We start from the raw sequence: 57671 nt of genomic DNA on the forward strand, positions 1-57671 counted from the left end.
ACCCCGAGCTTGTCGATCACGCCTTCGCGCCGACGCCCCCGTACCTCGTCGGACGAGAGAAGGTGCGCGAGTTCGCGCGCGCCGTCTTCGCCACCGATCCGCAGCACACCGACCCTGCCGCCGCGCAGGCGCTGGGCTACCCCGATGTGGTCGCGCCGCCGACCTTCGCGATGGTGGTGCAGGACCTCACGCTCCAGCAGCTGCTGTCCGAGCCCGATTCCGGCATCGCGCTCGAGCGCACGATCCACGCCGAGCAGCGCTTCCGTTACACGCGCCCGATCGTTGCCGGCGACGAGCTCGTCGGGCGCCTGCGCGTCACCGGCGTCCGCGCCATCGGCAAAGGCGCGATGGTCACCAGCGAGGCCGACATCACGGATGCCGCGGGCGACCACGTCGTCACCGCCACGTCCGTGCTGCTGATCGGGGGAGAAGAGTGAGCGCGCTCGAGGTCGGTCAGGTCGTCGCCGAGCGCGAGGTGCACCTCACGCGCGAGTCGCTCGTGCGGTACGCCGGCGCTTCGGGGGACTTCAACCCCATCCACTACCGCGACGACGTCGCCACCCGCGTCGGGCTGCCGGGCGTGCTCGCCCACGGCATGCTCACGATGGGGCTCGCCGTCGAGACGATCGTCCCGTGGCTCGGCGACGCCGGTCGCATCCTCGAGTACGGGGTGCGGTTCACCCGCCCCGTGGTCGTCGACGCCGAGAACGGCGCCGACGTGCAGGTCGTCGCGAAGGTGGGCGCCATCGCCGACGACGCGGTGCGCATCGATCTGACGGTCACCTCCGCCGACACCACGGTGCTGGGCAAGGCCCAGGTGCGCGTTCGGGTGGCGTGATGACCTCGGTCGACCCGCTGCCGTTGGCGCAGCTGACGACGCTGCGCACGGGGGCCGCGCCCGCACGCATGACCGAAGCGCGCACGCGTGACGAGCTCGTCGAACAGCTCCGCGAGATCTGGCGCTCGGGCGAGGACTGGTTCGTGCTCGGAGGCGGGTCCAACCTCTTCGTGGGCGATGAGCCCTTCGACGGCACCGTCGTGCGTGTGCTGACCTCGGGCATCGAGCGCCTTCCCGGCGCGCGACCCGGCACGGCGCTTCTCCGGGTGCAGGCCGGACACGACTGGGACGCCCTCGTGGCCGACACGGTCGCGGCGGGGCTCGCCGGCATCGAGGCCATGTCGGGCATCCCCGGCACGGTCGGCGCGGCGCCCGTGCAGAACGTCGGCGCGTACGGCCAGGACATCTCGCAGACCCTCGTCGAGGTCGAGCTGATCGACGAGGCGACCGGCGAGATCTCGATCGTTCCGGCAACGGAGCTCTCGCTCGGCTTCCGGACGTCGGTGCTCAAGCACCACTACGGCTCGGTCGCCGAGCGTCGTGCCGTCATCCTGTCGGTGACGCTCGAGCTGCAGCAGGTGGGGCACGGCGAGGCGCCGGTGCGCGGCGAGCAGCTGCGCCAGGCGCTGGGCCTCGCCCCCGACGCGACCGTATCGCTCGCGGGCGTGCGCGAGACGGTCCTCGCGACCCGGCGGCGCAAGGGCATGGTGCTCGACCCGGACGATGCCGATACGAGCTCCGCGGGGTCGTTCTTCCAGAACGCGATCGTCTCGGAGCAGTTCGCGCAGACGCTGCCCCGCGAGTGCCCGCGCTGGCCGCTCGAGCCGATCATCGAGCCCGTCCGCGTGATCCCGCTCGACGAGTTCGACGGCTACATCCCCGCGCCCGTGACGAGGTCGATCGACGTCAAGGTGAGCGCGGCCTGGCTCATCGAGCACGCCGGGATCGGCAAGGGCTTCCGCATCGGCCGCTCGCGTGCCGCGATCTCGTCGAAGCACGCTCTCGCGCTCACCAACCGCGGCGGAGCGACGGCTGCCGAGCTCGCCGAGCTCGCGCGGTTCATCCAGCAGCGGGTGCAGCAGGAGTACGGACTGCTGCTGCAGCCCGAGCCGGTGCTCGTCGACGTCGAGATCTGACGCGTCCCGCGCGGCCGGCGACATCCCGCGTCGCATGTCTTGCGAGCCAGGTAAGGGTTACCTAAGCTGGCGGGCATGGATCCCGACAACGCCTCCCGGCCGGAACCCGCGTGGGAGCACCTGACGGGTGCCGTGCTGCTCGCCGGCGACGCACAGGACGTGCCGGCGATGCTCGAGATCGCCGAGCGGCTGCATCCGGATGTCGCGGCGACCATCCTCATCGAGGCGTTCTCGACCGTGCAGCGCTACCGACTGCGTGTGCCGGGGCACGTCAGCGTGACGTGGCTCGTGCGCGACCGGCAGCCGTGCGATCCCTCGCCGTGCGGGATCCGCGGCCGGGGAGAGCGCCTCGCGGTGGGCGTGTACGCATGGTGCGCCGAATGGGCGTGCGCCGACGGTGCCGACACGGTGCCCTGCACGGTGTGGCTCGGTCCGCGCACGTCGCCCCACATCGTGCGCATGGCGCAGGCGCAGCTGCGCCCCGCCTGAGGCGTCGCGCCGCCGGCCCTTCTCTCGCCGCCCCGGTGCCCGCCCGGCCCCGGGTGCGTGCGCGTGCCCGCCCGGCCCCGGGTGCGTGCCCGCCCCTTGCCCCGGGTGCGCGCCCGGCCCCGGGTGCCCGCCGAGCGCACATCCCGTCGCCGAGCGCCTATCGTCCGGGATGTGCGCTCGACCACGGGATGTGCGCTCGGCAGGATGGGTGATGCGTCAGGCGAAGAGGCGCTGCAGACGCTGGACGCCCTCGAGCAGCGCATCGTCGCCCAGGGCGTACGACAGGCGCAGGTAGCCTGAGCGGCCGAAGGCCTCGCCCGGAACGACGGCCACTTCGGCCTTCTCCAGGATGAGGTCTGCCAGCTCCAGCGTCGTGGTCGGGGTGACGCCCGCCCACTCGCGGCCGAGGAGCCCGCGCACGTCGGGGTAGACGTAGAACGCCCCCAGCGGGTTCGGCACCGTGACACCGTCGATCTTGGCCAGCTCGGCGACGATCAGGCGGCGACGCCGGTCGAACGCGACGCGCATCGCCTCCGCCTCGTCCTGCGGGCCCGTGATCGCGGCGAGGGCTGCGCGCTGGGCGATGTTGTTGACGTTGCTCGACAGGTGCGACTGGAGGTTCGCGGCCACCTTGATGGCGTCCTTCGGGCCGATCATCCAGCCCACGCGCCATCCGGTCATGGCGTACGTCTTCGCGACGCCGTTCACGAGGATCGTCTGACCGGCCAGCTCGGGGACGGCCTCGACGATCGACACGGCGCGGACGCCCTCGTAGACGAGGTTCTGGTAGATCTCGTCGGTGATCACCCAGATGCCGTGGGCGAGCGCCCACTCGCCGATCGCGCGGGTCTCTTCCGGCGTGTACACGCTGCCGGTCGGGTTTGACGGCGACACGAACACGAGCACCGTCGTCCGCTCGGTGCGCGCCGCCTCGAGCTGCTCGACGGTGACCTTGTAGTCCTGGTCCGCGCCCGCGAACACCTCGACCGGCTCGCCGTCTGCCAGGCGGATCGCCTCGGGGTACGTCGTCCAGTACGGCGCGGGCAGCAGCACCTCGTCGCCGGGGTTCACGACGGCCTGGAACGCCTGGAACACGGCCTGCTTGCCGCCGTTGGTGACGATGACCTGCGACGGGTCGACCTCGAGGCCGGAGTCGCGCAGCGTCTTGGCCGCGATGGCCTCGCGCAGGACCGGCAGACCGACCGCGGGCGTGTAGCGGAAGTTCGCGGGATTGTGCAGGGCCTCGGCGGCCGCGTCCACGATGAACTGCGGGGTCGGGAAGTCGGGCTCGCCGGCCGCGTAAGAGATGACCGGTCGCCCGGCGGCCTGCAGGGCCTTGGCCTTGGCATCCACTTTGAGGGTCGCGGATTCGGCGATGGCGGACAGCTTGCGAGAGACGGGAGCGCGTTCGGTCACCCTTCGACAGTAGTGGGCCGGGGCCGTGCCCAGACAGGGGTGCGGGCTGTGTGACGGCGGGGAACCGGGCCGCGCTGCGAGGGCGCGGGCTGTGGAACGATGAACGGATGAGTGCGCACCGCTTCGAGGTCTGGGCGATCGACGGCATCCCGGAGGTCGCCGCGGGCGATGATCTGGCCGTGCTGATCGGTGACGCCCTCGCCGCAGACGTCGACGGTGTGCGTGACGGCGACATCCTGGTCGTCACGAGCAAGATCCTGTCGAAGGCGGAGGGGCGGCAGGTCGCCGCATCCGACCGCGAGGACGCGATCACCGCCGAGACCGTGCGCGTCGTCGCCACCCGGGGGACGACGCGCATCGTCGAGAACCGGCTGGGGATCGTGGGTGCCGCCGCGGGCGTCGACGCGTCGAACGTGCCCGAGGGCATCGTGCTGCTCCTGCCGATCGATCCCGATGCGTCGGCGCGGGCTCTGTGCGCACGCCTTCGGGAGCGCTTCGGGGTGCGGCTGGGCCTCATCGTGAGCGACACGCTGGGGCGCACCTGGCGCGTCGGTCAGACCGACATCGCGATCGGTGCGGCGGGGGTGCAGGTCGTCGACGACCTGCGCGGTGACACCGACGCGCAGGGGCGCCCGCTGCTGGTGACGGTTCCCGTGGTGGCCGACGAACTGGCGGCCGCCACCGACTTGGTCAAGGGCAAGGCCACCGGCCGGCCGGTCGCCGTCGTGCGGGGGATGGGGCGGCTCGTGACCGACGAGGTGGATGTGGCCGGCGCCCGCACCCTCACCCGCATGGGCCCCACCGACATGTTCCGCCTCGGCACCGACGAGGCCCACGCCGAGGGTTACGCCGCCGGCTTCGCCGCCGCCACCCGCCCCACCCCCTGACCCCGCGCCCGCCACCCGAACCGCGAGACAGCACTTTCGCGCCGAGACCGTGGGTTTGATCCACTGTTTCGGCGCGAAAGCGCTGTCTCGCGGGCCCAGCTCGCGGGCCCAGCTCGCGGGTCCAGCTCGCGGGACCGGGTCAGGGCTCGAGGTAGCGGGAGTAGGCGACGAGGGTGAGGAAGGTCGGGAAGTCGTCGCCCAGCGCGACCTCTCGGAACACCTCGGCCGCGTCGTCGTACCGGTCCCCATCGGACCGCTCGACCTCGCCCAGCACCCGGGTGATCAGCCCCTCGATGTAGGCGCGGGTGATCGGGGTGCCGTCCTCGGTGGAACGGTCCTGGTGGATCCACTGCCAGACCTGCGAGCGGCTGATCTCGGCGGTCGCCGCATCCTCCATGAGGTTGTCGATGGCCACCGCGCCGAGCCCCCGCAGCCACGCCTCGACGTAGCGGATCGCGACCGACACGTTGCCGTGCACCCCCGCCGCCGTCACCGGCAGCCCGATGTGCACGTCCAGCAGGTCCGCCGGCGCCACATCCACCTCCTCGCGCAGCCGGTCGAGCTGGTGGGGCTTCGTCCCCAGCACGGCGTCGAACTCGGCGCGCGCGACGGGGATCAGATCGGGGTGCGCCACCCAGGTGCCGTCGAAGCCGTCACCGGCCTCGCGCTTCTTGTCGGCGGACACCTTCTCGAACGCCCGCTCGGTGACCTCCGGGTCGCGGCGATTGGGGATGAAGGCGCTCATGCCGCCGATCGCATACGCGCCCCGCTTGTGACAGGTCTGCACGAGCAGTTCGGTGTAGGCCCGCATGAACGGCACCGTCATAGTCACCTCGCTGCGGTCGGGGAGCACGAACCGGGCCCCGCGTCCGCGGTAGTTCTTGATGATCGAGAAGATGTAATCCCAGCGGCCCGCGTTGAGTCCCGCGCAGTGATCGCGCAGCTCGTAGAGGATCTCCTCCATCTCGAACGCGGCCGGCAGGGTCTCGATCAGCACGGTCGCGCGGATGGTGCCGTGGGGGATGCCGAGCGTCCGCTCGGTGAACGTGAACACGTCGTCCCAGAGCTTCGCCTCCTCGCTCGACTCGAGCTTGGCCAGGTAGAAGTAGGGCCCGCGTCCGGTCGCGATGAGTTCGGCCGCGTTGTGGAACGCGTACAGCCCGAAGTCCACGAGCGACCCGGATGCGGCGAAGCGGCGCCCGGAGCGGTCGGTGAACCGCAGGTGCTTCTCGACCAGGTGCCAACCGCGCGGACGCATGACGATGGTGGGCGTCTCGTCGGCGGTGACCTCGTAGGTCTTGCCGGCCTCGCTCGTGAACGACAGCTGCCCGCGGATCGCATCGAACAGCGACAGCTGCCCCTCGATCACGTTCTTCCAGGTGGGGCTCGTGGCATCCTCCTGGTCGGCGAGCCAGACCTTGGCGCCCGAGTTGAGGGCATTGATGGTCATTTTGGGATCGGTCGGCCCGGTGATCTCGACCCGACGGTCCTCCAGGCCCGGGCCCGCGCCGGCGACCCGCCAGTGCAGGTCGTGGCGGATGGCGGCGGTGTCGGCGCGGAACGAGGGGTCGTGCCCGTTGCCGATCTCGTACCGACGGCGCATGCGGTCGGCGAGCCGGTCGTGCCGGCGCCCGCTGAAGCGGTGGTGCAGGTCGGTGAGGAAGGCCAGCGCGCCGGGAGTGAGGATCTCGTCGTAGCGGTCGCGAAGCGGGCCCTCGACCTCGAGGCACGGGCCGGCGTGGCCGGTGGGGATGGGGCCGGTCGCCGGACGGGTCTGCGCCGTGTCGATCGGGCCGGTGGTCGTGCGGGTGGACTCGGGCGCGATGCCCGTGGCGGTGGGAGTCATAGCCCTGTCTTTCTGTGCGATGTGCGGAGAGCGTGCGGTGGGGGATGCGGGGGCCGCGCGGAGTGGGCGGCCCCCGCATCCGGGATCAGTGGAACTGGGCGGTCTCGGTGGAGCCGGCCAGGGCCAGGGTCGCGCTGTCGGGGTTGAGCGCGGTCGAGACGCGGTCGAAGTAGCCGGTGCCGGCCTCCCGCTGGTGCCGTGTCGCGGTGTAGCCGCGGTCCTCGGCGGCGAACTCGGCCTCCTGCAGCTCGACGTACGCGCTCATGGCGCGCTCGGCGTAGCCGGAGGCGAGGTCGAACATGGAGTAGTTGAGCGCGTGGAACCCGGCGAGGGTGATGAACTGGAACGCGTACCCGAGCTCGGCCAGCTCCGCCTGGAACGAGGCGATCTGGGTGTCGTCGAGGTGGCGCTTCCAGTTGAAGCTGGGCGAGCAGTTGTAGGCCAGCATCTTGCCGGGGAACTCGGCGTGGATCGCGTCGGCGAAGGCCCGCGCGAGTGCGATGTCGGGTTCGCCGGTCTCGACCCACAGCAGGTCCGCGTAGGGCGCGAAGGCGAGCCCTCGGGCGATGACCGCATCCAGACCCGGCTCGACGCGGTAGAAGCCCTCGGTCGTGCGCTCGCCGGTGGTGAACTCCCGGTCGCGCGGGTCGACGTCGCTGGTCAGCAGGTCGGCGGCGAGGGCATCGGTGCGGGCGATGATCACGGTCGGCACGCCCGCCACATCCGCCGCCAGTCGCGCCGCGTTGAGCGTGCGGATGTGCTGTTGCGTGGGCACGAGCACCTTGCCGCCCAGGTGGCCGCACTTCTTCTCGCTCGCGAGCTGGTCCTCCCAGTGGATGCCGGCGGCACCCGACTGGATCAGCGACAGCGCGAGCTCGTAGGCGTTGAGGGGTCCGCCGAAGCCGGCCTCCGCATCGGCGACGATGGGCGCCAGCCAGTCCTGGGTGAGTCGTCCCTCGGCCCGCTCGATCTGATCCTGGCGCAGCAGCGCGTTGTTGATGCGTCGGACGACGGCGGGCACCGAGTTGGCGGGGTACAGGCTCTGGTCGGGGTAGGTCTGACCGGCCAGGTTGCCGTCCGCCGCGACCTGCCAGCCCGAGAGGTAGATGGTCTTCAGACCCGCGCGCACCTGCTGGACGGCCTGCCCGCCCGTGTACGCGCCGAGCGCCCGGATGTACTCCTCGGTGTGCAGCAGGTTCCAGAGGTTCTCGGCTCCGCGGCGGGCGAGCGTGTTCTCCTCGCGCACCGATCCGCGCAGCGCGATGACGTCCTCGGCGGTGAAGGTGCGCTCGACGCCGTCCCACCGGGGGTCGGTGTCCCAGCTCTCCTGCAGCTCGGCCGCGGTCTGCGTCTGATCGCCGGCGCGAAGCGGCGCCCGGCCGGGGGTGGCATGCATCGTCATGTCGGTCTCCTGTGATCGAGCGGCGGGACGCTCATGGTCCCGCCGGGTGGTCGTGGATCCACTGTCGATGAAATTCCGGCTCTCGCACCCGCATCCGGGCGGAGAATTCTTGCCGTTCTTCTGTTCTGGTGACACAATCCCGACCATGACGATCGATGAAGATTCCGTCGGGGATGACGCCGAGGCCGATGCGCTGACCATCGGGCGCCGCATCCGCCAGCTCCGTACGCAGCGAGGGATGACGCTGGAGGAGCTCTCGGTCGCGGTCGACCGCGCGCCCAGTCAGCTGTCGATGATCGAGAACGGCAAGCGCGAGCCGCGGCTGACGCTGCTGCGCGCGATCGCCCGCGCGCTGGGGTCGTCCGTCGACGCGCTGCTGGAGGCGGAGCCGCTGGATGCGCGGGCATCCCTCGAGATCTCGCTGCAGCGGGCGATGCGCGGGCAGACGTTCCGGGCGCTCGGCATCGAACCGTTCCGCATCGCGAAGACGGTGCCGGACGAGGCGCTGAACGCGCTCCTGGCCCTCCACGGCGAGATCGACAGGCTGCGCGACGAACGCTCGGCGACGCCGGAGGAGGCGCGCCGGGCCAACGTGGAGCTGCGCGACCTGATGCGCGAGCAGAACAACTACTTCGCCGACCTCGAGACCGAGGCGACCCGCATCCTCGCCGCGGTCGATCACCCGGGCGGCCCGCTCACACAGCGCACGGCCAGCGATATCGCCGCCCACCTGGGTTTCACCCTGCACTACGTCGCCGATCTGCCGCAGACCACCCGCAGTGTGGCCGACCTCAAGAACGGGAGGCTGTACCTCTCGAGCACGCTGACGCAGAAGAGCGATGCGCGCACGGGAGTGCTGCAGGCGTTGTCGAGCCGCATCCTGGGGCACCGCGAGCCGACGAGCTACGCCGAGTTCCTGCGCCAGCGGGTCGAGACCAACTACTTGACCGGGGCGATGCTGGTGCCCGAAGCCCACGTGGTGCCGATGCTGGTCGCGGCGAAGGCCGATCGGGCCATCTCGATCGAGGACCTGCGGGACGTGTACTCGGTGTCGTACGAGACGGCCGCGCATCGGTTCACGAACCTGTCGACGACGCACCTCGGCATTCCCGTGCACTTCCTGAAGGTGCACGAGTCCGGCACCATCACGAAGGCGTACGAGAACGACGACGTGAACTTCCCGACCGACCGGCTGGGGTCGATCGAGGGGCAGCTGTGCTGCCGGCGCTGGACGAGTCGCGTGGTCTTCGACGTGGCCGACCGGTTCAACCCGTACTACCAGTACACCGACACGGGTAACGGCACGTACTGGTGCACGGCGCGCGTCGAGGGCTCGAGCGAAGGCTCGCACTCGGTGAGCGTGGGGGTGCGCTTCGACGACACGAAGTGGTTCATCGGGCGCGACACGACCAACCGCGGCGTCTCGCGCCACTCCGTCGAGGTGTGCTGCCGGCGCGCGCCGGCCGAACTCGAGGGGTCATGGCGCGAGAGCGCGTGGCCCAACGTCCGCACCCCCCGCACGCTGCTGGCGACCCTCCCCACCGGATCGTTCCCCGGCGTCGACACGACCGAGCTCTACGAGTTCCTCGAAGCCCACGCCCCCGCCTGACCCCGCCCCCTGCGTGCCGCGGCGTCGTGCCGCGGGCCCGCGTCCCGATCCACCCATCCCGCCGAGTGAGCACCCGTTCGGCGAGCGAGCATCCGATCGGATGCGCATTGGCGGAACGGATGCTCACTCGGCGTGCGTGAAGGGGCGAGGTGGCGGGGACGGTCGCAGGGGCTTGCCTGAAAACCGATCACATGTAAGGGTTTGGGGCGTACGGTTCCCCCCCCGGAGCCGCTTTCGATGAGGAGAGCGACGATGAGAAAGACGACCCGATACGTGTGGGCCACCGCATCCGCGGCCGCGCTGGTGATCACGGCCGCCATGCCGGCGATGGCGGATGCGACCGCCACCGGCCGCGGCGGGCACGGTCACGGCCACGACGACACCCGCACGCTCGAGCGGTACGCCGCAGACACGTGGGCCTCCCTCGTGGCGATGACCGACGAGGAATCCGGGCTGCCCGCCGACAACATCGACGGCGACCTGGAGACCCCCGGTGCTTACACCTCGCCGACGAACATCGGCGGCTACCTGTGGTCGACGGTCACCGCCCGCGATATCGGGTTGATCGACCGGCGCGAGGCGCGCGAGCGCATCGAAGCGACCCTCGACACCCTCGGCGAGCTCGAGCGCAACGAGGCGAGCGGCATGTACTACAACTGGTACGACCCGTCGACCGGTGCCAAGCTGACCAGCTGGCCCGATTCGGGAGACCCGGTCGAGCCGTTCCTGTCGAGCGTCGACAACGGCTGGCTGGCCGCATCCCTGCGCGTCGTGCGCGAGGCCGAGCCGTCGCTCGCCCGCCAGGCCGACGAACTGTACCGATCGATGGACTTCGGATCGTTCTTCGATCCGGCGGGTGCCGCGGGCCTGCCCGCCGGCACCAACCGCGGCGGGTTCTGGGATGCCGAACCGAGCGGGTGCAGCGTCGCTGCACCCATGTACAACGCCTCGGGTGAGACCGTGTTCTACACCTGCCACCACTACGACACGACGGTGAGCGAGAGTCGCATCGCGACCTACCTGGGCATCGCGAACGGGCAGATCCCGCCGACGGCTCTCTCGGGCACGCACCGTACGATGCCGCCCGGATGCGACTGGGCATGGCAGGAGCAGCTGCCCACGGGCACGACGCGCTCCTACGACGGCTTCGACGTCTGGGAAGGCGTCTACTCCTTCGACGGCATGAGCTTCGTCCCCAGCTGGGGCGGCAGCATGTTCGAAGCGCTCATGCCCGACCTGCTGATCCCCGAGACGACATGGGGCGAGCGCTCCTGGGCGTTGAACCATCCGATCACCGTCGCTGTCCAGCAGCGCCACGGCGAGGACGCCGGCTACGGCTACTGGGGCTTCTCGCCCGCCAGCGATCCGTTCGGCGGCTACGCGGAGTACGGCGTCGATCTCGCGGGGATGCGCTCGGACGGCTACACCTCGGATCGGGAGAAGACGGATGTCGATATCGACCGGCCCGGATGCTCGGTGGGTACGAACCCCGACCCGCAGTTCGGCGACGGGGTGGTCACCCCGCACGCGAGCTTCCTCGCGCTGCCGTACGACCGTGAGGGCGTGCTCGAGAACCTCCGGGGTATCGAGGACGAGCTCGGGGCCTACGGTCCCGGTGGGTTCTACGACGCGGTCGCCGTCCACAGCGGGACCGTCGCCGAGCGCTACCTCTCCCTGGACCAGTCGATGATCATGGCGGCCATCGGCAACGAGCTGACCGGCGATAGCCTCAAGGACTACGTCGTGGATCGCGACATGGAGCGCACGCTCCGCCCCGCGATGCAGGCGCAGGTCTTCAGCTCGAGCTGGGGCGAGTCGGGCGGTCGATGACGAAAGGGATGCGGTGAGCACACCCGGTGAGGCGATCGGGGAGGAGGCGGCCGTCCCCTCCTCCCCGCCCCGCGGCAAGCGCGGCACCTACGCGAAGGGGCAGGCCCGTCGTCAGCAGATCGTCGAGGAGGCGCTCGTCGTGTTCGCTCGCAGCGGCTTCGACGCGGGGTCGCTGCGCGCCATCGCCCGCGGCGTGGGATTGACCCCGGCGGGCGTGCTGCACCACTTCTCGAGCAAGGAGGAGCTCTTCGTGGAGGTCCTCCGGCAACGCGACGAACGTATTCGCGCGGCCGTCGGAGACCCGGCCGAGCACACGCTCATCGAGCAGAGCGCGGATGTGGTCGCCTACAACCAGCGCGCGCCTCGCGGCCTGTCCGCGCTCTACACGACCGTGGCCGCGGATGCGATCGATCCCGCTCACCCCGCTCACGCCGAGTTCGTGGACCGCTACCGCGACTCGGCCGCATCCGCCGAGCGCATCATCGCGGCGGGACAGGCGGCGGGCGAGATTCGCACCGACGTCGACCCGGCCTACGCCGGCAGGCTCATCAGCGCGGTGATGGACGGGCTGCAGCAGCAGTTCCTGCTCGATGAAGGGGTGGACATGGTCGCCCTCTTCGACGAGTTCGTCCGCGGATATCTGCGACCGCTCTGACGGCCGACATCCACAGTTCCGCGACGGGGTTGCGCTGGCTTAAGCGCTTAAGTACAGTGACGGCGACGCCAATCGGAGTGTCGTGTTCAAGGAGGAACCATGAAACATGTTCGGCTCGGAGCCGTCGCGCTGCTCGCCGTCGCCGCCCTCAGCCTGGCGGGGTGCGGACGCGCGGATGACGCGGGAACGGCGGCCCAGGAAGCGACGACGATCGGAAGCGAACCGGCGACCGGCAAGATCACGATGTGGGCGATGGGCGCAGAAGGCGAGGCGCTCCCCGAGTTCGTCTCGACGTTCGAAGAGGCCAACCCCGGGGTCGAGGTCGACGTCACCGCGATCCCGTGGGACTCCGCGTACAGCAAGTTCCAGACCGCGATCGCGAGCGGCAACACCCCCGACATCGCCATGATGGGGTCGACCTGGATGGCGGACTTCGCCGATGCCTTCCAGACCGTGCCCACCGACCTCGACACCTCCGGTGCCTTCGACGGTGCCGTCGAATCCAACACGGTGGGCGACCGTGCGGCGGGCGTGCCCTGGTACGTCGACACGCGAGTGCTGTACTACCGCACCGATCTGGCGCAGCAGGCCGGCTGGACGAACCCGCCCGCCACGTGGGACGAACTCAGCGAGATGGCCGCCGACATGAAGACCGAGGCCGGAGCGGAGTACGGCATCCGCCTGCCCGCCGGCAACGACTCCTTCCAGGGCACCCTGTGGATGCCGTGGTCCAACGGCGCCTCGCTCGAGGACGGCTCAAGCTGGACGCTCGACACCCCGGAGATGGTCGAAGCGTACGAGTACTACGAGAGCTTCTTCTCGAACGGCCTCGCCAACCCGTCCGCCGATCGCTCCTCGGGTGCACAGGAGGCGGACTTCGTCGCCGGTCGCACCCCGATGCTCATCGACGGCCCGTTCATGATCGGTGCGCTCGAGAAGCTCGGGGGCGCGGACTTCGCCGACAAGTTCACGACGGCGGTGCTGCCGACGCAGGAGTCCTCCACCTCGTTCAGCGGCGGTTCGAACCTCGTCGTGTTCGACGGATCCGAGAATGCGAACTCCGCATGGAAGCTGGCGAAGTGGCTGAGCGAGCCGGAGACGCAGGCGCGCTGGTACGACCTGACCGGTGACCTCCCCGCGGTCCAGGCGGCCTGGGAGGACGACGCGCTCGCCTCCCAGCCGACCCTCGACGCCTTCGGCACGCAGCTCGAGACCGCGAAATCGGTCCCGGCGACGACGACCTGGGTGAAGGTCGCCGCGGCCGGCGATGCCGTGCTCGAGAAGGTGCGTCTGGGGACCCTGAGCCCCGCCGATGCGATGAAGGAACTCCAGAGCAAGGCCGACGCGGTGGGGCTGGACTGATCCCATGACGCAGACATCACTGGTCGCGACCGGAGCGGCCGCCGCCGTCACCGGTCGCGCCGGCGGTGGCCGTCGGTCGACCCGTCGCCGCCGTCAGGGCCTGATCGCATGGGGCTTCGCCCTGCCGTTCGTCCTGGTCTTCGCCGCGTTCATGGTCGTGCCGATCGTCGGCTCCTTCGCGATGTCGTTCACCGACTTCCGCGCCCAGGACATCCGCTCGCCCTTCGCCGTCAACTTCGTCGGGCTCGACCAGTACCTCGCGGTTCTGGGAGACCCCACCTTCCTCACCTCGGCGGGGGTGACCACGACGTTCGTCGTCATCGGCATCCCGGTGACGATGGCGGTGGCGCTCGCCCTGGCGCTCGCGCTGAACTCGGGCGGCGGAAAGATCGTCGCCTTCCTCCGGGTCGGCTTCTACGCGCCCGTGGTGACGAGCATCGTCGCCGTGTCCGTCGTATGGCGCTACATCCTGCAGCCGGATGGGCTGCTCAACGCGGCGCTCGCCGTGGTCGGGATCCAGGGCCCGGACTGGCTCAACGACACCGCCTGGGCGCTGCCCTCCCTCATCGCGATGGCCGTCTGGCGCAACGTCGGCACGCTGATGGTGATCTTCCTCGCGGGCCTGCAGGCCATTCCCACCGACGTCAAGGAGGCGGCGGTCATGGACGGGGCATCCGCCTGGCGCCGGCTCACGGCGATCACCCTCCCGCTGCTGCGTCCGACGCTGCTGCTGGGCGCCGTACTCATCTCGGTCGGCTTCCTGCAGTTCTTCGAGGAGGCCTTCGTGATGACCCAGGGCGGACCGCTCGATTCGACGCTGTCCGTGGCGTACTACACGTTCAGGCAGTTCGGCTTCGGCGAGTACGGCACCGCATCCGCTGCGAGCTACATCCTGTTCCTCGCGATCGCGCTCGTGAGCCTCGTGCAGTTCCGACTGCTGCGCTCGAAGGATTGAAGGAAGAGACGATGACCTCGACGACGATCGCCGGGCGCCGCGCCCGCCGCGCGCTCACCGGGCGCGCGCTCACCTACACCGTGCTGGTCGCGGGTCTGGTCGTGTGGGTTCTCCCGTTCGTCTGGATGCTGCTCGGCTCCGTCAAGACGCAGAGCGAGATCCTGCAGCGACCGCCGACCTGGCTGCCGCAGCAGATCACGTGGGAGAACTTCGCGCAATGGTTCGGTCCGCTCGACATCGGCCGGTTCTTCACCAACAGCGTCGTGGTGGCGCTGCTCACCGTTCTCGGCAACCTCGTCTTCTGCTCGATGGTGGGCTACGCCCTGGCGAAGATGGACTTCCCCGGCAAGAAGGTGCTGTTCGCCGTCGTGCTGATCACGCTCATGGTGCCGGGCATCGTCACTTTCGTGCCGCTGTTCGTGATGGTGTCCTCCTTCGGGCTCACCAGCAGTTACGCCGCACTGATCCTGCCCTTCGTCACGACGCCCTTGGGTGTCTTCCTCATGCGGCAGTTCATGCTCGGCATCCCCGACGAGCTGCTGGAGGCGGCTCGCATCGACGGCGCGGGGGAGCTGCGCATCTTCGCCCGCGTCGTGATGCCGCTGTGCGGTCCGCCGCTGGCGACGCTCGGCATCCTCACCTTCCTCGCCTCCTGGAACAACTTCCTGTGGCCGCTCGTGGCCGCCCAGAGCGAGGACATGTACACCCTTCCCGTCGCGATCTCGCTCTATGCGACGGGGCAGAACGCGACCGACTACGGACTCCTGCTCGCGGGCTCCGTGCTGGTGATCGCCCCGATCATCCTGCTGTTCGTGTTCCTGCAGCGCTACTTCATCCAGGGCGTCGCGACGACGGGGCTCAAGTGAGCACCGTCGACACGTACCCCAGAAAGGCCCCGATGTCCTCGACATTCTCGACCGCCCCCGATGGCACCCGCTACCGCGATCTGAACGGCAACGGCGTGATGGATCCGTACGAGGATCCGCGTCTGTCGCCCGACGAGCGCACCGAGGACCTGCTCGGCCGGCTGAGCCTCGAGGAGAAGTGCGGGCTCATGTTCCAGACGGTCATCGAGGTCGGCGAGGACGGCGAGCTGCTGGAGCGCCCCGGACGCATCTCCAAGTCGCCGACCACGACCGTCGTGCGCGAGAAGCACATGAACCACTTCAACGTGCACGCCATCCGAACCGCCCGTCAGGCCGCCACGTGGAACAACGCCCTGCAGGCGCTCGCCGAGACGACGCCCCACGGCATCCCCGTCACGATCAGCACCGATCCGCGCCACGCGTTCGTGGAGAACACGGGAGTCGCCTTCTCCGCGGGTCCGTTCTCGCAGTGGCCGGAGGGGCTCGGACTCGCGGCCATCGACGATGTGGCCACCGTGCGCGCCTTCGCCGACGTCGCGCGGCAGGAATACGTGGCCGTCGGCATCCGTGCGGCGCTGCATCCCCAGATCGACCTCGCGACCGAGCCGCGCTGGGGACGCCAGGCCCAGACCCTGGGCCAGGATGCGGCGCGCGTCGCCGAGTTCACCGCCGCCTATCTGCAGGGCTTCCAAGGTGATCGCCTCGGACCGGACAGCATCGCATGCACGACCAAGCACTTCCCGGGCGGCGGTCCGCAGAAGGACGGCGAGGACGCGCACTTCCCGTACGGCCGCGAGCAGGTCTACCCCGGCGGCATGTTCGACTACCACCTGGAACCGTTCCGCGAGGCGATCCGCCGCGGTACGGCGGGGATGATGCCGTACTACGGCATGCCTGTCGGCCTCAAGCGCGCAGGCCAGCCGATCGAGGAGGTCGGCTTCGGCTACAACCGGCAGATCGTCACGGATCTGCTGCGCGAGGAGCTGGGATACGACGGGGTGGTCGTCACCGACTGGGAGCTCGTCAACGACAACCACGTCGGCGACCAGGTGCTGCCGGCCCGTGCGTGGGGTGTCGAGACGCTCTCGCCGATCGATCGCATGGCGAAGATCCTGGATGCGGGCGCCGACCAGTTCGGCGGGGAGGAGTGCGTCGACCTGCTGCTGGAGCTGGTGCGTTCGGGCCGCGTCGGCGAGGAGCGCATCGACGCCTCGGTGCGGCGTCTGCTGCGGGTCAAGTTCGCGCTCGGTCTCTTCGACGATCCCTACGTCGACGTGGACGAGGCCGAGCGGATCGTGGGCAACGCCGACTTCCGCGCGGCGGGTCAGCGAGCGCAAGCGCGTTCGCTGACCGTCCTGCTCAACCGTGAAGACGCCGCGGGTGCGACGCTGCCGCTCGGGCCGGTCGGCGCGCTCTACGTGGAGGGCTTCTCCGACGCGGACGTCGACGAGCTCGGCCCGACCGTCGCAGACCCCGCATCCGCGGATCTCGCGATCGTGCGGGTCAAGGCTCCCTTCGACGCGCGCGACGACCTGTTCCTCGAGGCATGGTTCCACCAGGGTTCGCTCGATTTCCCGCCCGGGCTCGTCTACCGCCTGCAGCAGATCGCCCGACGCTGCCCGCTCGTGCTGGTGGTCACGATCGACCGGCCGGCGATCCTCACGCCGTTCGTCGAGGATGCGGCTGCCATCGTCGTCGACTACGGCAGCTCGCCCCGCGCGGTCATCGACGCTCTGACGGGCCGCGTCGCGCCCGAAGGTCGGCTGCCGGTCGAGCTTCCGCGTTCGATGGCCGCCGTCCGTGCGTCGAGGGAGGATGTACCGTCGGATACCGGGGATCCGCTGTTCCCGGTGCGCCACGGGTTGCGACTCGCATAGGGCATCGCAGGGCCCGTCGCACTGGAGGAGGTTGCACGCGTGACTGAACGCCCGCGTACGCGCCGCCCGACCGTGTACGACGTCGCCCAGGAGGCGGGCGTGTCCATCGCCTCGGTGTCCTTCGCGTTCCGCCGCCCCGAGCAGCTCAGCGAGGCGACGCGGGAACGGGTGCTGGCGGCGGCTCGGCGCCTCGGCTACGCGCCGAGCGCGTCGGCGCGAGGGCTCGCACGCGGGCGCACCGGCATCCTGGGTCTGCACGCGTTCGACCTCATGCTGGAGCGGGCGCACGAGCCCGCGGCCCGGGTGCGGGCGTTGCGCGATCTGCACAGCCCCGATCTCGAGGGCCCGCGCATCATTCCGTGGACCGAGACCGACGATGAGCTGCTCGCCGACCCGCGGGCCTTCCCGCTGTACGTCGACGAGGTGCAGCGCGGATTCGCGCTCGAGTGCTGGGTGATGGGCCGGCCCGTCATGATCAGCAGCGGCTCCGACAGCGATGTATCCGTGGCCGACACGGCGGGGCGGGTCGACGGGCTCGCGATCTTCCCCTCCGAGGGCTCCGCCGCCGTCCTGTCGCGCTTCTCCTCCTCCATCCCGATCGTCCTCTTCTCCGCGACGCCGGCCGCCGACGGGCACCATCGCGTGCGCGTCGACAACAGTCAGGGGATGCGGGAGATCATGACGCATCTGCTCGACGAGCACGGCGTGCGCTCGTTCGCGTTCGTCGGGCGGCTGGACTCATGGGACGGCGAGGAGCGCTTCGCCCAGTACCGGGCCAGCCTGTCGCAGGCGGGAATCGTGCCGGAGGACGAGCCGGTGGATGCCACCGTTCGCGGACCCGACCGGATGGCGGAGCACCTGCACGCGCTCGTCGCGTCGGGCCGGATGCCGCGCGCCCTCGTGTGCTCCACGGATCAGAACGCGCTGGCGGCGATGGACGTGCTGCGCGACCTGGGTTTGCGCGTTCCCGAGGACGTCATCGTCACCGGCTTCGACGGCATCTTGGCCGGGAGGCTGAGCGCCCCCGCGCTCACGACCGTGCGTCAGCCCATGGAAGCGATGGGGCGAGCCGCCGCGCGTATCCTCGCCGGCACGGCGGGCCCGCTTCCCGGGGACGGATCTCCTTTCGACGCCGTGTTCGCCCCGGCGCTCGTCGTGCGCGCCAGCTGCGGCTGCGGCTGAGCGGGCGAGGCCGAATCGCCGAGCGAGCACGCGTTCACCGAGCGAGTACGCGATCGGATGCTCGTTCGCCGAACGGATGCTCGTTCGGCGTGGTCGGCGTGGCGCGGGTGCGGGGGCGGGTGCGGGGTGGGCGTCCGTGGGCGGGTCAGGGGCGGGACTGCAGGGCGAGCCAGAGCTGGGCGCGGGTGGCGAACGAGCCGAGGTCGCGGCCCAGTACCCGCTCCGCCAGCGCGAGGCGGGCGCGCACCGTGTGGCGGTGCACGCCGAGCGCCCGGGCGGCGGCCTCGTGCCCGGCGTCGGCGTCGAGCCACGCGCGGAGCGTCGGCACCAGCGCGGTGCCCTGCTCCCGGTCGTGGGTGAGCAGCGGATCGAGCTCCGCGGCGGCGATCGCGCGCGCCTGGGCATCGTCGAAGACCGAGAGGATGCCGCCGCGTGCTGTCGCGAAGTCGCTCACACCGCCCTGCCCCCGCTCGCGGGCCAGACGCGCCTGCACCAGGGCGTCCGCCATCGCCTCCAGCCGCACCGGGGACGAGACCCCGACCGTCACCCGGAACCGCGCCGCGAGCGTGTCGAGGATCTCCCGGCGCTCGGGCGGGAGAGCGAGGACGATCCCGTCCTCCACGCGCCCGAAGAAGAGCGCGCCGTCCGCATCCATCGCCGTGGCCTCGAGCCACTCGGCCACATCCTCGCGGCGGGCGGCCGCGGGATCCGTGACGGCGACGAGCACGGGCGCGGCGGGGAAGCCGCCCCACACGGTGCGCGCGACGCGGCGGGTGAGGGCGATCTCTCCCGAGAGGAGCGCTGTGGCGAGCCCCGCGCGCAGCGCCGACCGCGCGTGCGACAGGCTCTGGCGCTGTTCGAGCGCGAGCCCCGCCATCGCCACGACGGTGGTGACCACGCCACGCGCCTCCTGGTCGAGCTCGGTGACCGAGACGGCGATGGCGCCCCGCAGGTGTCCGCCCCGGCCGAGGGTCTGTAGATGGAAGGGGATGTCGTCGATGCGCAGCGCCGACCCCGCCCGCGCCCCGCGGCGCAGGATCGCCGCGACCTCCGCGCCGAGCTGCGACGCGGCATCGGCGGGGATGCCGGCGGCCGGATGCTGGTGGGTCAGCGTCCCCGCGGCGTCGAACATGCCCACCCAGCCCTGCAGCTGTCGGGAGAGCTCGTCGAGGGTCGCCCCCAGCCCGTCGACACGGAGGGCCGCGAGCGACAGCGAGCGCTGGGCCGCGAGCGCCCAGCTGCGTCGCGCGTACTCCTCGGCGGCGATCGACTCGGCGTTCGCCCGCGCGACGGCGATGAACGGCGTGCGGTAGGGGACCTCGAACAGCGGCAGGCGCTGCGTCCGGCACGCGGCGGCGAGCGGGCCGGGCACGCCGTCGCGCACGACCTCGGTGCCGAACCCGAGCGCGGTCACACCGCGGGTGCGCAGTCGCGTCACGTACGCGTCGTAGTCCTCGTCATCGGTCGAGTCGAGGAACTGGGTGCCCGTGGTCAGCAGCACGAGCCCCTCGGAGAGGAACGGGGTCGGATCGAGCAGGTCGGAGCTGTGGACCCCGCGCACGCGCGCGGCGCGGCTCTCGGCATCGTCGTCGCCGACCACGCGCAGGCGCAGATCGGCGCGGCTGTAGAGCGAGCCCAGCGTCGGGGTGTCCACCGTGGTCGTCGTCATCGCATTCCCTCCGATGTGTACATCGTGGCGCACATCTCCGGTGACTGTGTACATGTCGGCGAGTGCGGTGGCGTGGGCGCCGCTCCTACGCTCGCGGCCATGAGCGTCACCGATCTGCCTCCGACCGTCCCCGTGGGCGGCCCCTCGCTCCCGCAGGAGCGCCGGCTCGTGAGCCGCATCCCCGGGCCGCGGTCCGAGGAGCTGCTCGCCCGGAAGGCGGCCGCCGTCGCCGCGGGCGTGGGGCACACGGTGCCCATCGAGGCCGTCGCCGCGGGTGGCGGCGTGGTCGTCGACGCCGACGGCAACTCGCTCATCGATCTCGGCTCGGGCATCGCCGTGACCACCGTCGGCAACGCGCACCCGGCGGTCGTCGCCGCCGTGCAGGCGCAGGTCGCGCAGTTCACGCACACCTGCTTCATGATCTCGCCCTACGACGCGTACGTGAGCGTCGCCGAAGCCCTCAACCGGCTCACGCCGGGCGATCACGCCAAGAAGAGCGCGCTGTTCAACTCGGGCGCCGAGGCGGTCGAGAACGCCGTCAAGATCGCCCGCAAGTACACCGGACGCTCCGCCGTGGTGGCTTTCGACCACGCGTACCACGGGCGCACCAACCTGACGATGGCGCTCACCGCCAAGTCGATGCCCTACAAGAGCGGCTTCGGTCCGTTCGCGTCCGAGGTCTATCGCGCTCCTGTGTCGTACCCGTTCCGCGACGGCCTGACGGGTCCCGAGGCGGCCCGTCGTGCGATCTCGCTCATCGAGAAGCAGGTCGGCGCCGACAACCTCGCGGCCGTCATCATCGAGCCCATCCAGGGCGAGGGCGGCTTCATCGTCCCCGCCGACGGGTTCCTGCCGGCGATCGTCGACTGGTGCCGCGCGAACGACGTCGTCTTCATCGCCGACGAGGTGCAGAGCGGATTCGGCCGCACCGGCGCCATGTTCGCCAGCGAGCTGTTCGGCATCGTCCCCGACCTCGTGACGACCGCGAAGGGCATCGCCGCGGGGCTGCCGCTGGCGGCGGTCACCGGTCGCGCCGAGATCATGGACGCCTCGCACGCGGGAGGACTCGGCGGCACGTACGGCGGCAACCCGATCGCCTGCGCCGCCGCGCTGGCGGCCATCGACGCCTTCGAGCACGAGGGCTTCGTCGATCGGGCGAACGACCTCGGCCGCATCCTGGTCGACCGCCTGACGGCTCTGCAGTCGGCCGACCCCCGCATCGGCGAGGTGCGCGGGCGCGGAGCGATGGTGGCGGCGGAGTTCGTGGACCCTGCCACCGGCGAACCGGATGCGGCGCTGACCGCCGCCGTGGCCAAGGCGTGCATCGCCGAGGGCGTCATCGTGCTGACCTGCGGCACCTACGGCAACGTCATCCGCTTCCTGCCTCCGCTCTCGATCGGCGACGAGCTGCTGCACGAGGGCTTGGATGTGGTCGCCGCGGCGCTCGCCGCCGCCTGACCTGACCCGACACCACCACCCGATCCGGACCCGCGGTACCCACACGAAGGAGTGACATGAGCACCACCGAGATCACGCGCGACGTCGTCGTCATCGGCGCCGGCGCCGCCGGGCTGACGGCCGCCAACGACCTGCGCAAGGCCGGCCTCTCGGTCGCCGTGCTCGAGGCGAGGGATCGCGTGGGCGGGCGGCTGTGGACCGACACGATCGAGGGCGCGATGCTCGAGATCGGCGGCCAGTGGGTGTCGCCCGACCAGCATGCGCTGATCGACACGGTGGCCGAGCTGGGCCTGTCGACCTACTCGCGGTACCGCGAGGGCGACAGCGTCTACGTGGGCCCCGACGGTGCACTCACCCGCTTCACGGGCGACGCCTTCCCCGTGAGCGAGGCCACGGCTGCCGAGATCGAGCGGATCACCGACGTGCTCGACGCGCTCGTCGCCGAGATCGACCCCGATCGACCGTGGGCTCACCCGCGGGCCGCCGAGTGGGACACGGTGTCGTGGGACGCCTGGCTCCGCGCGCAGACCGACGACGACGAGGCGGTGCGAAACCTCGCCTTCGCCACGGGGTCGGCCATGCTCACCAAGCCGACCCACGCGTTCTCGCTCCTGCAGTCGCTGCTCATGGCCGCGAGCGCCGGTAGCTACTCGCACCTCGTCGACGCCGACTTCATCCTCGACAAGCGCGTCGTCGGCGGCCTCCAGCAGGTGCCGCTGCTGCTCGCCGAGCGACTCGGCGATGACGTGTATCTCGACCAGCCGGTCCGCACCCTCACCTGGAGCGACAGCGGCGTGGTCGCCGAAGCCGCATCCGTCACGGTCCGCGCGCGTCGCGCGATCCTCGCCCTGGCGCCCGTGCTCTATCCGCGCATCTCGTTCGTGCCGGCGCTGCCGCGACTGCAGCAGCAGATGCACCAGCACATCTCGATGGGGTTCGTCATCAAGGTGCACGCCGTGTACGACCGGCCGTTCTGGCGCGAGCAGGGGCTGTCCGGCACGGCTTTCAGCCCGTACGAACTCGCGCACGAGGCGTATGACAACACCAACCACGGCGACGAGCGGGGCACGCTGGTCGGCTTCGTCTCCGACCGCAACGCCGACGACCTGTTCCGCCTTTCCGCAGACGAGCGCAAGGAGCGGATCCTCGAATCCCTCTCGCACTACTACGGTCCCGAGGCCAAGAACCCGGTCGTCTACTACGAGAGCGACTGGGGCAGCGAGGAATGGACCCGCGGCGCATACGCGGCCAGCTTCGACCTGGGCGGGCTGCACCGCTACGGCGCCGACCTGCGCACCGCGATCGGCCCCATCCACCTCGCCTGCAGCGACCTCGCCGGAGCGGGGTACCAGCACGTCGACGGCGCCATCCGCATGGGTCACCTCGCGGCCGACGAGATCGTCCAGGCGGTCCGCGCGTGAGCGGGCGCATCGTCGTCGGCTACACCGCGACCGACGCCGGCGCCGACGCCCTCGTCCTGGGGATGCGGCTCGCCGCCGCCTCGGCGTCGGAGCTCGACATCGTGATCGTCCTGCCGAGCGACGAGCGCTCGGTCATCACCCCGCCGGACGCGGGTTACGACCGGCACCTGCGCGAGACGGCGACCGGCTGGCTGGAGCGGGCCGCGGAACTGGTGGGCGACACGGTGGTCCACCGTCCCCACATCCGCTACGGCGAGTCGTTCGCCGAAGGGCTCGTGGCCGCGGCGGACGAGGTCCAGGCCACCCACATCGTGGTCGGTGCGGCCAACGGCGGACTGCGCGGTCGGCACCGCCTCGGCACCGTGGCCAACGAACTGATGCACTACTCGGACGTGCCCGTCGTGCTGGCGCCGGAGGGCGCACGCGACCTGCCGCCCGGCGCGGGTGTCGCCCGGGTCACGGCCGCCGTCGGCACGCGGCCCGGCGGCGCGGTGCTGCTGGCCGAGGCGGTCGCCCTCGCCGTGGCGACCGGCGCGCCGCTCCGGCTGCTCTCGCTCGCGACGATCGATCTGCCCCCGGGCGCCGACACCGGCGTCATCCGCATCACGGGCGCCTCGCACGCGCACGACGTCCTCGCGCAGGCCCGCGCGGCGCTGCCCGAGGGCCTCGACGCGGAGGTCGTGACCGCGAGCGGCGACTCCATCGAGGACGCCGTGCAGCAGATCGACTGGGAACCCTCCGAGATCGCGTTGGTCGGCTCGAGTCGTCTCGCCCAACCGCGGCGCCTGTTCCTCGGCTCCACTGCCGCCAAGATGCTCCATGTCCTACCCGTCCCCATGATCGTCGTGCCCCGCACGCGTACCGCAGAAGGATCTCGATGATGAGCGCTTCCGACCCGCAGACGGCGACACCGACGACCGAGACCGGCGGTCTCTCCAAGAAGGGGCTGTCGGCGGGAACGGTGGGCCTCATCGGCGCCATCGTCATCGGCATCTCCTGCATCGCCCCCGCCTACACGCTCACCGCGGCGCTCGGACCCACCGTCTCCGCGGTCGGGGTCCAGGTGCCGGCGATCATCCTCGTCGGGTTCATCCCGATGCTGCTGGTCGCCTTCGGCTACCGCGAGCTCAACCGGTCGATGCCGGACTCGGGCACATCCTTCACGTGGGCGGCACGCGCTTTCGGACCGTGGGTCGGCTGGATGGCGGGATGGGGCCTGGTCGCCGCGACCATCCTCGTGCTGTCGAACCTCGCCGGCATCGCGGTGGACTTCCTCTTCCTGCTGATCGCGCAGATCACGCAGAACGAGAGCATCGCCGACATCGCGGCGAACCCGCTCGTCAACGTGGTCGTGTGTTTGGCCTTCATGGCCGCGGCGACCCTCGTCTCCTATCGCGACATGCAGACCACGCAGAAGCTGCAGTACGTGCTCGTGGGCTTCCAGGTCGTCGTGCTCCTGGCTTTCTCGATCGCGGCGATCGTCGAGACCGTGAACGGCAACGGGTTCGACGCGACGCCCTTCGACTGGTCGTGGTTCAACCCCTTCGCGGTGTCGTCCTTCAGCTCCTTCGCGGCCGGCCTGTCGCTGTCGATCTTCATCTTCTGGGGCTGGGATGTGACCCTGACCATGAACGAGGAGACGAAGGACCCCGACAAGACGCCGGGACGCGCGGCCACCGTGACGGTCATCGCGATCGTCGTGCTCTACCTGCTGCTGTCGGTGTCGCTGATCATGTTCGCGGGTGTGGGGGACGGCGAGTTCGGCCTCGGAAACCCCGACATCCAGGACAACGTGTTCTTCCACCTGTCGGGCCCGATCCTCGGTCCGCTGGCGGCCCTCGTGTCGCTGGCGGTGCTCACCAGCTCGGCGTCCTCGCTGCAGTCGACGTTCGTCTCGCCCGCCCGCACCCTGTTGGCGATGGGGCACTACGGCGCCCTGCCGCCGGCCTTCGCCAAGGTCAGCCCGCGGTTCTTCACCCCGGGCTACGCGACGGTCGTCGCCGCCGTCGTCGCCTCCGGGTTCTACGCGGTCATGCGCTTCGTCAGCGAGAACGTGCTGTGGGACACCATCACCGCGCTCGGCATGATGATCTGCTTCTACTACGGCCTCACCGCGTTCGCGTGCGTCTGGTACTTCCGCAAGCAGTGGTTCGACTCGGCGCGGTCGTTCTTCTTCACGCTGCTCTTCCCGCTGATCGGCGGCGTGATCCTCGCCGTGCTGTTCGTGACCACCCTCGTCGACTCGATGAACCCGGACTACGGCTCGGGATCGCAGATCTTCGGACTGGGGCTCGTCTTCGTCCTCGGGGTCACCGTCATCCTCGTCGGCGTCGCGATCATGATCTGGCAGGCGATCGTCCGACCCGACTTCTTCCGCGGCAAGACGCTGGGCCTGGACGCGCCGGCGAGCCTGCGCCGCCGGCGCCGGTGACGGCACACTGGGTGCACGAGCGACGACCACGATTCCACGACACCGACTCCCACACTCCCAAGGAGGACGCATGAGCGACTACGCAGTCGTGAACCCGGCGACGGGTGAGACCCTGGCCACCTACCCGACCCTCACCGATGAGGAACTCGCCGCCAAGCTCGCCGGCGCCGACGAGGCCTACCGCACGTGGCGCGCCACGCCGGTCGCCGAACGGGCCGCCCGCATCCGCCGGGTCGCGGAGCTCTATCGCGAACGCCGCGACGCCCTCGCCGAAACGATCGTGCGCGAGATGGGCAAGCCGCTCGCCGCGGCCCTCGGCGAGGTCGACTTCGCCGCCGACATCACCGAGTTCTACGCCGACAACGCCGAACGCATCACCGCCGACCAGCCGCTCGACATCCTGGGCGAGGGCACGGCCGTGGTGCGCAAGGCCCCGCTCGGCGTGCTGCTGGGCATCATGCCGTGGAACTTCCCCTACTACCAGGTGGCCCGCTTCGCGGCGCCCAACCTGGTGCTGGGCAACACCATCCTGCTCAAGCACGCCCCGCAGTGCCCCGAATCCGCCGCCGCGATCGAGGCGCTCCACGTGGATGCCGGCCTGCCCGTCGGCGCCTACCTCAACCTCTACGCGACCAACGAGCAGGCGGCCACGGTGATCGCCGACCCGCGCGTGCAGGGCGTCTCGGTGACGGGCTCGGAGCGGGCGGGCGCCGCCGTGGCCGAGGCCGCCGGGCGGAGCCTGAAGAAGGTCGCGCTCGAGCTCGGCGGTTCCGACCCGTTCATCGTGCTGTCCACCGACGATCTGGACGCGACCGTCGCCGCCGCCGTCGAGGGGCGACTGGACAACAACGGCCAGTCCTGCAACGCCCCCAAGCGCTTCATCGTCACGGACGGGCTCTACGAGTCCTTCCTCGAGAAGTTCACGGCGGCGATGGAGGCCACCGTCATGGGCGACCCGTTCGCCGACGACACCGAGCTGGGACCGCTGTCGTCGCTGGTCGCCGCCGAGCGGCTGCAGGAGCAGATCGATCGTGCCGTCGCGCAGGGCGCCCGGCTCGTGACCGGCGGCACCCGCGAGGGCGCCTACGTCAGCCCCACCGTGCTGACCGACGTCACGCCGGAGATGGACGTCTACCGCGAGGAGCTCTTCGGGCCGGCCGGTGTGGTCTACCGCGTGGCGGACGAGGCCGAGGCCGTGCACGTGGCGAACGACACCAGCTTCGGTCTCGGGTCCTACGTGTTCACCACCGACCCCGCGCAGGCGGAGCGGGTGGCCGACGGCATCGACGCGGGCATGGTCTACATCAACTGCGTGCTGGCCGATTCGCCCGAGCTGCCCTTCGGCGGCGTCAAGCGGTCGGGCACCTCGCGGGAGATGGGTCTGCTGGCGGCCGACGAGTTCGTCAACAAGAAGCTCGTGCGCATCGCCGGATGAGGCGTGGCGCCGGCGTGCCACGATGGCGCCGTCGAGGCGACAGAATGGTGCCATGGCGGACGAGACGCACGACGGGGCGGGCGCGGGCGAACCGCGGGATACGCGCATGATCGGCGCGCCCGAGGCGATCCCGCCCGGCCCCGCGCGCCGTTCCCGCGCCGGCCGGGCCCTGCTCGTCACGGGCCTCGCGCTCGTAGGGATGTGCGGCGTCATCGCCGCGGGAACCGGTATCGGCTGGGCGGCGTGGACGGTCTACGAGCGCAACCTGAGCGCCGAGGGCGTGACGGTGTCGCAGCAGCAGATCGTCGATGCCGCGCTCGCCGCTGCGGCCCCGCAGACCGAGGCGACCACGACCCAGGGCGAGGCGTACCGCGCCGCGCGATCCGCGTGGGACGCCGAGCAGGCCGCCGTCGAGAGCTGGCGCGCGGGCACCGCGGCCCCCACGCCCGCGCAGTCCAACCCGGGCGGCACGGCGATGCCGGGCGCCGATCCCACCGGCCGCGGGTTCCTCGATGCGATCGGCGCCACCGACGTCCAGGTGGCCTACGAGGCCGGTCCCGACAATTGCGGATACAACGCCGAGGGCAACGACGCGTACACCCTCGTCGTCGGCGGCTGCTACGACACCCGGTTCCCGGACTGGGTGCTCATGGCGTGGGAGCCGGGCACGGAGGAGACCGTGTGGCCGATCTTCGTGCACGAGGCCATGCACTGGTACCAGTACCAGAACTACTACGCGGCCTTCCTCGCGGCCGACCGTGTGGGCGTCCCCCGGGACGCCTACATCGCCGAACTCGAGGCCGACGCGAGTTGCCGAGCGGTCTACGTGCACGGCATCCCGGCGTGGCGTTACGCGACCTCGTCGGCGCCCTGCGACGTCGACGGCTGGTACGACGGCTGGCTCCTCGACCACCTGGCGTCGCTGGGCGTACCGGTGGCGGAGCCGGTCGCCGCCGACTACGAGATCGCCGAAGTGGTGCGCCCATGACCCGTCGTCGCACGTTCGCGCTGCTGCCCTTGGTCGCGCTGCTCGCCCTCGCCGGGTGCGCCGGCCCCGATCCGGATGTCGTCACCGACAGCGCGCGAGCGACCTTCGACGCGCTCGTCGCGCGGGCGGCGGATGTCGATCCCGCCGTCCTGCGCACCCTGCAGACGGCCGAGCCCGCGGATCAGGAGTGCGCGCGCCCGGAGGGGAGCTCCCAGACGGCGTTCACCGCGACGGGCACGCTGTCGGTCGCGGCCGACCCGGCCGAGGCGTCGCGCATCCGCTCCGACCTGGCCGGCACCCTCGACGGCGGCGAATGGTCCACCATCCGCGCGGCCGAGGGGTCGCCCGCACAGCAGGCGTGGATCTCGGAGGAGAACATCGTGACGACGCTGACCGTGGACGGGCCGACGCTCGTGATCGCGGTCTTCACGCCCTGCCTTTCGTCGTGAGCGTTCGCATGGCACGAGGGCATGCTCTACACTGGGACGTGCAGTACAAGTCTGCATTCTTTCGCCGTGCCCCGCGTTCGGGCAGCCCCCGACAAGGTTCACGGCAGGAGTGCGGGTCCGAGACCTCAGGGTCTTTAGGGCGGTAGCTCAATTGGCAGAGCAGCGGTCTCCAAAACCGCAGGTTGCAGGTTCGATTCCTGTCCGCCCTGCGCGCCAGCGCACGCTGGTACATCGGTAATGATTCAGGTGGGTGCATGATCCAGGACGAGCCGAAGGGCGAGGTCGTCGCGGCGAGCGGCGCCGTGGGCGAGAAGAAGCCGAACTTCTTCATGCGCATCGTCATCTTCATCCGTCAGGTCTTCGCCGAACTCCGCAAGGTCGTCACCCCGACGCGCAAGGAACTCCTGAAGTTCACCGGCGTCGTCCTGGGATTCGTCGTCGTGATGATGGCGGTCGTGTACGGCCTCGACGTCGTTTTCGTCTGGCTGACGACGGTCGTCTTCGGGATTCCCGGCGTCTGAGATCGCGCGGTGGGCCCTCGCGGTCCGCGACCACGAACGAGAGAGTACGTAAGTGTCTGAGAAATACACCGACGACGCCGACTGGGCGACCGCTGCCGAGCAGTCCAGCGAGGACGACGAGGCCCAGGAGGGCAACACCCTGGCCGCCGAGGAGCGTTCCGTTGAGCCCGCCGAGCACGTGGCGCTGCACATCGAGGACCCCGACGCCGAAGAAGACGGCGACGACGGCACCGAAGACATCGACATCGACGACCCGGAGGCGGACGCCATCGTGAACGACGCACTCGAGATCGACCAGGCCGCCGAGGCCGAGGCCGCGGCCGAGGTGCTGACGGAATCGCTCGCCGACGAAGAAGCCGAGCGCGAGGCCGACGCCGCCGACGAGGTCGCCCCGTACGACGGGCCCGATGTCAACGGCGAGCCGGACGCCCCCGTCCTCGACCCCGAGTTCGTCGCCGACATCGACGCCGCTGCGGGCATCGTCGAGGACGCCGAGACCGAGGCCGACGAGGACGCCGACCCGTACGAGGCGTTCCGCACCGAGCTGCGCGCCCTGCCGGGCAAGTGGTACGTCATCCACTCCTACGCCGGGTTCGAGCGCAAGGTGAAGGCCAACATCGAGCAGCGCAAGTCGACGCTCGAGGTCGAGGAAGACATCTACCAGATCGAGGTCCCGATGGAGGACGTCGTCGAGATCAAGAACGGTCAGCGCAAGATGGTGACGCGCGTCCGGATCCCCGGCTACGTGCTCGTGCGCATGGAGCTCAACGAGGACACCTGGTCGGTCGTGCGCCACACGCCGGGCGTCACCGGCTTCGTGGGCAACGCCCACAACCCGACTCCGCTGCGTTTCGAAGAGGCCTTCAACATGCTGAAGAGCCTCGTCGAGATCAAGGAAGTCGCCCCGGCCAAGGGCACCACGGCGAAGGGCACGCAGCCCACCGCCCGCATCATCGCCGAGGTCGACTACGAGATCGGCGAGACCATCACGATCAAGGAGGGCTCGTTCGCGGGTCTTCCGGGCTCGATCAGCGAGATCAAGCCGGAGAGCGGCAAGCTCACCGTCCTCGTCTCGCTCTTCGAGCGCGAGACGCCGGTCGAGCTGTCGTTCGACCAGGTCTCGAAGATGATCTGACACATACGTCTTACCCGAAACGCCCCGTCACGCTCTGCGAGACGGGGCGTTTCGCGTCGGCCGCACGCACGTGCGTCGGGGCTCCCTTCTCGCGCACACCGCGGGCCGCCCGGATCGGGTAGACTCATGTGGTTTGTGCGCCGCTTCGTCGTGCGCGCGAACAACCGCAGTCCGGAACCGCCGGATCCGCGGGAGAACGGATGCTCGTCCGATGCGAGGCGCGAAGCGCATCGTCGCCGGGCGCGCGGCATCCGTTCGATGAGAGGAAGAGGAAATGGCACCGAAGAAGAAGGTGACCGGCCTGATCAAGCTTCAGATCAAGGCTGGTGCCGCCAACCCGGCGCCGCCGATCGGGCCCGCGCTCGGTCAGCATGGCGTCAACATCATGGAGTTCTGCAAGGCGTACAACGCCGCGACCGAGTCGCAGCGCGGCAACGTCATCCCCGTCGAGATCACCGTCTACGAGGACCGCAGCTTCACCTTCATCCTGAAGACCCCGCCCGCCGCGGAGCTCATCAAGAAGGCCGCCGGTGTGGCCAAGGGTTCGCCCACGCCCCACACGACCAAGGTGGCCAAGCTCACCAAGGCTCAGGTGCGCGAGATCGCCGAGGCGAAGCAGCCCGACCTGAACGCGAACGACATCGAGGCTGCCTCGAAGATCATCGCCGGCACCGCCCGCTCCATGGGCATCACGGTCGAGGACTGAGGGGATCACGAACATGGCTAAGTCCAAGGCATACATCGCCGCCGCCGAGAAGATCGAGGCCGGCAAGTTCTACACCCCGACCGAGGCAGTCGCCCTCGCGAAGGAGACCGGGTCGAAGAAGTTCGACTCGACCGTCGAGGTCGCGCTCAAGCTCGCCGTCGACCCCCGCAAGGCAGACCAGATGGTGCGCGGCACCGTCATCCTGCCCCACGGCACCGGTAAGACCGCCCGCGTCATCGTGTTCGCCACCGGCCCCGCGGCCGAGGCAGCGATCGCCGCTGGCGCCGACGAGGTCGGCGGCGCCGAGCTCATCGAGAAGGTCGCCGGCGGCTGGACCGCGTTCGACGCGGCCGTCTCCACGCCCGAGCTCATGGGCCAGGTCGGTCGTCTCGGAAAGGTGCTGGGCCCCCGTGGTCTGATGCCGAACCCGAAGACCGGCACCGTGACCCCCAACGCGGCCAAGGCCGTCGAGGAGATCAAGGGCGGAAAGATCGAGTTCCGCGTCGACAAGCACGCCAACGTGCACTTCGTCGTCGGCAAGGCCTCGTTCACGGCCGAGCAGCTCGACGAGAACATGACGGCAGCGATCGACGAGGTCGTCCGCCTGAAGCCCTCGAGCGCGAAGGGCCGTTACATCCAGAAGGGTGCGGTCTCGACCACGTTCGGCCCCGGCATCCCGCTGGACGTCAACGTCCTGTCCTGACCGACAGCGCACGTGAGAAGGGCCCCCGTCCTCGGACGGGGGCCCTTCTTCGTGTCGTCACGCGTCGTCGCGGACGGTGAAATCGAGGGGGCCGGTCGCGTCGGTCTCGGTGACGACCGTGCGGTCGACGTGCGCGAATCGCGGGCCCGACCGCATCCAATCGATCATCTGCTGCACGTGCTCCTCCTCGCCGTGCAGCTCCGCCTCGACCGTGCCGTCGGCGCGATTGCGCACCCATCCGGCGACGCCGAGTTCGACGGCGGTCTGCCGTGCGGCGTCGCGGTAGCCGACCGCCTGGACGGTTCCGGAGACGACGACATGGGTGTGGCGCATGCTCCCATCATGCGGGCTGTGCCGGTCGAGCGGCACCCGGGTATCGCGGTCGCCGTCGGTGTGCCACTATGCGCGGCGCCGGGCGCGCGGCTCAGCCCGCGATGATCAGGTTCACGGCGATGACGGCCATGACGACGGCGATGAGCCCGTCGAGGATGCGCCACGCGCGCGGTGAGGCGAGCCACCGGCTGAGGTAACGCGCGCCGAAGGCGAGCGCGCCGAACCAGAGGACGCTGGCGAGCATCGCCCCGGCGGCGAAGACCCAGCGCATGTCGCCCTGGGTCGCCGCGACCGAACCGAGCAGGAACACCGTGTCGAGGTAGACGTGGGGGTTCAGCCACGTGAGCGCCAGGCAGGTCATGATGACGGCGGTCAGCGGCCCCGCGGTGCGGCTGCGGACGGTGGTCCCGCGCCCGGACCCGCCGGAGGCGGTGGAGTCGGAGTCGCCACCGGCCGCCGCGTCGCCTGCCTCGAGGGCCGCCCCGGTGGGACGGATCGCGCGACGCGCGGCGACGAACGCGTAGCCGAGGAGGAACGCCGCGCCGGCCCAGCGCGCGACCGAGATCGCCCACGGCGCGTGGTGCAGGAGGAGGCCGAGCCCGGACACCCCGACCGCGATGAGGATCGCGTCCGAGACGGCGCAGACCGCCGCGACGGCGAACACGTACTGCCGCCGGATGCCCTGCCGCAGCACGAAGAGGTTCTGCGCGCCGATCGCGACGATGAGCGAGAGCCCGAGGGTGAGGCCCGCGAAGAAAGGAGAGATCACCTGCCCGACGATACGGAGGCGGTCGCGCACAGTACAGCTGTCATTTCTGTGGCTGCGTAAGCTGTGCTTATGGTTGAGATTTCCGCGGACCTCGCCGCGACGCTCGCGGCCGTCATCGACACGGGCACGATGGATGCGGCCGCCCGCCGCCTGCACATCACCCCGTCCGCGGTGAGCCAACGCATCCGCGCACTCGAGGACCGGCTGGGCCGCGTGCTGCTCGTGCGCGCGAAGCCGGCGCGTGCGACGGCGGACGGCGAGCGCGTCGTGCGGCTTGCGCGGCAGTACGCGTTGCTCGCGAACGATCTCGTGACCGAGCTGCACGGCCCGGCTGCGGCGCCGCGGGTGAGTGTGCCGCTCGCGGTCAACGCCGATTCGATGGCGACCTGGTTCGTGCCCGCCCTCGCCCGGGTCACGAGGGAGCACGCCGTGGTCGTCGACCTCCACCGCGACGACCAGGACTTCACCGCTGCGCTGCTCGAGTCTGGCCAGGTGATGGCGGCGGTCACATCGCGCGCGGTCCCGGTCGCGGGATGCCGGGTCACCCCGCTCGGCACCATGCGCTACGTCGCCGTGGCCACCGCCGACATCGCGCGCGACGCGGCGGACGCCGATGCCTTCGCGTCACTGCCGGCGGTGGACTTCGACCGGCGCGACGAGCTGCAGTCGCGATGGCTGCGCGCCCGCGGCGTCGACCCCGCTCTCGTGGCCCGTCACCTCGTACCCGGTTCCCACGACTTCGCTCTCGCGGTGCGCGCGGGGCTCGGATGGGGGATGCTGCCGCTCCAGCAGTGCTCCGACGACCTCGACGCCGGGACTCTCGTGGCGCTCGGCGGCGAGCCCATCGACGTGCCGCTGTACTGGCAGCAGTGGAACCTGGGGTCACCGCTGCTCGATGCGATCGCCGCGTCGGTCGTCTCGGTCGCGGCGGAGGCGCTGACCGGCGGTGTCAGCCCTCGCTGACCCGTAGCACCGACTTGCCGCGGGTGTGGCCGCGTTCGAGGTCGCGATGGGCGCTCGCCGCGTCCGTCAGATCGTGCACCGCGTCGACGTACACCTGGATGGAACGCGTGTCGAGGAGGCGGGCGAGCGTCGACAGCACATCGCCGTCGGGGATGACCTTGTACCCGGTGGCGCGCAGGCCCGCCGCCGCGGCGGCCTCCTCGAAGCCGTCCCACGAGCCGGTCGGCACCAGCACATACAGCCCGCCCGGGCGCAGCACGCCCAGCGAACGGCTCCCCACGTCGTCGGTGGCGTTGCCCACGAGATCGATGACCGCATCCATCTCGCCGACCACGTCCTCGAAGCGCGTCGTGGCGTAGTCGATCACGACCGATGCGCCGAGCTCGCGCAGCCACGGCGCGTTGCCCGCCGAGGCGGTGACGGTGACCTGCGCGCCGAAGTAGGCGGCGAGCTGCACGGCGAAGTGGCCCACCCCTCCGCTGCCGGCGTGGATGAGGATGCGCTGCCCCTCGTGCGCGTGCGCGGTCTCGACGATCAGCCCCCAGGCGGTGAGGGCGGCGAGCGGGACGCCCGCGGCCTCGACGTGGGAGAGCGCCGCGGGCTTGCGCGTCACCGACTGCGACGGCACGACCACGTACTCGGCGTACGAGCCGCCGGTGCGGGGGAACGGCACCATGCCGTACACCTCGGTGCCCGGCTGCAGCGGATGCGAGGCGTACGGGGCGCGGACGACCACGCCGCTGAAGTCGTATCCGAGGGCGGCGGGATACGCCGGTACGGCGGCGGACACGCCGGCTCCCGCGCGCGTCTTGGCGTCGATCGGGTTGACGCCCGCAGCCACGACCCGCACGAGCAGCTCGCCCAGGACCGGGTCGGGCACCGGGATCTCGCCGAGGTGGAGCGCCTCGGGCGAGCCGGGCTCGTCGATCACGGCCGCACGCATGCGGGCCGGGACGGGCGGGGGAGCGGACTCCGTCGGCGTCGAGAGGTCTGTCGTACGCAGCGGCCGGTAGCTCATCGGTCGCTCCTTCCACGTGCGTGTCGGCGATGGCAGCGCGTGCCGGGGCTGGCCCCAGTCAAGCGCGCCATTGTCTCAGCCGTGTTACGCCGGTGAAACCACTGTCGAAGGCTGCGCGCCGCCGTGGCGGGGCAGCACACCGGCGTTCAGTGCGTGCAGGAGCCGCGTCAGGTTGTCGATCTCGTCGACGGGCCACTCGTCCAGTGCGCTCAAGAGGAGCCCCTCCTGGGGGGCGCGTGCGGCGGCGAGGCGCTCCATCCCGAACGCGGTCGGTGAGAGCAGGCTCGAGCGTCCGTCGGCGGGATCGGGGGCGCGCTGGATCAGGTCGAGCGACTCCAGCTCGCGCACCGTCCGGCTGAGCTGCCCCTTGTCGACCATGAGCGTCTCTGCCAGCGCGGACTGCGTGATCGACTCGCGACGGACGATGGTCGTGAAGACCTTGTAGGCACCCGGGAGCATGCCGGGGCTCACGCGGTTGGCGTTCTCGGTGATGATGCGCCGGAACTGGCCGATCAGCTCGCTGAACTCGCCCTCGAGGGCGCGCACCGCATCGGTGCGCGCCTCTCGAGTGGTCTCGTCGCTCATCCGGATCAGCCTACTTCTCGGATGCCGGGCGTCCCGCGTCGCCCGAGGGCACCGTGACCGTGCCCGTCGCGGTGAGCGTCTCCATCGCCTCGGGCACCGTGACGGTGGCGAGGTCGGCCTCGGAGGCGTGACGGCGCTCGGCGGTCGTCATCCGGGTGAGGGGGGTGTTCGGCAGGAACACGATCGCAATCAGGCTGATGACGGCGACGGGCACCGCGATCAGGAACGCGTGCGAGATCCCGGTGGCGTAGATGTCCTCGAAGATGACCCGCAGCGTCTCCGGCATCGCCGACACCTGGGGGAGCGTCCCCGACTGCAGCTGCGCCGCCCACTGCTGAGCCTGGTCGCCCAGCGTCGCGAGGGCGCCGCCGATGTCGTCCTTGCGCTCGGCGACGAGCTCGGTCACGCGGGAGGCGAGAGCCGCGCCCATGACCGAGACCCCGATCGTGCCGCCCAGGCTCCGGAAGAACGTGACGCCGGAGCTGGCGGCGCCGATCTCCGACGGGCGGGACGTGTTCTGCACCACCAGCACCAGGTTCTGCATCGTCATGCCCACGCCCGCGCCGAGCAGGAACATGTAGACCGACACGAGGAAGAAGTTCGTGTCGTAGTGGATGGTCGACAGGAGCGTCGCCCCGGCCACCAGCAGCACCGAGCCGACGACGAGGTACGGCTTCCAGCGTCCGAACCGCGAGATGAGCTGTCCGACGACGATCGACGAGACGAGCAGCCCGCCGATCATCGGGATCGTCATAAGACCCGCCTCAGTGGGCGTCGCGCCCCGGGCGGACTGCATGTACTGGCTGAGGTACACCGACGCGCCGAACATCGCGATGCCCGTCGCGATCGACGCGATCACGGCCAGCGTGAAGGTGCGGTTGCGGAAGAGCGTGAGGGGGATGAGGGGCTCGCGCACGCGCAGCTCGACGATGACGAACAGCACAGCGGCCAGGAGGGCGCCGCCCACCATCAGCATCGTGGGCACGCTCCACCAGTCGAACGAGCTTCCGGCGAGGGTCACCCAGATGAGCAGCAGCGACACGGCGACCGAGAGCAGCACGATGCCGAGGTAGTCGATCGAGACCTTGCGCGGCTCGCGGTCCGGCAGGTGCAGAGTGCGCTGCACGATGATCAGGGCCGCCACGGCGAAGGGCAGCGCGACGAAGAAGTTCCAGCGCCATCCGAGCGCATCGGTGATGACGCCGCCGAGCAGCGGGCCGCCGACGGTGGCCACGGCCATGACCGCACCGAACAGACCCATGTACCGGCCGCGCTCACGCGGGCTGATGATGTCGGCCATGATGACCTGGCTGAGCGCGGCGAGACCGCCGGCGCCGAGTCCCTGCACCGCGCGGAAGGCGATGAGCATCTGCGGGTCCTGCGAGAAGCCCGCCGCGGCCGTCGCGACGACGAAGATCGCGATCGCCAGCTGGAAGAGCACCTTGCGGTTGGTGAGGTCGGCGAGCTTGCCCCAGATGGGGGTCGAGATCGCGGTCGTCAGCAGAGTGGCGGTGACGACCCAGGTGAAGGCGCTCTGATCGCCCTCGAGGTCGTGGATGATCACGGGGAGCGACGTCGAGACGACGGTCGAGGCGAGCATCGAGACGAACATGCCGAGCAGAAGCCCGGACAGGGCCTCCAGGACGCGGCGCTGGCTCATCTTGGGTGGGGCGGCGGTGTCCGTCGCGGCGGTGGCTGTCATGGGAGACGTCCTTCTATCGAATGCGGGGTGGCGACGTCGTCGGCGCAGACGGTTGACAAAAGTCAATCGTTGAGATGGATCAACGATATGGGTAAACGTTGACGCGCGTCAACTATTCCCGCGATGCGGCGTAAGGGCGGTCGCGGCCGAGACCGGCGGCATCCGTCATCCGGGATGGCGCGCGCGGGATCGCCGTCGATCAGGCGATGCCGTCCGCGCGCGGACGCGTGCGCTCAGTCGGCGAGAGCGAGGGCGCGGTAGGCCGTGCGCGGGTTCTCCGGCGGCAGCGGCCGGCTCGGCGCGCGCAGCCCCGTCGTCCGGTGGTACAGCTCGTCGATCAGAGCCGTGGCGAGGTTCACGAGCTTCGCGATCTCGGCGTCGTCCCGGTCGACCCAGGCGCAGCGCGGCTCGTCGCCGACCGGCACGAAGTCCGCGTGCTCCTCCCACGCCACGAGCGTGCGCTCGGCGCCGAGCACGTGCTGCTGCCACCACACCTGGCGCAGGTAGCCGCGCGGGATCGAGCGCCACGACTTGTTCGTCGTCTTGATCTCGGCGAGCGTGACGCGGCCCTCGCTGTCGACGGCGACGCCGTCGGGGGTGGCGAGGTGTCGCTTCTCGATGACCGCGTGGAAAAGCGCCGACGAGGGGTGGATGCCGTGGGTCGCGGCGACCCAGGCGGCGATCTCGGGCTCGCGACGGCGGCCGTGGTCGGTGTAGGCGTTGCCCGAGAACCGCGAGCCCATGAGCTTCTGGTCGGCGGCCTTGGCGATCGCGCGCTCGCTCGTCAGCGTGGCGACATCCGTGGCCGTGATCCCGCGCGAGCGCGCCCGGATCCACGCCACCCGATCGCGGGAGTCCGCGACGATGCGGGCGGCGAGTTCGGGAGTCACCTCTCGAGGGTACGCCCGCCCCCTCCGCCCTCGTGCCCGCGACACCCGCCCCCTCCGCCCTCGTGCCCGCGACACCCGCCCCCTCCGCCCCCGCCCCGCCCCCGCCCCGCCTCCCCCGGTGTTCCCCTCCGCTCCTTCCCCCGAGTGCACGACGTCGCGCCGAGTGCACGACCTGCGAGCGCGGCGAGGCCGTTCGCTCGGCGCGAAGCCGTGCACTCGTGAGGCGATGCGTCCTCCACCGGGCGGGGGAGAGGGAGGGGCGTCCACCGGAGCGGCAGAAGGAGGGGCGAGGGAAGGACCGCGGGGTGAGGGTGGGGCGCATGTCGATCGCGCCGGGGCTGAAGGAACTGTCGTCGTGGCTGCGCTCGCGCCGCGCACTGCTCGAGTCGGGCATGAGCGAGCGTGCGATCGCCGACGCGTGCCGCTCGGGTCTGCTGCGCGTGGTGCGGCGCGGGTGGTATGTCGAGAACGGGCGGTGGATGTCGCTGTCGCCCGAGTCGCGGCACCTGCTGCACGCCGTGGCGGTGGCACGCGACGGCGGCGACGGCCTCGTCCTCTCGCATGTGTCGGCGGCCGTTCTCTGGGGGCTGCCGCTCTACCGGCTGGCGCCCACGCGGGTGCACCTGACGACGCCGGCACCGGCGCGCATCTCGAGCGGGCCCGACGTGCTGCGCCATGTCGCGCCGCTCGCCTCGGCGGATGTGGGGGTGCGCCACGGCATCCGGTGCACGAGCCTCGCGCGCACGGTTTTCGATGTGCTGCGCATGGCGTCGCCCGAGGCGGCCGTATCGTGCGGCGATGCGGCGGAGCGTCTCATCGCCCTGGACGGGCGGGAATGGAACCAGGATGCGGTCGGGGAGTGGCGTCATGACCTCGCCCGGCGGGTGGAGGAGGCCTCGGGCGCGCGCGGCGTGCGTCAAGCCCGCTGGCTGGCGCCATTCGCCGACGGCCGGGCTCAGTTGCCGGGCGAGAGCGTGAGCCGATTGCAACTGCACCGGCTGAGGTTCGCGCCGCCCCGTCTGCAGGTCGTGGTCGCGGCGCCGGGCAGCGGTCGGTACGACATCGACTTCGCGCTCGACGACGTGCGTGCCTTCGGCGAGTTCGACGGCGAGATCAAGTACCTCGACGAACGGATGCGGGCGGGCCGCTCCGTCGAGCGAGTGCTGCTCGATGAGAAGCGGCGCGAGGACTGGATCCGCGGCACGACCCAGTACCGCTTCGTGCGCTGGGGCGCCGCCGAAGCCGCTCACCCCGAGGCGTTGGCCCGTCACCTCGCCGCGTTCCACATCCATCCCCCGCGCTGACCACCGCCCCCGGCGCCCGCCACGAGTGCACGGCTTGCCGTCGAGCGCACGGCTTACGCGCGCGGGAAGGCCGTGTATTCGGCGGCAAGCCGTGCACTCGGCGATTGAGGGAGGGGAGAGGGGGAGTGAGGAGGGGATTTGCGGGGGGTGAGGGGCGGGCGTATGCTGGTCGGAGCCGAAGACCGCTGGTCGTCGTCGTGTGCGCAAGCGCAGGGCGTCGAAGCACTGCAGATGCAGGGGCCCGCGCAGGTGTACGAATCCCTTCTCGAAGGTGAAGCTCCGTGCGCTTGCGCCGGAGCTTTCGTCATTTCCAGGGGCGGTACCAGGTCGGCGCCCCGCTTCCGCGGCGCGCCTCGTACACACCAAGGAGTGACCATGGCGCAGAAGGATGCATCGGTTGCCGAGCTCACGAAGTCATTCGAGAACTCGTCCGCCGTTCTGCTGACCGAGTACCGCGGTCTGACGGTTGCCCAGCTCAAGCAGCTGCGCAACAGCATCCGTCAGGACGCCGAGTACGCCGTGGTGAAGAACACGCTGACCAAGATCGCCGCCAACAAGGTGGGGATCACTGCGCTGGATGACGACCTCAAGGGTCCGTCTGCTGTCGCTTTCGTGCACGGTGACTTCGTCGCCACCGCCAAGGCTCTGCGTGACTTCGCCAAGGCCAACCCGCTTCTCGTGATCAAGTCCGGCATCTACGAGGGCAACGCCCTCACCGCCGACGAGGTCAACACCTACGCCGCATTGGAGAGCCGCGAGGTTCTGCTGGCGAAGGCTGCGGGCATGATGAAGGCGACGATGGGCAAGGCTGCCGCCACCATCGACGCGCTTCGCGAAAAGCTGGAGACCGCAGAAGCCGCGTAAGCGGTCGGCGTTCTCGTTCACCAAACCCCATCTATCTAGGAGATACATCATGGCGAAGCTCACCACCGAGGAGCTGCTCGAGCAGTTTGCCGGCCTGACCCTCATCGAGCTCAACGAGTTCGTGAAGGCGTTCGAGGAGAAGTTCGAGGTCACCGCTGCTGCTCCCGTCGCCGTTGCCGGCGCTGCGGGCGCGGGTGGCGCTGCCGAGGCCGAGGAAGAGAAGGACTCCTTCGACGTCATCCTCGAGGCTGCTGGCGACAAGAAGATCCAGGTCATCAAGACCGTCCGCGAGCTCACCTCGCTGGGCCTCGGCGAGGCCAAGGCCGTCGTCGACGGTGCTCCCAAGGCCGTGCTCGAGGGCGCGAACAAGGAGACCGCCGAGAAGGCGAAGGCCGCTCTGGAAGAGGCCGGCGCTACGGTGACCCTCAAGTAAGGTCCCCCTTCTTCGGAAGCCCCGGATGCCTCGGCATCCGGGGCTTCCGTGCGTCCGGGTGAGATTCCCTTACCCGATTCCGATGAGAGGAATCTCATCGGATCGTCATCTTCCTGTAAGCCGCGCGTCCACCTTGATTACGTAGCCTCCTGATGTCCCCCTCGGAGAACACACAGGAGACCCATGTCTTTCTCGCAGCGAACGCGCCTCGTCCCGGCGCTCGCCTTCGGACTCGGAGCTACCGTCATCGGCGGCATGCTCGTTCCGACCGCCGCCGTCGCGGCGGAGCCCGCCGATGTCATCATCAGCGAGGCCTACCTCAAGGGCGGCAGCGCCAACGCGCCGTTCACGAACAAGTTCATCGAGCTCTACAACGCCGGTGGCTCGGCGCAGAGCCTCGACGGGTGGTCGATCCAGTACCGCTCCGCGTCCGGGACGGGCGGGCCTTCGGTCAACCAGGCGCTCTCCGGATCGATCGAGCCGGGTGACTACTTCCTCGTCTCGTGGCGCGGCAACGGCGACACGGGCGCCCCGCTCCCGGTCACGCCCGACCAGACGGTCGACGCCACCTTCGGCGCCTCGGGCACCACCGGCACGGTGTACCTCGCCTCCACGACGGCGGCGCTCTCACTGCCGACCGGGTCGGTCGTCGGGCAGCCCGACGTCGTCGACCTGCTCGGCTACGGTGCCTCGCAGACCTTCGAGGGCGCGGTCGCCCCGGTCGACGGGCCCAACGGCACGCCGAACTCCCTGTCGCGCACCACGCTCGTCGACACCGACAACAACGCGGCGGACTTCGTCAGCTCGGCAACCATCACCCCGCAGGCCTCGGCGGGCTCGACCGAGCCGACGCCGGAGCCCACGGGCTCGGGCGAGCCGACGCCGGAGCCGACAGGCACCGCGTCCCCGACCCCGACGCCGGAGCCCACCGGCAGCCCCGTTCCGGGCGTCATCACGCCCATCGCCGAGATCCAGGGCAGCGGCCCCGAGAGCCCGCTGGTCGGTCAGACCGTCACGACGCGCGGCATCGTCACCGCGGCCTACCCGACCGGCGGCCACAACGGCTTCTACCTCCAGACCGAGGGCACCGGCGGTGCGATCGATCTGGCAGCGCACACCGCATCCGACGCGATCTACGTCTTCGGATCGCAGGCCACCGCGAAGGTGGCGGTCGGCGACCACGTCGAGGTCACCGGCCCCGTCGCCGAGTACCGGCCCAACAGCCAGACCGTTCCCGGAACCAGCACGCAGATCACGCCCACCGCGGCGAACGTCACCGTGCTGACCGAGGCCGCCGAGCCGGTGCAGCCGGCGACGGTCGCGTGGCCCGCGGACGACGCCGGTCGCGAGACGCTCGAGGGGATGCTGATCGCTCCGCAGGGGCCGTTCACCGTCACCGACACCTACGACACCAACTTCTTCGCCTCCATCGGTCTCGCCTCGGGTGAGACGCCGCTGCGCAACCCCACCGACGTCGCGCCGGTGGGCACGCCGGAGCACGATGCGGTGGTCGCCGACAACGCGGCCCGCGCGGTCACGCTGGATGACGGAGCGAGCGTCAACTTCAACAACACGGCGAACAAGTCCATCCCGCTGCCGTACCTGTCGACGACCGAGCCGGTGCGCGTCGGCGCTCCCGTCACGTTCACGCAGCCGGTGATCGCCGAGTTCCGCAACAGCGGCTGGAACTTCCAGCCGACGCAGCAGCTCACGGTCGACAACGCCGCCACGGTGCAGCCGGCGACATTCGCGAACACCCGCACGGCGAGCCCCGCGGATGTGGGCGGCGACATCTCGATCGCCAGCTTCAACGTGCTGAACTACTTCACGACCACGGCAGCGGACGTGGGCTGCACCTCGGTCTACACCGACCGCGCCGGCAACCCCATCACCGCCAACCGCTGCCCGGACAACGGCCCGCGCGGCGCGGCGAACGACGAGAACCTCCAGCGTCAGCAGGCGAAGATCGTCGCGGCGATCAACGCGCTCGATGCCGAGGTGGTCTCGCTCGAGGAGATCGAGAACTCCGCCGCGTTCTCGCAGGACCGCGATGTCGCGCTCGGATCCCTCGTGGACGCCCTCAATGCCGATCTCGGCGCCGACGAGTGGGCCTTCGTCCCCTCGCCGACCCAGGTTCCGGCCGGCGAGGACGTCATCCGCACCGCCTTCATCTACAAGGCGGATGCGGTCGCCCCGATCGGCGACTCGGTGATCGACACCGATGCCGCCTTCGTCAACGCCCGCCGTCCTCTCGCGCAGGCATTCGCGCCGGTGGGCGACGACGAGGCAGCGTTCCTGGCGATCGTCAACCACTTCAAGTCGAAGGGCGACAGCGACCCGCCCGCGACCGGTGACAACGCCGACGGCCCGCAGGGCGCCTTCAACGGCGACCGCGTGCGTCAGGCCGAGGCGCTCGTCGACTTCGCGACCGCGCAGAGCGAGGCCGCAGGCACCGACGACGTCTTCCTGCTCGGCGACTTCAACGCCTACACGCAGGAGGACCCGATGCAGGTCCTCTACGACGCCGGCTATGTCGACCTCGGATCGCGCACGGGCAAGCAGACGTACTCGTACGACGGCGCGAGCGGCTCGCTCGACCACATCCTGGCCTCCTCGAGCGCCGAGAAGATGGTCACCGGCGTCGACATCTGGAACATCAACGCCGGTGAGTCGATCGCGCTGGAGTACAGCCGGTACAACTACAACGCCACGATCTTCTACGACGAGTCGCCGTACCGCTCGAGCGACCACGACCCGGTCGTCGTCGGGCTCTCGCTCGACCCCACGGTCGAGCTCAACCTGCTGAACATCAACGACTTCCACGGTCGTATCGATGCGAACACGGTGAAGTTCGCGGGGACGGTCGAGCAGCTGCGTGCCGAGTACGGTGACGAGAACACGCTGTTCCTCTCGGACGGCGACAACATCGGCGCCTCGCTCTTCGCCTCGTCCTTCGAGAAGGACCAGCCGACGCTCGACGTGCTGAATGCGCTGGAGCTGGATGCGTCGGCGGTGGGCAACCACGAGTTCGACCTCGGCTTCGCCGACCTCACGGGTCGAGTGACCGACGAGGCGGACTTCACCTACCTCGGTGCCAACGTGTACCACCGCGGGACGACCGACCCGGCGCTGCCGGAGTACGCGACCTTCGAGGTGGACGGGTTGACGGTCGCGGTGATCGGTGCGGTGACGGAGGAGACTCCGACGCTCGTGTCGCCGGGTGGGATCGCCGATCTGGAGTTCGGCGACCCAGTGGAGGCGGTGAACCGAGTGGCGGCGCAGCTGACCGACGGCGACCCGTCCAACGGCGAGGCCGATGTGATCATCGCCGAGTTCCACGAGGGCGCCGCCGCCGGCGAGACCGAGAACTCGACCCTCGAGGAGGAGCTCGCCGACGGCAAGGCCTTCGCCGACATCGTCACGAACACCTCCGCTGCCGTCGATGTGATCTTCACCGGTCACACGCACAAGAAGTACGCGTGGGACGCCCCCATCCCCGGCGCCACCGACCGGACGCGTCCGGTCGTGCAGACGGGCAGCTACGGCGAGAACATCGGCCAGGTCGTCCTGACCGTCGGCGCGAACAGCGGCGACGTCGTCTCCTACACGGCCGACAACGTGGCGCGCACGGCGACGGCAGACGCCGAGCTGGTCGCGGCCTACCCGCGTGTCGCCGAGGTCAAGACGATCGTCGACGGTGCCCTGGCCCGCGCCCGCGTGCTGGGTGAGCAGCCGGTGGGCTCGGTCGCCGCCGACATCACGACCGCCTTCGCGGGCGGCTCGTACGTCAACGGTGTCTACACCGGTGGCACCCGCGACAACCGCGGCGCCCAGTCGACCCTCGGGAACCTGGTGGCCGACTCCCTCGTGGCTTCGCTGTCGGACGCCGACCGCGGCGGCGCCGAGATCGGCGTCGTGAACCCCGGTGGTCTGCGCGCCGAGCTGCTCTACGCTCCCGATGGCACGATCACGTACGCCGAGGCCAACGCGGTGCTGCCCTTCGTGAACAACCTGTGGACGACGACCCTCACCGGGGAGCAGTTCACGGATGTCCTCGAGGAGCAGTGGCAGACCAATGCCGACGGCACGGTGCCCTCGCGGGCATACCTGCAGCTCGGTCTGTCCGACAATGTCTCGTACACGTTCGACGAGTCCGCCCCGCGCGGCTCGCGGATCACGGGCGTGTGGATCGACGGCGAGCCGATCGACCCGGCGCGCGAGTACCGCGTCGGATCGTTCAACTTCCTGCTGCAGGGCGGCGACAACTTCCGCACCTTCGCGGCGGGCACCGACACGCGTGACTCGGGTCTGGTCGACCGGGATGCGTGGATCGCGTACCTCGAGGCGAACGCCGGACTCGAGCCCTCGTTCGCGAGCCGCAGCGCGCAGGTCACCGGTGTGCCGGCGTCGATCGAACGCGGCGCCGAACTGAGCATCGCGGTCTCCAAGCTCGACATCCGCTCGCTGGGTGCGCCGGCCACGGCGTCGCTCACCGCGACGTTCGAGGGCAGCGACGCGACGTTCGCTCCGATCGCGGTCACGAACGACGCGGCCACGGTGACCCTGACGGTTCCCGAGGACGTGTCCGACGCCACCACGCTGGTGCTCACCTCCGACACCGGCACCGCGGTGCGCGTGCCGCTCACGGTGGGCGACCCCGCCCCGGTCACGCTGAACCTGCTGAACATCAACGACTTCCACGGTCGTATCGATGCGAACACGGTGAAGATCGCGGGCACGGTCGAGCAGCTGCGTGCGGAGCACGGCGACGAGAACACGCTGTTCCTCTCGGACGGCGACAACATCGGCGCCTCGCTGTTCGCGTCGTCCGTCGCCGACGACACGCCCACCCTGGAGGTGCTGAACGCGCTGGACCTCGCGGCATCGGCCGTCGGAAACCACGAGTTCGACCAGGGCTTCGCCGACCTCACGGGTCGTGTGGCGGATGAGGCCGACTTCACCTACCTGGGTGCGAACGTCTACGAGAAGGGCACGAAGACCCCGGCTCTGCCGGAGTACGCGACCTTCGAGGTGGACGGGCTGACGGTCGCGGTGATCGGTGCGGTGACGGAGGAGACTCCGACGCTGGTGTCGCCGGGTGGGATCGCCGATCTGGAGTTCGGCGACCCGGTGGAGGCGGTGAACCGTGTGGCGGCGCAGCTGACCGACGGCGACGCGTCCAACGGTGAGGCCGATGTGATCATCGCCGAGTTCCACGAGGGCGCCGCCGCCGGTGTCACCGAGAACTCGACCCTCGAGGAGGAGATCGCCGACGGCAAGGCCTTCGCCCGCATCGTCACCGAGACGGATGCCGCGGTGGATGTGATCTTCACCGGTCACACGCACAAGCAGTACGCGTGGGACGCCCCCATCCCCGGAACGCCGACGCTCACGCGCCCGGTGCTGCAGACCGGCAGCTACGGCGAGAACATCGGACAGGTCGTCCTGACGCTCGACGGCAGCACGGGTGAGGTGCAGGGATACTCGCAGCGCAACGTCGCCCGCACGACCACGGCCGACGCCGAGCTGGTCGCGGCCTACCCGCGCGTCGCCGAGGTGAAGACGATCGTCGACGCGGCGCTCGCGAACGCTGCGGAGATCGGCGAGCAGCCGGTGGGCTCGGTCACGGCCGACATCACGACCGCCTTCGCCGGCGGCGGGTACGTCGACGGCGTCTACACCGGCGGCACGCGCGACAACCGCGCGGCGCAGTCGACGCTCGGCAACCTCGTCGCCGACTCCCTGGTGGACTCGCTATCGGATGCCGACCGCGGGGGCGCCGAGATCGGTGTCGTGAACCCGGGCGGTCTGCGGGGCGAGCTGCTGTACGCCCCCGACGGCACGATCACCTACGCCGAGGCGAATGCCGTGCTGCCGTTCGTGAACAACCTGTGGACCACGACCCTCACCGGGGCCCAGTTCACGGCGCTTCTCGAGGAGCAGTGGCAGACGAATGCGGACGGCACCATCCCGTCGCGTCCGTACCTGCAGCTCGGTCTGTCGGAGAACGTCTCGTACACCTACGACGCGACGGCGGCGCAGGGATCCCACATCACGGGCGTCTGGATCGACGGCGAGCCGCTCGACCCGGCCCGCGACTACCGGATCGGATCGTTCAGCTTCCTCGTGCAGGGCGGCGACAACTTCCGGACCTTCGCAGCGGGCACCGACACGCGCGACTCGGGTCTGGTCGACCGGGACGCCTGGATCACCTACCTGCGGGCGAACGCCGGGCTCGAGCCCTCCTTCGCGAGCCGCAGCGCGCAGGTCACCGGCCTGCCGGCGGCCGCGGCACCGGGCGAGACGATCTCGTTCCAGGTGTCGGGTCTCGATCTCACCTCGCTCGGCAGCCCCGCCACGACGACGCTCCTCGCGAGCTTCGCGGGAAGCACGGCGGTGATCGATCCGATCAGCGTCGTGGATGGCGCGGCCACCGTGCAGCTGACAGTGCCGGCAGACGCCCCGGAGGCGAGCACGATCGTGCTGCAGGCGCCCCAGACGGGCACCGAGGTCCGGCTGCCGATCACGGTCGGTGTCGGCACCGGCCCGGGTGAGCCGGGTGAGCCCGGAACGCCGGGTGAGCCGGGAACGCCGGGCGAGCCGGGAACGGGCGAGCAGCCCCCGACCACGACGCCCCAGCCGGTGCCCGTGTCGGAGCTCATCGCCGCACTGCAGAACCTGATCGATGTCATCGCGGGCGAACTGCGCGCCGGTGCGACGATCACGATCTCCGTCGGCACGCAGTACGCCGGCGACTGGGTCACGGTCTGGCTCTACTCGACCCCGCAGCAGCTCGGCAACGCCTGGCAGCAGGTCAGTGCAGCGGGAACGGTGACGGTCACTCTGCCCGCCGGTGTGACCGGCACGCACCGACTGGTGGTGACGGATGCCGACGGCAACGTGATCGGCTGGCAGCAGATCACGATCGGCGAGCAGCGTCCGGGCCTCGCGGTCACCGGCGCCGAGTACGAATGGGTCGGGGGAGCATTCCTCCTCGGCGCCCTGCTGATCGCGTTCGGCATCATGGCGCGCTCGGTGCCGCGTCGCCGTCGCGGCTGAGCAGAGCCCACGCACGGAGGGGCCCCGGTCTGCGGACCGGGGCCCCTCCGTCGCGCAGGGCGCTCGGACCTCAGGTGGAGGGCGCGATCCCGCCGTCGGCCACGACGGCCGAGGCGGCGGAATCCACCGGTCCGGTGGTGTTGCGCACGATGAGGCGCGGCGTGACCTTCACGGCCTCGGGTGCTGCATCGGGATCCTCGATCTGTCGCATGAGCAGCTCGACCGCCGTCACCCCCTGCTCCCGCGGAACCTGCCGCAGGGTCGTCAGGGCGAACATCTCGGCGAACTCGTGATCGTCGATGCCGATCACGCTCAGCGCCGCCGGAACCTGGATGCCGAGCCGGCGTGCCGCGATGATCGCGCCGATCGCGACCTCGTCGCAGGCGGCGACCAGCCCCGTCGGGCGCGTGCGCACATCGCTCAGCAGATCGACGGCCGCCGCGTAGCCGGCCGGTTGCGTGAGCTCGGAGGTGACATGACGGATCTGATCCGAGAGGCCGGCGTCGCGCATCGCCTGCTCGTAACCGAGCACGCGTCCGGTCTCGACGTGCGGCCAGCGGGTGAGCGCCCCCGCGCCCAGGAACGCGATGCGGTGATGGCCCAGGGCGATCAGGTGCTCGGTGGCCCGGAGCGCCGTGTGGTGGTCGTCGAGGGTCACGACGCTCGTGCGCCCCTCGTTGCCGATGACGCTCACGACGGGTTTGTCGAGCGCGAGCATGAGGTCGAGTTCGCGCTGCTCGGGCTCGAGACCGACGGCGATCAAGCCGTCGAACCGTTTCCGGGCGAGGAACGACTCGAAGATGCGTCGCCGGCTCTCGCTGCCGGGCTTCGCGTCGTAGAGGGTGAGATCCAGTCCGCGGTCCAGAAGCGCCGTCTGGATGCCTTCCAGGACCTCGGCGAAGAACCAACGGTTGATGTAGGGCATCACGACGCCCACGTTCTGGGTGCGCCCGGTCGACAGGCTCTGCGCGTTCGTGGAGGGCACATAGCCGAGCTCCGCCGCGGCCTCGGCCACGCGGACGCGTGTGGCCTCGGAGACGTACCCCGCGCCGCTGAGCGCGCGGCTCGCGGTGGATTTGGACACACCGGCCAATCGTGCGACGTCGGCAATGCCGCTCATATCGCCACCCTTCTTCCTCGATGGGTGAGAGGACGTCCACATGCTAGACGAAAACGGCACAGTTCGGGAACCGGTTCCACACAGGGGTCGGTTCGCGAGAGCGCTCCCATGACCGTAGCAGACGTCGCGGGAGCGCTCCCATCCTCGGTTATCGAGTTGTGATCGTTCAGTGTTGTGTGTCGTCCGAGATTGGATTACGGTGGCCTGGAATCGGTTCCTGAGTGGGAACGATGCGCGGTGCATACAGCATTCGCGCGCTCAAAGAGGAGGAATCACATGATCAGATCGCAGCGGCGCCGTTTGGTCGCCCCGGTCGCGCTCTTGGGGGTCGCGGGCCTCGCGCTCGCCGGATGCGCGGAGACCAGCTCGACGGACAGCGGCTCGGTCGAGGGGCAGACGGTCCAGATCGCCGGTGGCATCACCGGTGGCGAGGCCGACGCGCTGAACGAATCGTTCGCGCAGTTCACCGAGGACACCGGCATCAAGGTCGTCTACACGGGCGACAAGAGCTTCGAGGGCAACATCGTCACCAAGGTGACCGGTGGCTCGGCCCCCGACATCGCCATCGTCCCCCAGCCCGGTCTGCTCAAGTCGCTGATCGAGACCGGCGAGGTCCAGCCCGGATCCGACACCGTCTCGGCCAACGTCGACGAGTACTGGTCGGAGGACTGGAAGGGCTACGGCTCGGCCGACGGCACCTTCTACGCGGCGCCGATGCTCGCGAACGTCAAGGGTTACGTCTGGTACTCGCCGGCGAGCTTCGCCGAGTGGGGCGTCGAGGTCCCCAAGACGTGGGACGACCTGCTCACGCTCACCCAGACGATCCGCGACACCACCGGCGCGGCACCCTGGTGCGCCGGCTTCGCCTCGGACGCCGCCTCGGGCTGGCCCGGCACCGACTGGATCGAGGACCTCGTCCTCCGTCAGTCCGGCGCCGAGGTCTACGACCAGTGGGTCGCCAACGAGGTCGCCTTCACCGACCCGGAGATCAAGGAGGCCTTCGAGGCCGTCGGCGAGATCCTGCTCAACCCGGACTACGTCAACGCGGGTTACGGCGATGTGAAGAGCATCAACTCGACCGCGTTCGGTGACGTCGCCGCCGCTGTGGCCGACGGCCGCTGCGCGCTGACCCACCAGGCGTCGTTCCTGTCGGCGAACTTCCTCGAGGCCAAGACGGCCGCCGGTGAGACCCCCACGGTCGCGCCCGATGGCGACGTCTACGCCTTCCTGCTGCCGGGCATCACCGCCGACGGCGAGCAGTTCGTCGAGGCCGGCGGCGAGTTCGTCGCGACGTTCTCCGACAACGAGGCCGTCCAGAAGGTCGCCGAGTTCATGTCGACCCCCGAGTTCGCTGACGCCCGCGTGGAGCTCGGCGGCGTGATCTCGGCCAACAAGGGCGCCGACGCCTCGCTCGCGTCCAGCCAGTTCCTCACCGACGCGATGACGCTCCTGCAGGACCCGTCGACCGTCGTCCGCTTCGACGCATCCGACCTGATGCCGGCGACCGTGGGCAACGGCTCGTTCTGGAAGGGCATGGTCAACTGGATCGACGGCCGTCCGCTCGACCAGGTGCTCAGCGACATCCAGGCGGGCTACGACAACTAATCCCGTCCGGTACGCTCGCGACCGCGGGGCCACTCGGTTCTCCGAGTGGCCCCGCGTCCCCCGCCTTCGCGGGCGACCGATAGGACCAGAAGGACGACGATGTCGCAGACGAAAACATCGGAGCCGCTCGTGTTCGTCGACGAGCTGCCCCCACCCAAATCCGCCCGCGTGCGCCGCATCGCGGCGGTGGTGGCCCTCGCGGCCGCCGCTGTCGCCGTCGTCGCCGTGGTGCTGCTGTTTCTCAGCCCGCCCGCCGACGACGCTCCGCCGACGTCGCTGGGCTTCTCGCTGAACAGCTTCTTCGTGTGGATCGGCGGGCTGAACCCGCTGGTCCAGATCCCCATCGTCGTCGCCGTGTTCGGGCTGGTGGTGGCGCTCGTGCTGCTGCTCATCGAATACGCCCCCCGGCAGGGCAAGGTCTACACGTGGCTGCGTCTGGCGGCGTGCTTCCTCATCCCGGTCCTCGCCTTCATGCTGCTGCGCCCGTACCAGAACGCGCTCTTCTATGTGATGGCGATCGCGCTGGGCCTGGGCGCGCTCCTCTTCTTCGCCGACTACCGCTCGCGCGAGGGTGCGGGTTACGTCTTCCAGCTGGTGGTGTTCCTCGCACCGGCCATCCTGATGCTGCTCATCGGGCTCATCTACCCGGCGATCTCGACCTTCATCCAGTCGTTCTTCGACAAGTCGGGCGACCAGTTCGTCGGTCTCGAGAACTACATCTGGACATTCACGAACCCCGAGGGCTTCTGGTCGGTCATCAACACGATCATCTGGGCGCTCTTCGCTCCGACGCTCTCGACGGTGATCGGTCTGGCCTACGCCGCCTTCATCGACCGAGCGCGCGGCGAGAAGATCCTCAAAGTCCTCGTCTTCATGCCGGTCGCCATCTCGTTCGTCGGCGCCGGCATCATCTGGAAGTTCGTCTACGACTACCGTCAGGGTGAGCAGATCGGTCTGCTCAACGCGATCGTCACGCTCTTCGGCGGTGAACCCGTCGGCTGGCTCGATGCGCAGCCGTTGCTGAACACCTTCGCCCTTCTCGCCGTGTTCATCTGGACCCAGACCGGCTTCGCGATGGTCATCCTCTCGGCGGCGATCAAGGCGATCCCGACCGAGCAGCTCGAGGCGGCGCAGCTGGATGGGGCCTCGCCGTGGCAGCGCTTCACCAACGTGACGGTGCCCGGCATCCGCTCCTCGTTGATCGTGGTGCTCACCACCATCACGATCGCGTCGCTGAAGGTCTACGACATCGTCGCGGTCATGACCGGTGGACGCTCCAACACCTCGGTGCTGGGCTTCGAGATGGTCAACCAGCAGCAGCGCTTCCAGAGCTTCGGGCACTCCTCGGCGCTGGCCGTGGTCCTGTTCCTGTTCGTGCTGCCGTTGATCATCTACAACGCTCGTCAGATGAGCAAGCAGAAGGAGATCCGATGAGCGCGGTCACCGAGACCAAGCCGGCGTTCGACGGCAAGGCGGCGCGACAGGTCGCCCGCGAGACGCGGCGTCATGAGAAGTCGGCGCAGAAGCGACTGACCTCGAAGACGGCGACGCTGATCGCGATCATCATCGCCATCTTCTGGACGATTCCGACATTCAGCCTGTTCGTCACCTCGTTCCGTCCCGGTGCCGACTCGCAGACCAGTGGATGGTGGACGGTCTTCGTCGACCCGGCGTTCACGCTCGACAACTACTTCGACGCGCTGACCTCCGGCGGCACGGCGCTGACGTTGGGCGAGTCGTTCCTCAACTCGCTGGCGATCGCGATCCCCGCGACGATCATCCCGATCGCGCTGGCCTCTCTCGCGGCCTACGCGTTCGCGTGGATCGACTTCAAGGGCAAGAACTTCCTGTTCGTGTTCGTGTTCGCGCTGCAGATCGTGCCGATCCAGATGGCCCTCGTGCCGCTGCTGACGCTCTTCTCCCGCGGCCTCGAGATCAACGGCGTTGCGGTGTTCCCCGGGTTCGAGCTGCGCGGGGTGGAGCACAGCTTCGCCACGGTCTGGATCGCCCACGCGATCTTCGCGCTGCCGCTGGCGATCTTCCTGCTGCACAACTTCATCTCCGAGATCCCGAGCGAGGTCATCGAGGCGGCCCGCGTGGACGGTGCCGGGCACGGGCAGATCTTCTTCCGGATGATCCTGCCGCTGGCGATGCCGGCGATCGCCTCGTTCGGCATCTTCCAGTTCCTGTGGGTGTGGAACGACCTGCTCGTCGCCACGATCTTCGCGCCGAGTTCGTCCCTGCCCCTGACGCAGACCTTGAACTCGCTGTCGGGATCGTGGGGCGACCGCTGGTACCTGCAGTCCGCCGGTACCTTCATCTCGATCATCGTTCCGCTGATCGTGTTCTTCGCCCTCCAGCGGTTCTTCGTGCGCGGTCTTCTGGCGGGAGCCACGAAGGGCTGAGTCCGTTGCACAGCGCCTGCGCGCGGGATCGTCTCCGACCGGAGCGATCCCGCGCGTTGCGCGTCTCGGCGTGCGGATAGGGTGAGCGGCATGGATGCGGGGGAGCAGGGGGCCATGTCGACTACGGTGGATGACGCGGGCGGCCTCACAGCGGCAGAGGTGTCCGCGCGGCAGGGTGACGGACGCGTCAACCGGTTCGACGCCGACACCAGCCGCAGCGTCTGGAACATCGTCCGTGCCAACGTGTTCACGCTCTTCAACGGCATCGTCGGCGCCTGCTTCTTGATCCTGCTCCTGGTGGGGCGCTGGCAGGATGCCCTCTTCGGGCTGGCGGCTTTCGCGAACGCGATCATCGGCACGGTGCAGGAGTTCCGTGCCAAGGCGGCGCTGGACCGACTCGCGCTTCTGAACGCGCCGCGCGCGCGGGTCCGCCGCGACGGCGTGGAGCAGGAGATCGCGCCGGCTGACGTCGTGCTCGACGACGTGCTGGTGCTGCGTGCCGGCGATCAGGTCGCCGCCGATGCGATCGTCCTGGGCGGACGTGGGCTGCAGATCGACGAGTCGATGCTCACCGGAGAATCCGATGCGGTCGACAAGCGGCCCGGCGACGAAGCGCTGTCGGGGTCGATCGTCGTGGGCGGAGAGGGCGACGCGCGCGTCAATCGCGTCGGCGCCGATTCGTATGCGAACCGGTTCCAGGCCGAGGCCAAGCGATTCTCGCTGGTCAGCAGCGAGCTGCGCACCAGCATCAACCGTGTGCTGACGTGGGTGAGCTGGGGCATCGGACCCATCGGGCTCCTCGTCCTCAACGCCCAGGTGATGGTCGCGGGCGGATGGGGCACCATCTTCCAGGAGGGCCGCTGGGTGCAGGCGGTCGTCAACACCATCGCATCGCTCACCGCCATGATCCCGCTCGGTCTCGTGCTCATGACCTCGATCGCGTTCGCGGTGGGCGCGGCGAAACTGGCCGGCAAGCAGGTGCTCGTCAACGAGCTCCCCGCCGTCGAGGGCCTCGCCCGGGTCGATGTCATCTGCCTCGACAAGACCGGCACGCTGACCGCCGGCGAGATCACCTTCGACGACGCGCATCCTCTCGACGGCGCCGCGGCCGGCTGGGAGCGCGCCCTCGCCTGGTACGGCGCCGCGCCCGACGCCAACGCGACGGCCCGATGCCTCCGCGAGCCGTACCCCGCCGGCGCGGGCGCCGCCGTCGCGGACGAGACGATCGCCTTCTCGTCCGCCCGCAAGTGGAGCGCGGTCTCGTTCGAGGGCGCCACCTGGGTGCTGGGCGCCCCCGAGATGGTCTTCGACACGATGGCCACCGACCCCGAGACCCCGCTGGGTGCGCAGGTCACCTCGCTCGCGTCGACGGGACTCCGCACCCTCGTGCTCGGACACTCGCCCCATCCGCTCACGGCAGACGACGTCGAGTCCGAACGCCTGCCCGCGCAACTGGAGCCGGTCGTGGTCGTCACGTTCCGCGAGCAGGTGCGTCCCGATGCCGCGCAGACGCTGGCCTACTTCCGCGCGCAGGGCGTGGGGGTGCGGATCATCTCGGGCGACAACCCGCGGACCGTGGCCGCCATCGCCCGCGACGTGGGGATCGATGCGCCCGAGGGCTACGACGCCCGCACGCTTCCCGACGACGTCGACGCGCTCGCCGAGGTGCTCGAGACCCACACCGTGTTCGGTCGGGTCACGCCCGAGCAGAAGAAGGGGATGGTGCTCGCCCTCCAGAGCCGCGGTCACGTCGTCGCGATGACCGGTGACGGCGTGAACGACGCCCTCGCGATCAAGACCGCGGACATGGGGATCGCGATGAACTCGGGCGCCGCCGCCACCAAGGCGGTCGCCCGGCTCGTGCTGCTCGACGGCAAGTTCTCGCACCTGCCGGATGTCGTGGCCGAGGGGCGGCAGGTGATCGCGAATATCGAGCGCGTCTCGATGCTGTTCCTCACCAAGACGGCCTACGCGACAGGCCTCGCGCTGCTGTTCGGGCTGCTGGTGCTGGAGTTCCCGTTCCTGCCGCGTCAGCTCTCGATCACGGACGGGCTGACGATCGGCATCCCCGCCTTCTTCCTCGCCCTCATGCCGAACGCGCGCCGCTACATCCCGGGGTTCCTGCGGCGGTCACTGTCGTTCGCGATTCCTTCGGGCATCGTCATCGCCCTGACGCTCACCGGCTACACGCTCGTCGCCCAGCAGCTGGGCGTGGGCGAGGACCAGCTGCGCACGGGGTCGACGATCATCCTCGCCGTCGTCGGCATCTGGGTGCTGTCGATCCTGTCGAGGCCGCTCAACCGCTTCAAGGTCATCGTCGTGGGCGTGATGTTCGTGGCGCTGATCACGCTGTTCACGGTGCCGCTCTCGATCGAGTTCTTCCAGCTGGTCGATCCGGGTCAGGAGGCCGCGTACGCGCTCACCGGGTTCACGATCGTCGCCATTCTGGCGATCGAGGTCATCCGCATCTTCCACGTGCGCTTCGTGCGCGCGACGCTGCGCGCGACCGCCGGCTACGGAGCGAAGGGATCGGGCGCGGGCGCCCGCGACACGAAGTAGCGGGAGCCCGGCGGCGCCCACACGACGACCAGGAGGGCGACCGCCAGGACCATCTGCACGATGGCCGTCACGTCCCATCCATCGCTCGTGATGATCGTGAGGGTGTGCAGCACCAGCTGGAGCGCCAGATACACGGTGAGCAGCAGGCGTGAGAGGCGGCTCCCGCGGGCGACGCCCGATGCGACCGCCAGGGTGAGCAACCCGAACAGGGCGACCGCCGCGCCGATCAGCGACGTGGACAGCACGAGGTCGTCGGCGACGTCGTAGCGGCTCAGCAGGATGAGGATGCCGAGGACGGTGTTGAGGCCGCCGCTGAGCGAGACCAGGACGACGGCGATCGTCACCACGACGGGGCGACGTACGGAGGCGGGAGCGGTCGTCACGCGACCACTGTAGCGGCGGGTCGGGTCAGGCCGCGCAGCCCAGTCGCTGCTGCATGCCCTGCATCGCGTCGATCTCGGCCGACTGGTTGGTGCGCATGACATCCGCGACCTGCAGCACGCGCGGCACGCTGCCCAGGTCCAGCACCGCATCCGCCATCGGGATGGCGCCCTCGTGATGACGGATCATCAGCTCGAGGAAGGTGCAGTCCGCGACCGTGCCGCGGGCGGCGGCGAGATCGGCCAGCTCGGCGTCCGAGGCCATGCCCATCGACGCGTAGACCTCGTCGGAGGTGGCGTCGGGGGCGGTGACGTGGTCGTGCGCGTCCGACTCCTGCATCCAGGTCATGAGGTCGCCCGCCTGCGGGACGCCCCACTGGACGAGCCAGTCGAACATCTCGCCGCGCTGCGCCGCCTGACCGGTGGCGATGTCGTACGACACAGCGCGGATCTCGTCGTCCTCCGTGGTGCGATAGATGCTCATCGCCATCTCGACGGCCTGGGCGTGATGCACCTGCATGTCGCGGGCGAAGCCGATGTCGGCCGCGTTCGGCACGGGCGCGCTGTTGCCGAACAGGGTGAACCGACCCACCGCGAAACCGACCGCGGCGACGGCGATCACCGCGAGGGCGATCACCAGCCACCGTCGTGCCGGGCGCGGGGTGTCGGTCACCGTGTCACTGCTTGCCGGGTGCGTCGATCGCGCCGCTGCACACCGCGTTCGGCTCGGGGGCGTTCTGGCTGCGCCAGTACTCCTCGAAGAAGTCGGCGACGCGCGGGTCGGCGGCGTCGTCGATCTTCAGCTGCGCGTTCCACGCGCTGAGCACGATCGGGGAGTCGAGCCCCTCGTAGGGCGAGAGCAGCGTGTAGCTCTGCGGGAAGTTGGCCCGGAGGGTGGCGAGGTCGGCCTCGCTCACCAGATCGGCGTCGTAGGTGACCCAGACCGCGCCGTGCTCCATCGAGTGCACGGCGTTCTCGTTGGGCACCGGCTGGTCGTAGATGCCGCAGTTCAGCCAGTACTGGTTGTGGGGGCCACCCGCCGGCGGGTTCTGCGGGTAGTCGACCGTGCCCTGCACGTGGTCGTTGCCGTTGTCGAACGTCTCGACGCCCTCGATGACCGCGCCGGTGGAGTTCTGGGCCGTGTAGGTGACCGGCTTCGGGGTGAACACGATCGACGCCACGACGAGGGCGACGACCACGACGGCCGCGCCGCTGCCGACGACCCACCAGACGAGCTTCGAGCGCCGGCGCTTGGCCAGTTGGCGCTGATACTCGGCCAGCTTCTCCTGGCGGCGCTCCTCGCGCTCCTGCTTCGCGGAGGTCGCGATCTTGGCCTGGGTGGCGGGATTGCCGCTCTGTCGCTTGGGGGGCGTGCTCATGGGCGGGACGTCCTCGGGTCGGTGCGAACGCGAATCGGATGGGGGAGCGGGGCCTCGGGCCCGGCGCTCTCGCCCGCCGACAAGCTTATGCGAACGCATAGGGGGCAGGGCTGGGAGGCAGCCGACAGCCGCATCACCGATCCGCCATGGGGCGGGGCGGGGTTTCGGATACCATGGAGGAACCGGTCGAATCGTTTCGGCCCGTCCCCCTCCCCGAGGCCCGCGCCGATCGAGCGCCCGCCCCTCTCGCTCCGTCCTCGAAGTGGTTTCTCCTCGTGCCCGACACCGAAAACGTGCCCACCGTCCCCGCCTCCGAGCGCACCGTCACCGGGTCGCTGCGCCTGCCGGGTAGCCCCACCGGCGCCATCCGCACCCTCGGCAGCAACCCGCAGACGGCGCCCGTCGTGCTGCACCCGGGCGATGCGATGCCGGCCTGGCGTCGCGTGGTCTACATCATCCTGCTCGGCGCCCTCACGGCGCTCGGCCCGTTCACGATCGACCTGTACCTGCCGGCCTTCCCCATCCTCGAGGCCGACTTCCAGACGACGGCCGCGATGATCCAGCTCACCCTCACCGGGACGACGCTCGGGTTCGCGCTCGGCCAGCTCGTGGTCGGACCGCTCAGCGACAAGCTCGGGCGCCGCATCCCGCTGCTCGCCGTCACGGCGCTGCACATCGTGGCGAGCACCGCCGCGGCCTTCGCCCCCGACCTCGTGTCGCTGGGAATCACGCGCGTGCTCATGGGAGCGGGAGCGGCGGCGGGCGGCGTCGTGGCGGCCGCCATCGTGCGCGACCTCTTCGGCGGGCGGCGCCTGGTCGTCATGCTCTCGCGCTTGGCGCTGGTCTCGGGCGTGGCCCCGGTGCTGGCGCCGCTGGTCGGATCGTGGCTGCTGGGCGTCATGCCGTGGCGCGGCCTGTTCGTCGTGCTGGCGATCTACGGCGTGGTCATGCTCGTCTCGGCGATCGTGTTCATCCCCGAGACGCTGCCGCGCGCGCGTCGGCAGGACCGCGGATCGACCACGATCTGGCAGCGCTAC

Annotated in this window: 48 protein-coding genes and 1 tRNA gene (2 of these 49 only partly in view); 35 read left to right on the plus strand and 14 right to left on the minus strand. The window is 70.1% G+C overall.

Translation table 11 applies throughout. From position 1 onward, the window contains the following. From AB0N73_RS04295 to AB0N73_RS04310, 4 genes are all read left to right on the plus strand, one after another. A protein-coding gene (locus AB0N73_RS04295; RefSeq protein ID WP_363560717.1) for a MaoC family dehydratase N-terminal domain-containing protein crosses the window boundary here: on the plus strand, positions 1 to 437 show its 3' portion. 10 nt of this gene lie to the left of the window's left edge; the window shows 437 of its 447 coding nt (coding positions 11-447); the start codon falls outside the window, past its left edge; its stop codon occupies positions 435 to 437. Further along, the gene (locus AB0N73_RS04300; protein ID WP_363560719.1) at positions 434 to 838 is read left to right on the plus strand and encodes a MaoC/PaaZ C-terminal domain-containing protein; all 405 of its coding nucleotides are present in this window, start codon (positions 434 to 436) and stop codon (positions 836 to 838) included. Before AB0N73_RS04295 ends, AB0N73_RS04300 begins: the two co-directional genes overlap by 4 nt. Beyond that, positions 838 to 1974 (plus strand): UDP-N-acetylmuramate dehydrogenase, encoded by a 1137-nt coding sequence (locus AB0N73_RS04305; RefSeq protein WP_363560721.1) that lies wholly within the window; start codon positions 838 to 840, stop codon positions 1972 to 1974. Before AB0N73_RS04300 ends, AB0N73_RS04305 begins: the two co-directional genes overlap by 1 nt. A 75-nt stretch (positions 1975 to 2049) precedes the next feature. Then, on the plus strand, positions 2050 to 2463 hold the full coding sequence (locus AB0N73_RS04310; RefSeq protein ID WP_363560723.1) for an SIP domain-containing protein: 414 nt from the start codon (positions 2050 to 2052) through the stop codon (positions 2461 to 2463). Positions 2464 to 2679: 216 nt separating this feature from the next. Here the strand turns inward: AB0N73_RS04310 and AB0N73_RS04315 are convergent, their stop codons facing one another. Then, positions 2680 to 3879: a pyridoxal phosphate-dependent aminotransferase gene (locus tag AB0N73_RS04315; protein WP_363560725.1), complete on the minus strand. Its 1200-nt coding sequence runs from the start codon at positions 3877 to 3879 to the stop codon at positions 2680 to 2682. A gap of 107 nt (positions 3880 to 3986) precedes the next feature. Here AB0N73_RS04315 and cofE point away from each other — a divergent pair, with 107 nt between their 5' ends. Next, positions 3987 to 4766 (plus strand): coenzyme F420-0:L-glutamate ligase, encoded by a 780-nt coding sequence (cofE, locus tag AB0N73_RS04320; RefSeq protein ID WP_363560727.1) that lies wholly within the window; start codon positions 3987 to 3989, stop codon positions 4764 to 4766. A 139-nt stretch (positions 4767 to 4905) separates the two neighbouring features. On the opposite strand, the gene aceB is transcribed toward cofE, so the two are convergent. Together aceB and aceA are read right to left on the minus strand one after the other, a co-directional pair. Further along, positions 4906 to 6612: a malate synthase A gene (aceB, locus tag AB0N73_RS04325; RefSeq protein ID WP_363560729.1), complete on the minus strand. Its 1707-nt coding sequence runs from the start codon at positions 6610 to 6612 to the stop codon at positions 4906 to 4908. Positions 6613 to 6697: 85 nt separating this feature from the next. After that, positions 6698 to 8014: an isocitrate lyase gene (gene aceA / locus AB0N73_RS04330; protein WP_363560731.1), complete on the minus strand. Its 1317-nt coding sequence runs from the start codon at positions 8012 to 8014 to the stop codon at positions 6698 to 6700. A 145-nt stretch (positions 8015 to 8159) separates the two neighbouring features. Between aceA and AB0N73_RS04335 the strand changes: the two genes are divergently transcribed. The 8 genes from AB0N73_RS04335 to AB0N73_RS04370 all read left to right on the plus strand — a co-directional run bounded on the left by AB0N73_RS04335 (position 8160) and on the right by AB0N73_RS04370 (position 18350). Beyond that, a complete protein-coding gene (locus tag AB0N73_RS04335; RefSeq protein ID WP_363560733.1) occupies positions 8160 to 9623 on the plus strand; it encodes a helix-turn-helix domain-containing protein in 1464 nt (487 codons plus the stop codon). 252 nt (positions 9624 to 9875) lie between these two features. Next, on the plus strand, positions 9876 to 11453 hold the full coding sequence (locus tag AB0N73_RS04340) for a glucoamylase family protein (protein ID WP_363560735.1): 1578 nt from the start codon (positions 9876 to 9878) through the stop codon (positions 11451 to 11453). 13 nt (positions 11454 to 11466) lie between these two features. Further along, positions 11467 to 12108, plus strand: a complete 642-nt coding sequence (locus AB0N73_RS04345) for a TetR/AcrR family transcriptional regulator (RefSeq protein ID WP_363560737.1) — start codon at positions 11467 to 11469, stop codon at positions 12106 to 12108. A 99-nt stretch (positions 12109 to 12207) separates the two neighbouring features. Beyond that, entirely contained in the window at positions 12208 to 13470 is a 1263-nt protein-coding gene (locus AB0N73_RS04350; protein ID WP_363560739.1) for an extracellular solute-binding protein, read from the plus strand. Between the two features lie 4 nt (positions 13471 to 13474). Next, positions 13475 to 14425, plus strand: coding sequence for a sugar ABC transporter permease (locus AB0N73_RS04355; protein ID WP_363560741.1), 951 nt, complete (start codon positions 13475 to 13477; stop codon positions 14423 to 14425). A gap of 11 nt (positions 14426 to 14436) precedes the next feature. Then, positions 14437 to 15291: a carbohydrate ABC transporter permease gene (locus tag AB0N73_RS04360; RefSeq protein ID WP_363560743.1), complete on the plus strand. Its 855-nt coding sequence runs from the start codon at positions 14437 to 14439 to the stop codon at positions 15289 to 15291. A gap of 32 nt (positions 15292 to 15323) precedes the next feature. Then, a complete protein-coding gene (locus AB0N73_RS04365) occupies positions 15324 to 17168 on the plus strand; it encodes a glycoside hydrolase family 3 N-terminal domain-containing protein (protein ID WP_363560745.1) in 1845 nt (614 codons plus the stop codon). Positions 17169 to 17207: 39 nt separating this feature from the next. After that, positions 17208 to 18350, plus strand: coding sequence for a LacI family DNA-binding transcriptional regulator (locus AB0N73_RS04370; protein ID WP_363560747.1), 1143 nt, complete (start codon positions 17208 to 17210; stop codon positions 18348 to 18350). Between the two features lie 145 nt (positions 18351 to 18495). Here AB0N73_RS04370 and AB0N73_RS04375 read toward each other — a convergent pair whose 3' ends face one another. Beyond that, positions 18496 to 20019 carry a PucR family transcriptional regulator gene (locus tag AB0N73_RS04375; protein WP_363560749.1) on the minus strand — a complete coding sequence of 508 codons (1524 nt, stop codon included), beginning with the start codon at positions 20017 to 20019 and terminating at the stop codon, positions 18496 to 18498. Positions 20020 to 20118: 99 nt separating this feature from the next. On the opposite strand from AB0N73_RS04375, the gene gabT reads away from it, so the two are divergent. The 12 genes from gabT (at position 20119) to rplA (ending at position 31266) form a co-directional block, all read left to right on the plus strand. After that, entirely contained in the window at positions 20119 to 21477 is a 1359-nt protein-coding gene (gene gabT, locus AB0N73_RS04380) for a 4-aminobutyrate--2-oxoglutarate transaminase (RefSeq protein WP_363560751.1), read from the plus strand. A 56-nt stretch (positions 21478 to 21533) separates the two neighbouring features. Further along, the gene (locus AB0N73_RS04385) at positions 21534 to 22898 is read left to right on the plus strand and encodes an NAD(P)/FAD-dependent oxidoreductase (RefSeq protein ID WP_363560753.1); all 1365 of its coding nucleotides are present in this window, start codon (positions 21534 to 21536) and stop codon (positions 22896 to 22898) included. After that, a complete protein-coding gene (locus AB0N73_RS04390; RefSeq protein ID WP_363560755.1) occupies positions 22895 to 23779 on the plus strand; it encodes a universal stress protein in 885 nt (294 codons plus the stop codon). The genes AB0N73_RS04385 and AB0N73_RS04390 overlap by 4 nt, the downstream gene beginning before the upstream one ends. Continuing rightward, a complete protein-coding gene (locus tag AB0N73_RS04395; RefSeq protein ID WP_363560757.1) occupies positions 23779 to 25329 on the plus strand; it encodes an APC family permease in 1551 nt (516 codons plus the stop codon). The genes AB0N73_RS04390 and AB0N73_RS04395 overlap by 1 nt, the downstream gene beginning before the upstream one ends. A 70-nt stretch (positions 25330 to 25399) precedes the next feature. After that, positions 25400 to 26764 (plus strand): NAD-dependent succinate-semialdehyde dehydrogenase, encoded by a 1365-nt coding sequence (locus AB0N73_RS04400; RefSeq protein WP_363560759.1) that lies wholly within the window; start codon positions 25400 to 25402, stop codon positions 26762 to 26764. A 52-nt stretch (positions 26765 to 26816) separates the two neighbouring features. Next, positions 26817 to 27752 carry a hypothetical protein gene (locus tag AB0N73_RS04405; protein WP_363560761.1) on the plus strand — a complete coding sequence of 312 codons (936 nt, stop codon included), beginning with the start codon at positions 26817 to 26819 and terminating at the stop codon, positions 27750 to 27752. Continuing rightward, positions 27749 to 28201 carry a hypothetical protein gene (locus AB0N73_RS04410; RefSeq protein ID WP_363560763.1) on the plus strand — a complete coding sequence of 151 codons (453 nt, stop codon included), beginning with the start codon at positions 27749 to 27751 and terminating at the stop codon, positions 28199 to 28201. The genes AB0N73_RS04405 and AB0N73_RS04410 overlap by 4 nt, the downstream gene beginning before the upstream one ends. 136 nt (positions 28202 to 28337) lie before the next feature. Further along, positions 28338 to 28410, plus strand: a tRNA-Trp gene (locus AB0N73_RS04415). 45 nt (positions 28411 to 28455) lie between these two features. Continuing rightward, the gene (secE, locus tag AB0N73_RS04420) at positions 28456 to 28722 is read left to right on the plus strand and encodes a preprotein translocase subunit SecE (RefSeq protein WP_363560765.1); all 267 of its coding nucleotides are present in this window, start codon (positions 28456 to 28458) and stop codon (positions 28720 to 28722) included. A gap of 52 nt (positions 28723 to 28774) precedes the next feature. Next, positions 28775 to 29857, plus strand: a complete 1083-nt coding sequence (gene nusG, locus AB0N73_RS04425) for a transcription termination/antitermination protein NusG (protein WP_363560767.1) — start codon at positions 28775 to 28777, stop codon at positions 29855 to 29857. Between the two features lie 274 nt (positions 29858 to 30131). Next, positions 30132 to 30563 carry a 50S ribosomal protein L11 gene (gene rplK / locus AB0N73_RS04430; RefSeq protein WP_047547336.1) on the plus strand — a complete coding sequence of 144 codons (432 nt, stop codon included), beginning with the start codon at positions 30132 to 30134 and terminating at the stop codon, positions 30561 to 30563. A gap of 13 nt (positions 30564 to 30576) precedes the next feature. Next, entirely contained in the window at positions 30577 to 31266 is a 690-nt protein-coding gene (rplA, locus tag AB0N73_RS04435) for a 50S ribosomal protein L1 (protein WP_363560769.1), read from the plus strand. Between the two features lie 57 nt (positions 31267 to 31323). Here the strand turns inward: rplA and AB0N73_RS04440 are convergent, their stop codons facing one another. Further along, positions 31324 to 31599, minus strand: coding sequence for an acylphosphatase (locus tag AB0N73_RS04440; protein WP_363560771.1), 276 nt, complete (start codon positions 31597 to 31599; stop codon positions 31324 to 31326). A gap of 91 nt (positions 31600 to 31690) precedes the next feature. Beyond that, positions 31691 to 32368 (minus strand): LysE/ArgO family amino acid transporter, encoded by a 678-nt coding sequence (locus AB0N73_RS04445; protein WP_363560773.1) that lies wholly within the window; start codon positions 32366 to 32368, stop codon positions 31691 to 31693. A gap of 69 nt (positions 32369 to 32437) precedes the next feature. On the opposite strand from AB0N73_RS04445, the gene AB0N73_RS04450 reads away from it, so the two are divergent. Beyond that, entirely contained in the window at positions 32438 to 33331 is an 894-nt protein-coding gene (locus AB0N73_RS04450) for a LysR family transcriptional regulator ArgP (RefSeq protein ID WP_363560775.1), read from the plus strand. Here the strand turns inward: AB0N73_RS04450 and AB0N73_RS04455 are convergent. The 4 genes from AB0N73_RS04455 to AB0N73_RS04470 all read right to left on the minus strand — a co-directional run bounded on the left by AB0N73_RS04455 (position 33318) and on the right by AB0N73_RS04470 (position 37526). Then, positions 33318 to 34274: an NADP-dependent oxidoreductase gene (locus tag AB0N73_RS04455; protein ID WP_363560908.1), complete on the minus strand. Its 957-nt coding sequence runs from the start codon at positions 34272 to 34274 to the stop codon at positions 33318 to 33320. The two genes, AB0N73_RS04450 and AB0N73_RS04455, sit on opposite strands and share 14 nt — an antisense overlap. 159 nt (positions 34275 to 34433) lie before the next feature. Next, positions 34434 to 34934, minus strand: coding sequence for a MarR family winged helix-turn-helix transcriptional regulator (locus AB0N73_RS04460; RefSeq protein ID WP_363560777.1), 501 nt, complete (start codon positions 34932 to 34934; stop codon positions 34434 to 34436). 10 nt (positions 34935 to 34944) lie between these two features. Then, entirely contained in the window at positions 34945 to 36636 is a 1692-nt protein-coding gene (locus AB0N73_RS04465) for an MDR family MFS transporter (RefSeq protein ID WP_363560779.1), read from the minus strand. A 233-nt stretch (positions 36637 to 36869) separates the two neighbouring features. Further along, a complete protein-coding gene (locus AB0N73_RS04470; protein WP_363560781.1) occupies positions 36870 to 37526 on the minus strand; it encodes a YqaJ viral recombinase family protein in 657 nt (218 codons plus the stop codon). A 320-nt stretch (positions 37527 to 37846) separates the two neighbouring features. Between AB0N73_RS04470 and AB0N73_RS04475 the strand changes: the two genes are divergently transcribed. The 4 genes from AB0N73_RS04475 to AB0N73_RS04490 all read left to right on the plus strand — a co-directional run bounded on the left by AB0N73_RS04475 (position 37847) and on the right by AB0N73_RS04490 (position 47186). After that, complete coding sequence (locus tag AB0N73_RS04475; RefSeq protein ID WP_363560783.1) at positions 37847 to 38830, plus strand: hypothetical protein; 984 nt, start codon at positions 37847 to 37849, stop codon at positions 38828 to 38830. Positions 38831 to 39205: 375 nt separating this feature from the next. Further along, a complete protein-coding gene (gene rplJ / locus AB0N73_RS04480) occupies positions 39206 to 39694 on the plus strand; it encodes a 50S ribosomal protein L10 (RefSeq protein ID WP_363560785.1) in 489 nt (162 codons plus the stop codon). 49 nt (positions 39695 to 39743) lie between these two features. Next, entirely contained in the window at positions 39744 to 40127 is a 384-nt protein-coding gene (gene rplL, locus AB0N73_RS04485; RefSeq protein WP_363560787.1) for a 50S ribosomal protein L7/L12, read from the plus strand. 183 nt (positions 40128 to 40310) lie between these two features. Next, positions 40311 to 47186, plus strand: coding sequence for an ExeM/NucH family extracellular endonuclease (locus tag AB0N73_RS04490; RefSeq protein WP_363560789.1), 6876 nt, complete (start codon positions 40311 to 40313; stop codon positions 47184 to 47186). A 70-nt stretch (positions 47187 to 47256) separates the two neighbouring features. Here AB0N73_RS04490 and AB0N73_RS04495 read toward each other — a convergent pair whose 3' ends face one another. Then, positions 47257 to 48306, minus strand: coding sequence for a LacI family DNA-binding transcriptional regulator (locus AB0N73_RS04495; RefSeq protein ID WP_363560793.1), 1050 nt, complete (start codon positions 48304 to 48306; stop codon positions 47257 to 47259). A 276-nt stretch (positions 48307 to 48582) separates the two neighbouring features. Between AB0N73_RS04495 and AB0N73_RS04500 the strand changes: the two genes are divergently transcribed. The 4 genes from AB0N73_RS04500 (at position 48583) to AB0N73_RS04515 (ending at position 54875) form a co-directional block, all read left to right on the plus strand. Then, positions 48583 to 49911, plus strand: a complete 1329-nt coding sequence (locus tag AB0N73_RS04500; protein ID WP_363560795.1) for a carbohydrate ABC transporter substrate-binding protein — start codon at positions 48583 to 48585, stop codon at positions 49909 to 49911. Positions 49912 to 50010: 99 nt separating this feature from the next. Then, positions 50011 to 51345, plus strand: a complete 1335-nt coding sequence (locus tag AB0N73_RS04505; protein ID WP_363560797.1) for a sugar ABC transporter permease — start codon at positions 50011 to 50013, stop codon at positions 51343 to 51345. Next, positions 51342 to 52316, plus strand: coding sequence for a carbohydrate ABC transporter permease (locus tag AB0N73_RS04510; protein ID WP_363560799.1), 975 nt, complete (start codon positions 51342 to 51344; stop codon positions 52314 to 52316). Before AB0N73_RS04505 ends, AB0N73_RS04510 begins: the two co-directional genes overlap by 4 nt. 90 nt (positions 52317 to 52406) lie before the next feature. Further along, the gene (locus tag AB0N73_RS04515; RefSeq protein WP_363560801.1) at positions 52407 to 54875 is read left to right on the plus strand and encodes an HAD-IC family P-type ATPase; all 2469 of its coding nucleotides are present in this window, start codon (positions 52407 to 52409) and stop codon (positions 54873 to 54875) included. On the opposite strand, the gene AB0N73_RS04520 is transcribed toward AB0N73_RS04515, so the two are convergent. Genes AB0N73_RS04520 through AB0N73_RS04530 form a run of 3 tightly spaced genes read right to left on the minus strand, consistent with a single transcriptional unit; the run spans position 54830 to position 56634 of the window. After that, positions 54830 to 55258, minus strand: a complete 429-nt coding sequence (locus AB0N73_RS04520) for a hypothetical protein (RefSeq protein ID WP_363560803.1) — start codon at positions 55256 to 55258, stop codon at positions 54830 to 54832. The genes AB0N73_RS04515 and AB0N73_RS04520 overlap by 46 nt on opposite strands. 25 nt (positions 55259 to 55283) lie before the next feature. Continuing rightward, a complete protein-coding gene (locus AB0N73_RS04525; RefSeq protein ID WP_363560805.1) occupies positions 55284 to 55928 on the minus strand; it encodes a DUF305 domain-containing protein in 645 nt (214 codons plus the stop codon). A 4-nt stretch (positions 55929 to 55932) separates the two neighbouring features. Beyond that, positions 55933 to 56634: a DUF3105 domain-containing protein gene (locus AB0N73_RS04530; RefSeq protein WP_363560807.1), complete on the minus strand. Its 702-nt coding sequence runs from the start codon at positions 56632 to 56634 to the stop codon at positions 55933 to 55935. Positions 56635 to 56909: 275 nt separating this feature from the next. Here AB0N73_RS04530 and AB0N73_RS04535 point away from each other — a divergent pair, with 275 nt between their 5' ends. Then, a protein-coding gene (locus AB0N73_RS04535) for a multidrug effflux MFS transporter (RefSeq protein WP_363560809.1) crosses the window boundary here: on the plus strand, positions 56910 to 57671 show its 5' portion. The gene runs 597 nt beyond the window's last position; only the first 762 of its 1359 coding nucleotides appear in the window; its start codon is at positions 56910 to 56912; its stop codon lies off the right edge, out of view.

The organism is Microbacterium sp. NPDC089189 (assembly GCF_040685095.1).
Taxonomy (GTDB): domain Bacteria; phylum Actinomycetota; class Actinomycetes; order Actinomycetales; family Microbacteriaceae; genus Microbacterium.

Coding starts and splice junctions, on each gene's coding strand:
- AB0N73_RS04505 (WP_363560797.1), top strand. CDS start 50,011: ATGTCGCAGACGAAAACATCGGAGCCGCTCGTGTTCGTCGACGAGCTG.
- AB0N73_RS04460 (WP_363560777.1), bottom strand. CDS start 34,934: ATGAGCGACGAGACCACTCGAGAGGCGCGCACCGATGCGGTGCGCGCC.
- secE (WP_363560765.1), top strand. CDS start 28,456: ATGATCCAGGACGAGCCGAAGGGCGAGGTCGTCGCGGCGAGCGGCGCC.
- aceB (WP_363560729.1), bottom strand. CDS start 6,612: ATGACTCCCACCGCCACGGGCATCGCGCCCGAGTCCACCCGCACGACC.
- AB0N73_RS04355 (WP_363560741.1), top strand. CDS start 13,475: ATGACGCAGACATCACTGGTCGCGACCGGAGCGGCCGCCGCCGTCACC.
- AB0N73_RS04465 (WP_363560779.1), bottom strand. CDS start 36,636: ATGACAGCCACCGCCGCGACGGACACCGCCGCCCCACCCAAGATGAGC.
- AB0N73_RS04440 (WP_363560771.1), bottom strand. CDS start 31,599: ATGCGCCACACCCATGTCGTCGTCTCCGGAACCGTCCAGGCGGTCGGC.
- rplK (WP_047547336.1), top strand. CDS start 30,132: ATGGCACCGAAGAAGAAGGTGACCGGCCTGATCAAGCTTCAGATCAAG.
- AB0N73_RS04450 (WP_363560775.1), top strand. CDS start 32,438: ATGGTTGAGATTTCCGCGGACCTCGCCGCGACGCTCGCGGCCGTCATC.
- AB0N73_RS04395 (WP_363560757.1), top strand. CDS start 23,779: ATGAGCGCTTCCGACCCGCAGACGGCGACACCGACGACCGAGACCGGC.
- AB0N73_RS04530 (WP_363560807.1), bottom strand. CDS start 56,634: ATGAGCACGCCCCCCAAGCGACAGAGCGGCAATCCCGCCACCCAGGCC.
- gabT (WP_363560751.1), top strand. CDS start 20,119: ATGAGCGTCACCGATCTGCCTCCGACCGTCCCCGTGGGCGGCCCCTCG.
- rplL (WP_363560787.1), top strand. CDS start 39,744: ATGGCGAAGCTCACCACCGAGGAGCTGCTCGAGCAGTTTGCCGGCCTG.
- AB0N73_RS04385 (WP_363560753.1), top strand. CDS start 21,534: ATGAGCACCACCGAGATCACGCGCGACGTCGTCGTCATCGGCGCCGGC.
- AB0N73_RS04310 (WP_363560723.1), top strand. CDS start 2,050: ATGGATCCCGACAACGCCTCCCGGCCGGAACCCGCGTGGGAGCACCTG.
- rplJ (WP_363560785.1), top strand. CDS start 39,206: ATGGCGCAGAAGGATGCATCGGTTGCCGAGCTCACGAAGTCATTCGAG.
- rplA (WP_363560769.1), top strand. CDS start 30,577: ATGGCTAAGTCCAAGGCATACATCGCCGCCGCCGAGAAGATCGAGGCC.
- AB0N73_RS04360 (WP_363560743.1), top strand. CDS start 14,437: ATGACCTCGACGACGATCGCCGGGCGCCGCGCCCGCCGCGCGCTCACC.
- AB0N73_RS04515 (WP_363560801.1), top strand. CDS start 52,407: ATGGATGCGGGGGAGCAGGGGGCCATGTCGACTACGGTGGATGACGCG.
- AB0N73_RS04500 (WP_363560795.1), top strand. CDS start 48,583: ATGATCAGATCGCAGCGGCGCCGTTTGGTCGCCCCGGTCGCGCTCTTG.
- AB0N73_RS04510 (WP_363560799.1), top strand. CDS start 51,342: ATGAGCGCGGTCACCGAGACCAAGCCGGCGTTCGACGGCAAGGCGGCG.
- AB0N73_RS04455 (WP_363560908.1), bottom strand. CDS start 34,274: ATGCGTGCGGCCGTGATCGACGAGCCCGGCTCGCCCGAGGCGCTCCAC.
- AB0N73_RS04305 (WP_363560721.1), top strand. CDS start 838: ATGACCTCGGTCGACCCGCTGCCGTTGGCGCAGCTGACGACGCTGCGC.
- AB0N73_RS04335 (WP_363560733.1), top strand. CDS start 8,160: ATGACGATCGATGAAGATTCCGTCGGGGATGACGCCGAGGCCGATGCG.
- AB0N73_RS04400 (WP_363560759.1), top strand. CDS start 25,400: ATGAGCGACTACGCAGTCGTGAACCCGGCGACGGGTGAGACCCTGGCC.
- aceA (WP_363560731.1), bottom strand. CDS start 8,014: ATGACGATGCATGCCACCCCCGGCCGGGCGCCGCTTCGCGCCGGCGAT.
- AB0N73_RS04340 (WP_363560735.1), top strand. CDS start 9,876: ATGAGAAAGACGACCCGATACGTGTGGGCCACCGCATCCGCGGCCGCG.
- AB0N73_RS04490 (WP_363560789.1), top strand. CDS start 40,311: ATGTCTTTCTCGCAGCGAACGCGCCTCGTCCCGGCGCTCGCCTTCGGA.
- AB0N73_RS04405 (WP_363560761.1), top strand. CDS start 26,817: ATGGCGGACGAGACGCACGACGGGGCGGGCGCGGGCGAACCGCGGGAT.
- AB0N73_RS04410 (WP_363560763.1), top strand. CDS start 27,749: ATGACCCGTCGTCGCACGTTCGCGCTGCTGCCCTTGGTCGCGCTGCTC.
- cofE (WP_363560727.1), top strand. CDS start 3,987: ATGAGTGCGCACCGCTTCGAGGTCTGGGCGATCGACGGCATCCCGGAG.
- AB0N73_RS04365 (WP_363560745.1), top strand. CDS start 15,324: ATGTCCTCGACATTCTCGACCGCCCCCGATGGCACCCGCTACCGCGAT.
- AB0N73_RS04375 (WP_363560749.1), bottom strand. CDS start 20,019: ATGACGACGACCACGGTGGACACCCCGACGCTGGGCTCGCTCTACAGC.
- AB0N73_RS04495 (WP_363560793.1), bottom strand. CDS start 48,306: ATGAGCGGCATTGCCGACGTCGCACGATTGGCCGGTGTGTCCAAATCC.
- AB0N73_RS04350 (WP_363560739.1), top strand. CDS start 12,208: ATGAAACATGTTCGGCTCGGAGCCGTCGCGCTGCTCGCCGTCGCCGCC.
- AB0N73_RS04475 (WP_363560783.1), top strand. CDS start 37,847: ATGTCGATCGCGCCGGGGCTGAAGGAACTGTCGTCGTGGCTGCGCTCG.